This window comes from Sorangium sp. So ce362 (assembly GCF_051519845.1).
Lineage (GTDB): Bacteria > Myxococcota_A > Polyangia > Polyangiales > Polyangiaceae > Sorangium.
In genome coordinates, this window is record NZ_CP150332.1 from 4,959,069 (window position 1) to 5,016,386 (window position 57,318).

Annotated in this window: 51 protein-coding genes (2 of these 51 running past the window's edge); 35 read left to right on the forward strand and 16 right to left on the reverse strand. The window is 70.8% G+C overall.

The window, feature by feature from the left end; genetic code table 11:
* Window positions 1–640: the 5' portion of a hypothetical protein gene (locus WMF17_RS19195; RefSeq protein ID WP_437650681.1), read on the reverse strand. Its footprint begins 383 nt before the window's first position; only the first 640 of its 1,023 coding nucleotides appear in the window; the start codon lies at window positions 638–640; the stop codon falls past the left edge of the window.
* A gap of 805 nt (window positions 641–1,445) precedes the next feature.
* Here WMF17_RS19195 and WMF17_RS19200 point away from each other — a divergent pair.
* From WMF17_RS19200 to leuB, 7 genes are all read left to right on the forward strand, one after another.
* Window positions 1,446–1,874 (forward strand): hypothetical protein, encoded by a 429-nt coding sequence (locus WMF17_RS19200; RefSeq protein WP_437603524.1) that lies wholly within the window; start codon window positions 1,446–1,448, stop codon window positions 1,872–1,874.
* Window positions 1,875–1,966: 92 nt separating this feature from the next.
* Complete coding sequence (gene ilvB / locus WMF17_RS19205) at window positions 1,967–3,676, forward strand: biosynthetic-type acetolactate synthase large subunit (protein WP_437603525.1); 1,710 nt, start codon at window positions 1,967–1,969, stop codon at window positions 3,674–3,676.
* Between the two features lie 137 nt (window positions 3,677–3,813).
* Window positions 3,814–4,362, forward strand: coding sequence for an acetolactate synthase small subunit (ilvN, locus tag WMF17_RS19210; RefSeq protein ID WP_437603526.1), 549 nt, complete (start codon window positions 3,814–3,816; stop codon window positions 4,360–4,362).
* A gap of 52 nt (window positions 4,363–4,414) precedes the next feature.
* On the forward strand, window positions 4,415–5,428 hold the full coding sequence (ilvC, locus tag WMF17_RS19215) for a ketol-acid reductoisomerase (protein WP_437651362.1): 1,014 nt from the start codon (window positions 4,415–4,417) through the stop codon (window positions 5,426–5,428).
* Window positions 5,429–5,489: 61 nt separating this feature from the next.
* Window positions 5,490–7,166: a 2-isopropylmalate synthase gene (locus tag WMF17_RS19220; protein WP_437650682.1), complete on the forward strand. Its 1,677-nt coding sequence runs from the start codon at window positions 5,490–5,492 to the stop codon at window positions 7,164–7,166.
* An 84-nt stretch (window positions 7,167–7,250) separates the two neighbouring features.
* Window positions 7,251–8,897, forward strand: coding sequence for a citramalate synthase (gene cimA, locus WMF17_RS19225; protein WP_437603529.1), 1,647 nt, complete (start codon window positions 7,251–7,253; stop codon window positions 8,895–8,897).
* Window positions 8,894–9,958, forward strand: a complete 1,065-nt coding sequence (gene leuB, locus WMF17_RS19230; protein WP_437603530.1) for a 3-isopropylmalate dehydrogenase — start codon at window positions 8,894–8,896, stop codon at window positions 9,956–9,958. The genes cimA and leuB overlap by 4 nt, the downstream gene beginning before the upstream one ends.
* Window positions 9,959–10,104: 146 nt before the next feature.
* Here leuB and WMF17_RS19235 read toward each other — a convergent pair whose 3' ends face one another.
* Entirely contained in the window at window positions 10,105–10,296 is a 192-nt protein-coding gene (locus tag WMF17_RS19235; protein WP_437650683.1) for a hypothetical protein, read from the reverse strand.
* A gap of 344 nt (window positions 10,297–10,640) precedes the next feature.
* Here WMF17_RS19235 and WMF17_RS19240 point away from each other — a divergent pair, with 344 nt between their 5' ends.
* Complete coding sequence (locus WMF17_RS19240) at window positions 10,641–11,147, forward strand: hypothetical protein (protein WP_437650684.1); 507 nt, start codon at window positions 10,641–10,643, stop codon at window positions 11,145–11,147.
* Window positions 11,148–11,396: 249 nt separating this feature from the next.
* On the opposite strand, the gene WMF17_RS19245 is transcribed toward WMF17_RS19240, so the two are convergent.
* Complete coding sequence (locus WMF17_RS19245; protein WP_437603533.1) at window positions 11,397–12,773, reverse strand: MFS transporter; 1,377 nt, start codon at window positions 12,771–12,773, stop codon at window positions 11,397–11,399.
* A 237-nt stretch (window positions 12,774–13,010) separates the two neighbouring features.
* Entirely contained in the window at window positions 13,011–14,609 is a 1,599-nt protein-coding gene (locus WMF17_RS19250; RefSeq protein ID WP_437603534.1) for a serine/threonine-protein kinase, read from the reverse strand.
* 384 nt (window positions 14,610–14,993) lie between these two features.
* Here WMF17_RS19250 and dusB point away from each other — a divergent pair, with 384 nt between their 5' ends.
* Entirely contained in the window at window positions 14,994–15,980 is a 987-nt protein-coding gene (gene dusB, locus WMF17_RS19255) for a tRNA dihydrouridine synthase DusB (RefSeq protein WP_437603535.1), read from the forward strand.
* Between the two features lie 9 nt (window positions 15,981–15,989).
* Here the strand turns inward: dusB and WMF17_RS19260 are convergent, their stop codons facing one another.
* From WMF17_RS19260 to WMF17_RS19285, 6 genes are all read right to left on the reverse strand, one after another.
* Window positions 15,990–17,495, reverse strand: a complete 1,506-nt coding sequence (locus WMF17_RS19260) for an HAD-IG family 5'-nucleotidase (RefSeq protein WP_437603536.1) — start codon at window positions 17,493–17,495, stop codon at window positions 15,990–15,992.
* A gap of 86 nt (window positions 17,496–17,581) precedes the next feature.
* Window positions 17,582–18,145, reverse strand: coding sequence for an STAS domain-containing protein (locus tag WMF17_RS19265; RefSeq protein WP_437603537.1), 564 nt, complete (start codon window positions 18,143–18,145; stop codon window positions 17,582–17,584).
* Between the two features lie 7 nt (window positions 18,146–18,152).
* Window positions 18,153–18,719: a SpoIIE family protein phosphatase gene (locus WMF17_RS19270; RefSeq protein WP_437603538.1), complete on the reverse strand. Its 567-nt coding sequence runs from the start codon at window positions 18,717–18,719 to the stop codon at window positions 18,153–18,155.
* The gene (locus WMF17_RS19275; RefSeq protein ID WP_437603539.1) at window positions 18,716–19,291 is read right to left on the reverse strand and encodes an ATP-binding protein; all 576 of its coding nucleotides are present in this window, start codon (window positions 19,289–19,291) and stop codon (window positions 18,716–18,718) included. Before WMF17_RS19275 ends, WMF17_RS19270 begins: the two co-directional genes overlap by 4 nt.
* 317 nt (window positions 19,292–19,608) lie before the next feature.
* Entirely contained in the window at window positions 19,609–20,298 is a 690-nt protein-coding gene (locus WMF17_RS19280) for a hypothetical protein (protein WP_437650685.1), read from the reverse strand.
* A 393-nt stretch (window positions 20,299–20,691) separates the two neighbouring features.
* Window positions 20,692–20,964: a hypothetical protein gene (locus tag WMF17_RS19285; RefSeq protein WP_437603541.1), complete on the reverse strand. Its 273-nt coding sequence runs from the start codon at window positions 20,962–20,964 to the stop codon at window positions 20,692–20,694.
* A gap of 152 nt (window positions 20,965–21,116) precedes the next feature.
* Between WMF17_RS19285 and WMF17_RS19290 the strand changes: the two genes are divergently transcribed.
* From WMF17_RS19290 to WMF17_RS19310, 5 genes are all read left to right on the forward strand, one after another.
* Entirely contained in the window at window positions 21,117–21,833 is a 717-nt protein-coding gene (locus tag WMF17_RS19290) for an NTP transferase domain-containing protein (RefSeq protein ID WP_437650686.1), read from the forward strand.
* Window positions 21,830–22,825, forward strand: a complete 996-nt coding sequence (locus WMF17_RS19295; RefSeq protein WP_437603543.1) for a GHMP family kinase ATP-binding protein — start codon at window positions 21,830–21,832, stop codon at window positions 22,823–22,825. Before WMF17_RS19290 ends, WMF17_RS19295 begins: the two co-directional genes overlap by 4 nt.
* A 69-nt stretch (window positions 22,826–22,894) precedes the next feature.
* Window positions 22,895–23,515: a D-sedoheptulose-7-phosphate isomerase gene (locus tag WMF17_RS19300; RefSeq protein ID WP_437493008.1), complete on the forward strand. Its 621-nt coding sequence runs from the start codon at window positions 22,895–22,897 to the stop codon at window positions 23,513–23,515.
* 7 nt (window positions 23,516–23,522) lie between these two features.
* Entirely contained in the window at window positions 23,523–24,134 is a 612-nt protein-coding gene (locus tag WMF17_RS19305) for an HAD-IIIA family hydrolase (protein ID WP_437650687.1), read from the forward strand.
* 111 nt (window positions 24,135–24,245) lie between these two features.
* Window positions 24,246–25,247, forward strand: a complete 1,002-nt coding sequence (locus tag WMF17_RS19310; protein ID WP_437603545.1) for an AAA family ATPase — start codon at window positions 24,246–24,248, stop codon at window positions 25,245–25,247.
* On the opposite strand, the gene dnaE is transcribed toward WMF17_RS19310, so the two are convergent.
* A complete protein-coding gene (gene dnaE / locus WMF17_RS19315; protein WP_437603546.1) occupies window positions 25,240–28,878 on the reverse strand; it encodes a DNA polymerase III subunit alpha in 3,639 nt (1,212 codons plus the stop codon). The genes WMF17_RS19310 and dnaE overlap by 8 nt on opposite strands.
* Before the next feature lie 233 nt (window positions 28,879–29,111).
* On the opposite strand from dnaE, the gene WMF17_RS19320 reads away from it, so the two are divergent.
* From WMF17_RS19320 to WMF17_RS19345, 6 genes are all read left to right on the forward strand, one after another.
* Window positions 29,112–30,194, forward strand: coding sequence for a hypothetical protein (locus tag WMF17_RS19320; RefSeq protein WP_437603547.1), 1,083 nt, complete (start codon window positions 29,112–29,114; stop codon window positions 30,192–30,194).
* Between the two features lie 501 nt (window positions 30,195–30,695).
* Window positions 30,696–31,277: an OmpA family protein gene (locus WMF17_RS19325; protein ID WP_437650688.1), complete on the forward strand. Its 582-nt coding sequence runs from the start codon at window positions 30,696–30,698 to the stop codon at window positions 31,275–31,277.
* A gap of 207 nt (window positions 31,278–31,484) precedes the next feature.
* The gene (locus WMF17_RS19330) at window positions 31,485–31,928 is read left to right on the forward strand and encodes a c-type cytochrome (RefSeq protein ID WP_437650689.1); all 444 of its coding nucleotides are present in this window, start codon (window positions 31,485–31,487) and stop codon (window positions 31,926–31,928) included.
* Between the two features lie 6 nt (window positions 31,929–31,934).
* Window positions 31,935–32,420 carry a hypothetical protein gene (locus WMF17_RS19335; RefSeq protein ID WP_437650690.1) on the forward strand — a complete coding sequence of 162 codons (486 nt, stop codon included), beginning with the start codon at window positions 31,935–31,937 and terminating at the stop codon, window positions 32,418–32,420.
* A gap of 462 nt (window positions 32,421–32,882) precedes the next feature.
* Window positions 32,883–33,062 carry a hypothetical protein gene (locus WMF17_RS19340; RefSeq protein ID WP_437603551.1) on the forward strand — a complete coding sequence of 60 codons (180 nt, stop codon included), beginning with the start codon at window positions 32,883–32,885 and terminating at the stop codon, window positions 33,060–33,062.
* Between the two features lie 93 nt (window positions 33,063–33,155).
* The gene (locus WMF17_RS19345) at window positions 33,156–34,247 is read left to right on the forward strand and encodes a TIGR04552 family protein (RefSeq protein WP_437603552.1); all 1,092 of its coding nucleotides are present in this window, start codon (window positions 33,156–33,158) and stop codon (window positions 34,245–34,247) included.
* 414 nt (window positions 34,248–34,661) lie between these two features.
* On the opposite strand, the gene WMF17_RS19350 is transcribed toward WMF17_RS19345, so the two are convergent.
* Complete coding sequence (locus tag WMF17_RS19350) at window positions 34,662–35,531, reverse strand: Crp/Fnr family transcriptional regulator (protein ID WP_437603553.1); 870 nt, start codon at window positions 35,529–35,531, stop codon at window positions 34,662–34,664.
* Window positions 35,532–35,636: 105 nt separating this feature from the next.
* Between WMF17_RS19350 and WMF17_RS19355 the strand changes: the two genes are divergently transcribed.
* From WMF17_RS19355 to WMF17_RS19400, 10 genes are all read left to right on the forward strand, one after another.
* Window positions 35,637–36,149, forward strand: a complete 513-nt coding sequence (locus WMF17_RS19355) for a DUF507 family protein (RefSeq protein ID WP_437650691.1) — start codon at window positions 35,637–35,639, stop codon at window positions 36,147–36,149.
* A 207-nt stretch (window positions 36,150–36,356) separates the two neighbouring features.
* Window positions 36,357–36,674 carry a hypothetical protein gene (locus tag WMF17_RS19360; protein ID WP_436618698.1) on the forward strand — a complete coding sequence of 106 codons (318 nt, stop codon included), beginning with the start codon at window positions 36,357–36,359 and terminating at the stop codon, window positions 36,672–36,674.
* A 22-nt stretch (window positions 36,675–36,696) separates the two neighbouring features.
* Window positions 36,697–37,743, forward strand: coding sequence for an SDR family oxidoreductase (locus WMF17_RS19365; RefSeq protein ID WP_437603555.1), 1,047 nt, complete (start codon window positions 36,697–36,699; stop codon window positions 37,741–37,743).
* Between the two features lie 26 nt (window positions 37,744–37,769).
* Complete coding sequence (locus WMF17_RS19370; RefSeq protein ID WP_437604278.1) at window positions 37,770–38,639, forward strand: YicC/YloC family endoribonuclease; 870 nt, start codon at window positions 37,770–37,772, stop codon at window positions 38,637–38,639.
* Between the two features lie 9 nt (window positions 38,640–38,648).
* Window positions 38,649–39,287, forward strand: coding sequence for a guanylate kinase (gmk, locus tag WMF17_RS19375; RefSeq protein WP_437603556.1), 639 nt, complete (start codon window positions 38,649–38,651; stop codon window positions 39,285–39,287).
* Window positions 39,284–40,171 carry an S-methyl-5'-thioadenosine phosphorylase gene (gene mtnP / locus WMF17_RS19380; protein WP_437603557.1) on the forward strand — a complete coding sequence of 296 codons (888 nt, stop codon included), beginning with the start codon at window positions 39,284–39,286 and terminating at the stop codon, window positions 40,169–40,171. The genes gmk and mtnP overlap by 4 nt, the downstream gene beginning before the upstream one ends.
* A gap of 154 nt (window positions 40,172–40,325) precedes the next feature.
* Window positions 40,326–41,252, forward strand: coding sequence for a PfkB family carbohydrate kinase (locus WMF17_RS19385; RefSeq protein WP_437650692.1), 927 nt, complete (start codon window positions 40,326–40,328; stop codon window positions 41,250–41,252).
* 77 nt (window positions 41,253–41,329) lie between these two features.
* Window positions 41,330–41,995 (forward strand): hypothetical protein, encoded by a 666-nt coding sequence (locus tag WMF17_RS19390; protein WP_437603559.1) that lies wholly within the window; start codon window positions 41,330–41,332, stop codon window positions 41,993–41,995.
* Between the two features lie 139 nt (window positions 41,996–42,134).
* Complete coding sequence (locus tag WMF17_RS19395) at window positions 42,135–43,619, forward strand: serine/threonine protein kinase (RefSeq protein WP_437603560.1); 1,485 nt, start codon at window positions 42,135–42,137, stop codon at window positions 43,617–43,619.
* Window positions 43,616–44,650 carry a hypothetical protein gene (locus WMF17_RS19400; protein ID WP_437603561.1) on the forward strand — a complete coding sequence of 345 codons (1,035 nt, stop codon included), beginning with the start codon at window positions 43,616–43,618 and terminating at the stop codon, window positions 44,648–44,650. Before WMF17_RS19395 ends, WMF17_RS19400 begins: the two co-directional genes overlap by 4 nt.
* 100 nt (window positions 44,651–44,750) lie before the next feature.
* Here WMF17_RS19400 and proS read toward each other — a convergent pair whose 3' ends face one another.
* Complete coding sequence (proS, locus tag WMF17_RS19405; RefSeq protein ID WP_437603562.1) at window positions 44,751–46,307, reverse strand: proline--tRNA ligase; 1,557 nt, start codon at window positions 46,305–46,307, stop codon at window positions 44,751–44,753.
* Window positions 46,308–46,587: 280 nt separating this feature from the next.
* Between proS and WMF17_RS19410 the strand changes: the two genes are divergently transcribed.
* Both WMF17_RS19410 and WMF17_RS19415 read left to right on the forward strand, forming a co-directional pair.
* Window positions 46,588–47,484, forward strand: a complete 897-nt coding sequence (locus WMF17_RS19410) for an isoaspartyl peptidase/L-asparaginase (protein ID WP_437650693.1) — start codon at window positions 46,588–46,590, stop codon at window positions 47,482–47,484.
* 16 nt (window positions 47,485–47,500) lie between these two features.
* Window positions 47,501–49,012, forward strand: coding sequence for a phytoene desaturase family protein (locus tag WMF17_RS19415; RefSeq protein ID WP_437603564.1), 1,512 nt, complete (start codon window positions 47,501–47,503; stop codon window positions 49,010–49,012).
* Between the two features lie 27 nt (window positions 49,013–49,039).
* On the opposite strand, the gene WMF17_RS19420 is transcribed toward WMF17_RS19415, so the two are convergent.
* Both WMF17_RS19420 and WMF17_RS19425 read right to left on the reverse strand, forming a co-directional pair.
* A complete protein-coding gene (locus WMF17_RS19420) occupies window positions 49,040–50,740 on the reverse strand; it encodes a sigma 54-interacting transcriptional regulator (protein ID WP_437603565.1) in 1,701 nt (566 codons plus the stop codon).
* A gap of 363 nt (window positions 50,741–51,103) precedes the next feature.
* Window positions 51,104–52,078: a hypothetical protein gene (locus WMF17_RS19425; RefSeq protein WP_437603566.1), complete on the reverse strand. Its 975-nt coding sequence runs from the start codon at window positions 52,076–52,078 to the stop codon at window positions 51,104–51,106.
* 302 nt (window positions 52,079–52,380) lie between these two features.
* Here WMF17_RS19425 and WMF17_RS19430 point away from each other — a divergent pair, with 302 nt between their 5' ends.
* The gene (locus tag WMF17_RS19430) at window positions 52,381–53,907 is read left to right on the forward strand and encodes an alkaline phosphatase family protein (protein WP_437650694.1); all 1,527 of its coding nucleotides are present in this window, start codon (window positions 52,381–52,383) and stop codon (window positions 53,905–53,907) included.
* Between the two features lie 60 nt (window positions 53,908–53,967).
* A complete protein-coding gene (gene murJ / locus WMF17_RS19435; RefSeq protein WP_437650695.1) occupies window positions 53,968–55,623 on the forward strand; it encodes a murein biosynthesis integral membrane protein MurJ in 1,656 nt (551 codons plus the stop codon).
* On the opposite strand, the gene WMF17_RS19440 is transcribed toward murJ, so the two are convergent.
* On the reverse strand, window positions 55,592–56,212 hold the full coding sequence (locus tag WMF17_RS19440; RefSeq protein ID WP_437603569.1) for a protein-tyrosine phosphatase family protein: 621 nt from the start codon (window positions 56,210–56,212) through the stop codon (window positions 55,592–55,594). The two genes, murJ and WMF17_RS19440, sit on opposite strands and share 32 nt — an antisense overlap.
* A 132-nt stretch (window positions 56,213–56,344) precedes the next feature.
* On the opposite strand from WMF17_RS19440, the gene WMF17_RS19445 reads away from it, so the two are divergent.
* Window positions 56,345–57,318, forward strand: the 5' portion of a protein-coding gene (locus WMF17_RS19445) for a L,D-transpeptidase (RefSeq protein WP_437650696.1). 721 nt of this gene lie beyond the right edge of the window; 974 of the gene's 1,695 nt are visible here — the first part of the coding sequence; the start codon lies at window positions 56,345–56,347; its stop codon lies beyond the right edge, outside the window.

Below are 57,318 nucleotides of genomic sequence, written 5' to 3' on the forward strand. Positions count from 1 at the left end.
CGGGCCGCGCCACGCGGACGTACGCCTGGACGAGGGGCGCGACCTGGTTCTTGCCCGCGCCCAGCGCGCGGCGCGTCGCCGAGTCGAGGACGAGATCCGAGCCGAGGACGAGCGCGAACCGCGGTGTGGCGATCGCGCGGACGAGCGGCCGGATCAGGACGTCGCCGAGCCCCACGTCGCGCTGTCCATCGAGCCCGCCCGCGTACGCGAGCGGCACGTCCGCGCGCAGCGAGAAGCTCCTGTTGAAGGCGTAATCGCCCCGCAGCACCGCGGCGTTGAAGAAGCCGCTGCTGCCGCGCGAGACGTAATCGTTCCGGAGCTCGATGAACGTGCCGAGGTTGGCGGCCGCCGTCGCTTGCGCCCGTGGCGCCGCGGCGCCACGGCGCTCCGGCCCGCGGTGCGGGGGCGCAGGCGCCACCGGCCGCGTGGGCTGCGCGGGCCGCGCGGACTGCGCGCTCGCGAGCGCCGCGACGTCCGCTCGTCGCACGGCGTCGACGCGATCCTCGGCGGCGCCGGTCGAGGCGCTGCACAGCGCGAGGAGCCCGACCGCGGCGGAAGAGCCCGCGCGTCGGCGCCGGCGGCAGCAGGGCGAGATCGTTCGACTGGCAGGGCACGCCTGCGCAACGCGATGCGCTTGCATGGCGGATCCATGGTGGCGTCGCGCGATCCGTCGGCAGTCGGTTCAAGGCAGCACTCCGCACCGCGGGCGCGCACGAGCCGAGGTCCGGCGTTTGCGCACACCTCCCCCCGGCGCTCCGGCCTCCGCTCGCCTCTGCGCGCTCCGCGCGATGCGCCCGATGCGCACGGTGCGCCTCGCGCGACCCGCTCGGCGTCGCGATCGAGCGACGCTTCCCTGCACACCGCGCGCGCCTCCGTCGCGGACATCGCCGCTCGAGAGACGCGGCGATGAGCGACTGAACGAAACTGAGCGAAACGGAACGAGCCGGAACGAGATCGAACGACCCGGACGGCGACCGTTCGCGCGGAACATCGCGCGCTTCTTGCAGGCATTGCTCGAACAAAAAACGTCTCGAAATGCCGCCGAAACAAGCGATCTGTAAAGAAACAGCTTGACGCGACGCAGCAGCTCTGCAAGGTAGAGACACTCACGCTATGCAGAAGTCGACATGCACCGCCAGCGCCCGCGCCTCCGGCGATGGGATCCCCGCTGTGAAGCTGGTGCACCGCGCTTCGACGGCGTCCTCGGCGGCCCGTTCGCTCGTCGTCGAGGGCGGCGTGTCCGTCGGGCTCCTAGCGGGCCTAACCATTCCTGCGCTCGTCAGCCTAACCGACATCGTCGGGCTGATTCGCGTCGGGAACGGGTGCGGGCCGCCGCTCTGAGCTGAAGCAGCATGGAGATAGGCCCCCGCACCGAGAAGGTCCGGGGGCTTTCCTTTTTCTGGCCTGTGGGTTCACGAAGAGCAGCCGTCGTCAAGGAGGATCAGGTGAGCAAGGAACATTCGAGGAAGAATCGCGAGGACGCCTCGAGCGAGGCCGTTGGCCAGCGCATCGCGGAGCTCGCGGAGCTCGTCGCCGCGGGCTGTGGGATGCCCGTCGCGTCGGGCGCCGTGCGCGAGGAGCTCGAGGCGCTCGTCGACGGGATCCGCGCGCGCGCCGGCGGCGGCGCCGCCCGGGCGCCCCAGCGCTCCTCGACGCACCTGAAGGGCGCGCGCCCGGACGGCGCGGCCGAGGCCTCGTTCGAGTTCCACTCCGACCCGCCCTCCACGCGATCCGGCTCGGACCTCCACGCGGGCGCCCCGGGCTTCTCGCGCGTCGTGTCGCTCGACGACGCGCGCAGGGTGCTCGAGGCCATCCGCCGCGAGGAGACGAGCGGCGACGGCCCCCGGGAGGACCTGCAGCGCGCGATCGCCTAACTCGCCGGGCCTCTTAAGAGACGGCAGAACCCCGCGGCCAAGGCGCCCCCGGGCGCCACCTTCACCAGCGTGACTCGATCGGAGTCAGGAATATGAAACGAACCGGTGCACAGATTATCTGGGAAGTCCTCGTCCGCGAAGGCGTGGACGTGGTCTTTGGTTATCCGGGCGGCGCGATCATGCCCGCCTACGACACGATCCTCGGCTACCCGATCCGCCATGTGCTCGTCCGGCACGAGCAGGGCGCGGCGCACATGGCGGACGGCTACGCCCGCGCCTCGGGCAAGGTCGGCGTGGCGATCGCCACCTCGGGGCCCGGCGCGACGAACCTCGTCACCGGGATCGCGACGGCGATGCTCGACTCCTCGCCGATCGTCTGTATCACCGGGCAGGTCCCCTCGAAGCTGCTCGGGACCGACGCCTTCCAGGAGACCGACATCACGGGCGTCACCCTCCCGATCACCAAGCACAACTACCTCGTGACCGAGGTCCAGGACATCGCCCCCGCCATCCGCGAGGCGTTCTACATCGCGCGCTCGGGCCGCCCGGGCCCGGTGCTCGTCGACATCACCAAGGACGCCCAGCAGGCGTCGATGGACTTCGAGCCGCCGAAGGACGAGGTCCGCCTGCCCGGCTACCGCCCCTCGCAGCAAGCCGTCCAGACGGAGATCGAGAAGGCGATCGAGCTCATCGACGACGCCGAGCGACCGCTCATCCTGGCCGGTCAGGGCATCGTCAGGGCGGAGGCGACGCGCGAGCTGCTCTCCTTCGTGGAGAAGGCGGGCATCCCCGTCGCGTCCACGCTGCTCGGCCTCGGCGGCTTCCCGGCGACGCACCCCCTCAGCCTCGGCATGATGGGGATGCACGGCGAGGCGTGGGTGAACAACGCCATCCAGGAGGCCGACCTCCTCATCGCGCTCGGGATGCGCTTCGACGACCGCGTGACCGGCAACCTCAAGACCTACGCCGTGAAGGCGAAGAAGATCCACGTCGAGATCGACCGGTCCGAGATCAACAAGAATGTCAAGGTCGACGTCGGCCTCGTCGGCGACGTCCGGGACACGCTCCTGTCGCTCATCCCCGGGTGCAAGCAGCGCAACCGGAGCGAGTGGATCGAGCGCATCAGCGTGCTGAAGGGCGACTCGGCGGTCCGTGACATTCAACAATTGCCGTACCACGACAAACTGTACGCGGCGCACGTGCTGCACGACCTCTGGCGGCTCACCGACGGCAAGGCGCTTGTGGTAACCGACGTCGGCCAGCACCAGATGTGGGAAGCGCAGTACTACAAGCACGATCACCCGCGGAAGCTCATCACCTCCGGCGGGCTCGGCACGATGGGCTTCGCCCTGCCGGCGGCGATCGGCGCGCGCTTCGCGAAGTCGGACGACGAGATCTGGGTGGTCGTGGGCGACGGCGGCTTCCAGATGACCGCGTGCGAGCTCTCGACCTGTGCGCAGGAGGGCATCAAGGTCCACGTGGCCATCATCAACAACGGCTACCTCGGCATGGTGCGCCAGTGGCAGGAGTTCTTCTACAACCGGCGCTACTCGGCGACCCCGATGCGCAGCCCGGACTTCGTGAAGCTCGCCGAGGCCCACGGGCTGACCGGCATCCGCGTCACGAAGCGCGAGGAGATCGCGGGCGCGGTGGAGCGCGCCCGGGCGACGCCGGGCACCGTCGTCGTCGACTTCCGCGTCGAGCAGGAGGACAGCGTCTATCCGATGGTGCCCGCCGGCGCCGACCTGAACGACATGATCCGTCGCCCGAGCCCCATCGTGGAGACCGGGGAGGACCCGTGAACGCACCGGTAGAGGCGCGCGCCCCGAGCGCCCGTCCGGCGCCCCCGTCGCCCACGTCGGACGGGCGGCGCGCGTCCGAACGCGCTGCGGCCTTGGCTGCGCGCACCACTGACAAGAGGGACTTTCGAGAGGCATCCATGGATCGACCCATCCTGCGCACGTTCATCGCTTACGTCGAAGACCGCCCCGGCGTGCTCAACCGAGTGGCGTCCCTCTTCCGGCGCCGCGCCTACAACATCGAGTCGCTGAGCGTCGGGCGCACCCACATCGCCGGGATCTCGCGCCTGACCCTCGTCCTCGAGGCGGACGGGGACGGGGCGCGCCGCATCGAGGCGAACCTGTACAAGCTGGTCAACACCCTCTGGGTCCGGGACGTCACCCACACCGCCTCGGTCGCGCGCGATCTGGCGCTGATCAAGGTGAAGGCGAACGCGACGACCCGGGCGCAGGTGCTCCAGCTCTGCGAGGTGTTCCGCGCGCGCACCGTCGATGTCGCCCCCGAGGCGCTGACCATCGAGATCACCGGGACCGGCGACAAGATCGAGGGCCTGCTCGACGTGCTCCGCCCGTTCGGGATCATCGAGATGGTGCGGACGGGGATGATCGTGATGACCCGCGGCGCAGAGGAGGCGGAGGCCAGGTTCGACTCGATCCCTGCGCGCTCGGCCGACAGCGGCGCCGCCTGACGACGTGAAGGAAGGGAGCCGCGAGGTGCGGTCCCTGTTGAAGGAGATTGCGATGGCTAAAATTTTCTATGATAACGACGCAGATCTATCGCTCATCCAGAGCAAGAAGATCGCGATCGTAGGCTATGGCTCCCAGGGGCACGCGCACGCGCTGAACCTGCGCGACAGCGGCGCCACGGTGATCGTCGCCCTGCCCGAGGGCAGCAAGAGCCGGCCCAAGGCGCAGGCCGCGGGGCTGCAGGTGGCCACGGTGTCCGAGGCCGCGAAGGCCGCCGACATCATCATGATCCTCGCGCCCGACACGTCGCAGGCGCGCATCTACAACGAGCAGATCGCGCCGCACCTCGGCCCGGGCAAGACGCTCATGTTCGCGCACGGGTTCAACATCCGCTTCAACACGATCACGCCCCCCGCGTCGGTCGACGTCTCGATGATCGCCCCGAAGGGCCCCGGGCACCGGGTGCGCGAGACGTACGAGGCCGGCGGCGGCGTCCCCGCCCTGCTCGCCGTCCACCAGGACGCGAGCGGCAAGGCGGAGGCGCAGGCGCTCGCCTACGCGAAGGGCATCGGCGCGACGCGCGCCGGGGTGCTCTGCACGACGTTCGCGGAGGAGACCGAGACCGACCTCTTCGGCGAGCAGGCGGTGCTCTGCGGCGGCGCGAGCGAGCTCGTGAAGGCCGGGTTCGAGACGCTCGTGAACGCCGGCTACCAGCCGGAGATCGCGTACTTCGAGTGTCTGCACGAGCTCAAGCTGATCGTCGACCTCATGTACCGCGGCGGCCTCAACTACATGCGGTACTCGATCAGCGACACCGCCGAGCAGGGCGACTACGTCTCCGGCCCGCGCGTCATCACCGACAAGACGCGCGAGGAGATGAAGCGCATCCTCGCCGAGATCCAGAGCGGCGAGTTCGCCCGCAAGTGGATCGCGGAGAACGAGGAGGGCCGGCCGAACTTCGAGGCGACGCGGGCCAAGGAGCGGGAGCAGCGGCTCGAGGTCGTGGGGGCCAACCTGCGCAAGATGATGCCGTTCATCGACCCCGTCACCATCAAGCCCGGCGACTGAGCCTCTCCACTCGTGGGAGGCGGCGGAGGACACCATGCCTGAGATGATTGCGAATCAAGCGATGCCCCAGTCCGATTACGTGCGCATCTTCGACACCACGCTGCGAGACGGCGAGCAGTCGCCGGGCGCGACGATGACGTCCTCGGAGAAGCTCGAGATCGCGCTCGCGCTGGCGAAGCTCGGCGTCGACGTCATCGAGACGGGCTTCCCCGCCGCTTCCCCCGACGACCTGCTCGCCGTCCAGACGATCGCCGAGCGCGTGGGCGCGGCCGCGCTCCCCGGCCGGCCCGCCGCGACCCCGCCGACCATCTGCGCGCTCGCCCGCGCCACGAAGGTCGACATCGACAAGGCGTGGGAGGGCGTCAAGCGAGCCGCGCACCCGCGGATCCACACCTTCCTCGCCACGAGCGACATCCACCTCAAGCACAAGCTCCGGATGAGCCGGGTCGAGGTGCTCGACCGCGTGCGGGCCATGGTCGCGTACGCGCGCGACCTCTGCGCCGACGTGGAGTTCAGCCCCGAGGACGCCGGCCGGAGCGAGCCCGAGTTCCTCTACCAGGTGCTCGAGGCCGCGATCGCCGCGGGGGCCACCACGCTCAACATCCCGGACACGGTCGGCTACACCATGCCGAGCGAGTTCGGCGCGCTCATCGCCGGGATCCGCAAGAACGTTCCGGGCATCGAGCGCGCCATCATCTCGGTGCACTGCCACAACGACCTCGGGCTCGCGACGGCCAACGCGCTGGAGGGCATCCGCGCGGGCGCGCGCCAGGCCGAGGTGACCATCAACGGCATCGGCGAGCGCGCGGGCAACACCGCGCTCGAGGAGGTCGTCATGGCGCTCGCGACGCGCCGGGCCATCTTCGGGCTGCGCACCGGCATCGACACGACCCAGATCGCCACCGTGAGCCGGCTCGTCAGCGCGGCCACGGGCTTCAACGTCCAGCCGAACAAGGCGATCGTCGGCGCCAACGCCTTCGCGCACGAGTCGGGCATCCACCAGGACGGGATGCTGAAGCACCAGGAGACCTACGAGATCATGCGGCCGGAGATGGTCGGGGTGACGCAGACCCGGCTCGTCCTCGGCAAGCACTCGGGCAGGCACGCGCTCAGGAACCGGCTCGAGGAGCTCGGCTACCACCTGGACGAGGCCCAGCTCGCGGCGGCGTTCGCCAGCTTCAAGGCGCTCGCCGACAAGAAGAAGCACGTCACCGATCCCGACATCGAGGCGATCGTCTCGACCACGCGGGCGCAGGGCCCCGAGCTCTACACGCTCGACGCGCTCCAGGTCGCCTGCGGGACGACCGGGATGCCCACGGCCACGGTCCGCCTCCGCGGGCCGGACGGGGCGCTGCACGTCCGCGCCGCGATCGGCACCGGGCCGGTGGACGCCGCCTACCGGGCGATCGACGAGATCGTCCGCGTGCCGAGCAGCCTCCTCGAGTTCTCCGTGCACGCGGTGACCGAGGGGATCGACGCGCTCGGCGAGGTGAGCGTCCGGGTCCGGGCGGACGCGACGTCGGGCAAGCGGCACCCGCAGCACGACGCCGCGCCGCGGGTCTTCCACGGCCACGGCGCCGACACCGACATCCTTGTCGCGAGCGCGACGGCGTACCTCACCGCCCTGAATCGGCTGCTCGCGACCTACGGCGTCGAGCCCAGGGACGACGCGGCGGCGTCCGAGAGCAACGAGAGCAACCAGAGCGGCCACGGCGCCGCCGTCGAGAGCGCGAGGTAGGTCGATGAGCGGAGCGCGGAGGGCCCCCGCGAGGGCCCGACGAGCTCGGCGACCTGCTCTCGCTGCACAAGGAAGTTGAACCTTATGAATCCGCCTCTCAACGGCGCGGAGCAGGGCGCCCGCCCCACGGACCGCGTCGACATCTACGATACCACCCTACGGGACGGCACCCAGCGCGAGGGCATCTCGCTCGCGTGCGAGGACAAGCTGCAGATCGCGCGCCACCTCGACGCGTTCGGCCTGACCTTCATCGAGGGCGGCTGGCCCGGCTCGAACCCGAAGGACGCGCAGTTCTTCGAGCAGGCGAAGGACATCGAGTGGAAGCACGCGAAGATCGCCGCGTTCGGCTCGACGCGCCGGGCATCGCTCGCGCCCGAGGACGACGCCGGGCTGCGCGCGCTCCTCGCCGCCGGGACGAGCGTCTGCACGATCTTCGGCAAGAGCTCGACCCAGCACGTGACGGGGGTGCTGCGCACGACGCTCGACGAGAACCTCCGGATGATCGAGGAGACCGTCGCCTTCCTGCGGGCGCACGGCCGCCGCGTGATCTACGACGCCGAGCACTTCTTCGACGGGTTCGCGCTCGACCGGTCGTACGCGACCGAGACGCTGCGCGCCGCGGTGCGCGGCGGGGCCGAGGTGCTCACGCTCTGCGACACGAACGGCGGCTCGATGCCGTGGCAGATCGAGGCGGTGGTCGCCGAGATCAAGGCGCTGCTCGACCACCCGCTCGGCGTCCACGCGCACAACGACGGTGAGTGCGCGGTCGCCAACTCGCTCGCCGCCGTGCGGGCGGGCGCCCGCCACGTCCAGGGCACGATCAACGGCTACGGCGAGCGCTGCGGGAACGCGAACCTCTGCGCGATCATCCCGAACGTCGAGCTGAAGCTCGGCCTCCGGGCGCTGCCGGAGGGGGCGCTCGGCGGGATCACCGAGCTCTCGCACTACGTCGCCGAGGTGGCGAACCTCGCCCCCGACGATCACATGGCCTACGTCGGCCGGAGCGCCTTCGCGCACAAGGGCGGCGTGCACGTCGCGGCCATGCGGCGCGAGCCCGCGTCCTACCAGCACGTCGACCCCGCGCTCGTCGGCAACGCGATGCGCACCGTGGTGAGCGAGCTGTCGGGCCGCGGCAACCTCCTCAGCAAGGCCGAGGAGTTCGGGCTCCAGGTGCCGATCGGCGCCGAGGTGGAGGTGCTCGAGCAGATCAAGGAGCGCGAGGCGCGCGGCTCCTCGTTCGAGGCGGCCGAGGCGTCGGTCGCGCTCCTGCTCCACCGGAGCTCGCCCGGCTACAAGCCGCCGTTCCGGCTGCTCGATTTCAAGGTCACCGCGGGCCAGCGCGAGGGCGTCGGCACCTTCGCCGAGGCCATGATCAAGATCGCGGTCGGCGACGAGGTGGTGATCACGGCGGCCGAGGGGTCCGGCCCCGTCAACGCGCTCGACGGCGCGCTCCGCAAGGCGCTCGCGCCCGTGTTCCCGGCCGTGCGCGACATCCAGCTCGTCGACTACAAGGTCCGCATCCTCGACGGGCGCGACGGCACCTCGGCGACGACGCGCGTGCTCATCGACAGCCGCGACGCGCAGCGCCAGTGGAGCACCGTCGGCGCCTCGATGAACATCATCGACGCTTCCTGGCATGCGCTCGCGGACGGGATCGAGTATGGGCTCACGCTCGCAGCGAGAGAGCCAGAGCAGTACACATCCACGTTGCCTGCCAGCGAGGTCGCATGAAGGCCAATATCGTTCTTTTGCCCGGCGACGGCATCGGCACCGAAGTGGTCGCCGAAGCCCGCGCCACCCTCGATGCTGTCGCCTCCCAGTTCGGCCACAGCTTCACCTACTCGGAGCACCTCATCGGCGGGTGCGCCATCGACGCCACCGGCACCGCGCTCACGCCGGAGACGCTCGACGCGTGCCGCGCGGCGGATGCCGTCCTCCTCGGCGCGGTCGGCGGCCCCAAGTGGGACAACCCGAGCGCGAGCGTCCGCCCCGAGCAGGGGCTGCTCGCGCTGCGCCAGGGCCTCGGCCTGTACGCGAACCTGCGGCCGATCCGCCTGTTCCCGGAGCTCATCCAGGCCTCCCCGCTCAAGGCGGAGCGGCTCGCGGACGTCGACATCCTGGTCGTCCGGGAGCTCACGGGCGGGCTCTACTTCGGCAAGCCGCGCCTCCGCGAGGAGGTGAACGGGCGCAGGCGCGCGGTCGACACGCTCGAGTACACGGACGAGGAGATCCAGCGCGTCGTCGAGCTCGCCTTCCGCCTCGCGTCGTCGCGCAGGCGCCTCGTCACGTCGGTCGACAAGGCGAACGTCCTCGAGTCGTCGCGGCTCTGGCGCACGGTCGCGACCGAGGTCGCCGCGCGTCACCCGGAGATCCGCATCGAGCACCAACTCGTCGACTCGTGCGCGATGCGGCTCATCACGTCCGCGTCGGCGTTCGACGTCATCGTCACCGAGAACATGTTCGGCGACATCCTGACCGACGAGGCCGCCGTGCTGGCCGGCTCGCTGGGGCTCTGTCCGAGCGCGTCGCTGGGCGACGGCACGCGCGGCGTCTACGAGCCGATCCATGGCTCGGCGCCTGACATCGCCGGCAAGGGGCTCGCCAACCCGATCGGCACGATCCTGAGCGCCGCGATGCTGCTCCGGCACTCGCTGCGGCTCGACAAGGAGGCAGCCGCGCTGGAGCGCGCCGTGGCGCAGGCCATCGCCGGCGGCGCCAGGACGGCGGACCTCGGCGGCAAGCTGTCGACCCAGGCGATGGGCGGCGCGGTGCGGGCGAAGCTCGCTGCCTGAACGCCCGCGCGGGGCGGCCTGGCAGCCCGGGGCCGGGGTCCACCGCCGGCCCCGGGGACCGGTTCACCACCGGCCCTCCGGGGCCTCGCGTTGCCGACGTCCGGCGCGCCGCTGGCAATCCGCCCTGTTCATCGTCGTCAATACCATCACCGCCCCCGGTCCGGCGCTTCAGGCCCTGTGATCCGGTTCGTCCGCCGCAGGCGCGCGATCACCGAGGACGCCGTGTCCTCCACGGGCGCCCGTTCGACCGGCGGCTCCAGGATCTCGCCCCTCGCGTAGCCTAGGAGCTCCAGGGCCGCGCGGTGCGCGCGCTCGATCGACCCGTCCATCTGGAGCACGAGGAGCGCGTCGGGATCGCGGAGAGGATGTTCCGCGCGCCGCGCTTGCCGCGCAGCGCTCGCTCAGGGGCCGGAGCCTCGGGGAGCGCCGCGCCACCTCGGTTGACCGAGATGCTCGTATTTCAGGGCGCCACCAGGGCCGCCTTCGAGCATGGGCCGCGGAGGATGTCGCCGAAAGCGTCCATGGTGTCTCAGGTGTCCTTCCTGGGGCAATCGACATTACTCCCCGGACACCACACATGATCCCGCGACGGGGAAGCTCAGGTCCTCGCGTGTCAACGCTCGTCGTCGAGATGGGCGATGACTCCATCCATATGAATTGATGTGCACAGGAGATTGGGAACATGAGTCAATTGACGAAGTTCGCATCGCTCGTCGCCCTCGCGACGGCCCTCTCCGCGGCCGGATGCGTGGCCGAGGCGATGGCGTCGGAAACGACGACGAAGGACACGACGGTCCAGACCGATGAGGCGAAGCAGGCATCTCAGGCCGAGGAGATGGACTCTGCAGATCAGGAGTCGAGCGTGGCGCCGGCGACGGGCGTGAGCCCGGAGGACCCGAGCGCAGCAGACCCCGGCTTGGCGGACCTCGGCTCGACGAGCTCCGGTGAGGAGGAGAGCGTCGGCGAGAACCCGGACGCGGCTTCACGCTTCTGGGGCTTCGGCGGCTGGGGGGGCTTCCGGCCCTGGGGCTTCGGCGGCTGGGGCTTCCGGCCCTGGGGCTTCGGCGGCTGGGGGGGCTTCCGGCCCTGGGGCTTCGGCGGCTGGGGGGGCTTCCGGCCCTGGGGCTTCGGCGGCTGGGGCGGCTGGGGCGGCTGGGGCGGCGGCGGCTGCGGCTTCTGCGGCATCTAGCGAGGAGCGCGGCCGGCCGCGGCCTCTGCTCCAGGGGCGCGGCCGGGGGCCGATGAACGCGGCGCCGTGGCTCGGTCCTCGTCACGGCGCCGCGCCCAGGCCCTCACGACCGCGCGACAAGGCCCTCGCGATGTCCGGATTCACCGAGGCTTCCTCGTCCCTCCGCGAGGGAGCCTCGGGCTCCAGGGGGCGCCCAGCAGCCGCGGAGGCGCCCGCGTGCCCCTCGCGCCCCCCCGGGACACGCCTGGATCAGGCGTCGGCCTCGGCGAGGCTCGGGATGCGGTTCACGAGGAAGCGGGTCCTCATGTAGCACCACCACGTAAGCCCCATGCAGGTGAGATAGAATACGAAGAAATACATGAGCGCCGTCGAGGCCCCGCCCGTCGCCTTGATCGAGGCGCCGAAGCTCCGCGGGATGAAGAAGCCGCCGAGCGCCCCGAGCGCCGAGGTGAACCCGAGGACGGCAGCGCTCTGGCGGCGCGCGGTGATCAGCGCCTCCTCGCGCGCCGCCTCGCCCCTGCCCTGCGCCGCGCGGAGGTGGTCGCGCCGGAAGAGGACGGGGACCATCCGGAAGGTCGAGCCGTTGCCGATGCCGGTCGTTATGAACATGACCATGAACATCGTGACGACCCCGGCGTAGCTGTTCTCGTCGAGGAAGTGGATGATCCCGAGCGACGCGAGGCCCATCACCACGAAGTTGCAGAACGTGATGCGCGCTCCGCCGATCTTGTCCGCGAGGTAGCCGCCCAGCGGGCGGGCCACCGAGCCGATGAGCGCGCCCAGGAACGTGAGCTCGAGCGTCACGGTGGGGAACTGCATCTTGAGCAGGAGCGGGAGGGCCGCCGAGTAGCCGATGAACGAGCCGAACGTCCCGATGTACAGCCAGGCGATGATCCAGGTGTGCTTGTTCTTTGTGGCGGCCAGCTGATCTTTGAAATTCGACTTCGCCGACGCCAGGTTGTTCATGAAGAAATACGCGCCGGCCGCCGAGATGAGGATGAACGGGATCCACATCAATCCGGCGTTCTGCAGGTAAATCCCCGACTCGGTGTGATACCCGCCGATCGCCGTCGCGACCGCGCCGGGCCCGATGATGAGGGGCACGATGAGCTGCACGTTGCTGACGCCGACGTTGCCGCCGGCGGCGTTGAGCCCGAGCGCCAGCCCCTTCTTCTTGTCAGGATAGAAGAACGAGATGTTCGTCATGCTGGAGGCGAAGTTGCCCCCGCCGAGCCCCGCGGTCCCCGCCGCGATCGCCATCAGCCAGAACGGCGTGTCGGGCCTCGTCACGAGCACCGAGAGCGAGATCGCGGGAATCAGCAGCAAGAGCGCGCTGACGACCGTCCAGTTGCGCCCGCCGAACCTCGGGACGGCGAACGTGTAAGGGAACCGGATCAGCGCGCCGACGAGGCCCGGGATCGCGACCAGCAGGAAGAGCTGGTCCATCGTGTAGTTGAAGCCGACCTTGGGGAGCCGGGTGGCCGTCACGCTCCAGAGCAGCCAGACGGAAAAGCCGATGTTCTCGGCGATAATCGACCAGATGAGGTTCCGACGGGCGATCCGCTTCCCTGTCTTCTCCCAGAACGCATCATCATCGGGATTCCACTCGGTAATCAAAGTCGACATCTGTCCTCCTCACCGAGACCGGGGCGCGCCGCCTTGAAACAGGGCGAGTCGAAGCAGCCGCTCTCCGATCAATTCCTGCTCTGCATCGGCCCTCGCGTCATACCGCTGGAGATCAAAAATCGGAGTTTCTCGTGTGTTTCTGAACCGTTTCGACGCATTTTTTCCGCGCGGCGTCGACTTCGTGGACGGCCGGCGGCGCAGCGAGGACAGGGCACGACGCCGCGCGGCGCCCCGGCTCTATCGAGCTGAGGCGGTGTGCGTCGAGCCGCCCCGCGTCGGGGCGACGCGCTCGGGCGGCGCCTCGATCTGGCCGAGCTTCTCCGCTCGATCGGCCACCCAGAAGCGCTCTGCGTCTGCCGCGCTCCAGGCGGACTCGTCCAGCAGCGGGAGGAGCGCGTCGAACAGCGCGCGCGCGCTCTGGAAGCGGTGGCGCGGGTCCTTGGCGAGGCACCGCAGGACGAGGCGATCGATCGCGCGGGGGACGGCCGGGCCGCGGCGCACCGACGGCGCGAGGGGCGCCTTCGTCATGTGCGCGACGAAGAGCTGCCCGGACGACGAGCCCTCGAACGGCAGCTCGCCGGTGAGGAGGAAATAGAGCGTGCCGCCGAGCGAGTAGACGTCGCTGCGCACGTCCGCGCGCTCGCCGCGGCACACCTCGGGCGCCATGTAGGCGGGCGTCCCGCAGAGCATGCCGCTGTTGGTCAGCTCGGCGTCCCGGTCGCCCTCCACCATCCGCGCGACGCCGAAGTCGAGCAGCTTGACGAAGTCGTGATCGTCGCCGACGCGGGTGACGAAGAGGTTCTGCGGCTTGATGTCCCGGTGGATGATCCCGGCCTCGTGCGCCTCGATGAGCGAGCGGCAGGCCTGCAGGGCGAAGCGCACGGCGCGCGCCACGGGCATGGGGCCATAGCTGCGCACGATCGCGGCGAGATCCGCCCCGCGCAGGTGCTCCATCGCGATGTAGTAGATGCCGTCGTCGCTCGCGCCGAAGTCGAAGATCCGGATGGTGTGCGGATCGCTGAGCTTGCTGGCCGCGTGCGCCTCCTGCTCGAAGCGCTTCAGCAACCCCGGGTCCGGCGCGTCACGGGTCCTCAGGAGCTTGAGCGCGACGCCGCGCTGGAGCGTCTCGTCCCAGGCGAGCCAGACCTCGCTCATCCCCCCCTTGCCGATCGGCGCCTCGAGCCGATACCTGCCCAGCTTGCGCGCCTGATACACCTGCTGCCGCGCGGCCCAGACGACGTGGCTCGACAGGGCCCCGATCACCCCCGAGGAGGGGACGAAGATGTAATGGCTCGCGGCCGTGAGCAGCGTCGTCGGGTCGAGCCACGCCGCCAGGATCGACGGGGAGAAGATCGCGGCGATGCCCATGACGGCCGGGAAGGCGAGGAACATCGGCGCGGAGGCGACGAGCGCCTTGCCGAACGGCGCCGGCACGAGCGCCGTGCGCAGCAGCACGACGATGGAGAGCCCGTGCATGTACGTGCTGGTCAAGCCGCCGAAATCGAGCGCCATGAGCGAGATGAAGAGCGCGGCGACGAGGAACGCCGCGTCGTACCCGAGCAGCACGACGCGCCCCGAGAGCGTCGGTCGACCCGTGAGCCGGTACACGGCGATGGCGATCGCCTGCTCGATCATGCGCATGACGATGCAGCGCCACACCGGCGCCGCGGGGTACAGCACGGTCGCCATGAACACGTCGACGAGCGTGAACGCGGGCCAGATCCAGAGCGCGACCCGGAAAGCGCGGCGGACCGCGCGACGGACGCTCTCGGTGTCGTGGGCGGACAGAGCGCTCCGCGGCGCGCCGATCGGGCGGGTCTCGCGCTCCCTGAGCATGCGTGACGAGGCCGAGCGCTCAGCGCGGAGAGCCTCTCTGGTCAGCGCACGCTTCATGGCGACACTCGAGGGTCGCCAGAGCCGCGCCGAACGTCAAGCCAGCGTTGCTGGCTTCGGCGCGGCTGGTTTCCTCGGTCACTATGGCGGGCTGCCCCGCTCGCCGTCTCCCACCCAGGATGTCATACCAACAAGGTCGCTCGCCGTCCGACCTGCCGTGTTCGTGCGCTGATCGCATACACGCCCCGAGGTCCGAGGTGATGAATGCCGGCCGCGCCTCCGCGTCGCGGCGCGGGACCGAGCTCGGCGGGCCCGGCGCCCGGCGCGCCGGAGGTCGCGGCGTCGCCCTGGTCAACCGGCCGGATCCATGCTTGAAAGCTCGCCACCGTGCCGCTCTCGCCTGAAAGCTTTCGCCGGCTGTTCGAAAGCCGCCCCGTCGTCCTCGCGCCCATGGAGGACGTGACGGACGCCGTCTTCCGCCGCATCTGCCGGGAGCTCGGCGCCGAGCTGTGCGTGACGGAGTTCGTCAACGTCGAGGGGCTGCTGCGCGGGTGCAAGACCGCGCGGCGCAAGCTCGCCCTGTCCGCCGACGATCAGCCGACGGCGATCCAGATCTACGGCGCCAACCCGGAGCGCCTCGCCGAGGCCGCGCAGGTCGCCGAGCAGGCAGGGCCGGCGTTCCTCGACGTCAACTGCGGCTGCTGGGTGCCGAAGATCGCCGGCCGCGGCGCGGGCGCGGGCTGGCTGCGCGATCCGGAGGCGATGGTGGCGATGGCCCGGCTCGTGACGCGCACGGTCGCGCTCCCGGTCACCGTGAAGACGCGCATCGGCTGGGGACCCGAGTCCCACATGCCGATCGTCGACCTGGCGCGCCGCCTCGAGGACGCCGGCGTCGCCGCGCTCACGATCCACTGCCGCACGGCCCAGATGGGGCACAGCGGCGCGGCCGACTGGAGCTGGGCCGCCCGCGCGCGCGAGGCCGTGTCCATCCCCGTGGTGGTGAACGGCGACATCAAGACCGCCGACGACGCGGCCCGCGCGTTCCGGGAGACGGGCTGCGCCGGCGTGATGGTCGGCCGCGCCGCGATCGACCACCCCTGGGTCTTCCGCGAGGCCCGGGCCCTGCTCGACCACGGCGCGCGGCTGCCGGCGCCGACGGCCGAGGAGCGCCTCGCCCTGTGCCGGGCGCACCTCCTCGCGAACACCGAGGCGCGCGGCGAGCCGCACGGCGTGCGCGTGACGCGGCGCCACCTGACCGGCTACCTCCGCGGCCTCCCCGGCGCGTCCGCCCTCCGGCGCGAGCTGCTCTTCTGCGACAGCCTGGCGGGGTGCCTGGACATCCTCGACAGCGCCGCGCAGCGGCTCGCGGCCTGAGGCGGCCGCCTACATCCCCACCGGGCTCGGGTCGTCGACCGGGGCGGGCTCGCCGTTCTGCGGCTCGGCGCCCGGCGGCGCGCCCATGGGGTCGTGCGGCAGGCTCCCGCGGTGCGAGCGGAGCAGCACGTGGGGTGTCGCCAGGAGAAAGTTGGAGACGCGGGACGTGTAGATGTCCGCCGAGCGCTCGATCTGCCGGGCCAGGTGGCTCTTGTCGTTCCCCGCGCGGAGGAGCAGCCCCCACCGCGGGTTCAGCGTCTCGGCCGACGCCTTCGCGAGCGGAGCGATCCGCGCGTCGAGCGCCGCGAGGCTCACCTTGAGCTCGTTCATCTTCGCCTGGACCTCGGCCTCCGTCGCCCCGACGACCGGCCCGTAGCCGGCGCGCATCCGCTGGAGCTCCAGGCGCAGCCTGGCGTAGATGCGCTCCGCGTCCTCCTTCTCCCGCATCCAGAGATCGAGGCGCGCCTCGGCCCCCCGCGCCTCCTCGATGGCGAGGATCTCGTCCTCGAGCTCCCGGATGATGAGCGCCGTGCGCCACCGCAGGGCGCTCTTCGACACGTGCACATCTCCATAGATGTGATCGCCGATATAGAGGATCTCGTCGCCGGACAGCCTGAGGTGATGCTCGACGAGCCCGGCGTTGCCGCCGAGGTAGTGCCCGCCCTCGCGCAGCCGGCCGGCCGGGCGCAGGAGGCCGTCCTCCGTGACCACCTCGAAGAGCGGGCTGCGGCTCGAGAAGAACTCCGGCTTTCGCGCGGACACGATGACCACGTCGAACAGGTCGCGCCACGTCATGCCGTCCGGCAGGAAGCGATCGAAGGCGTAGCTCATCATCGCGTGCGTGTAGACCCACTCGGAGTTCGTGATCAGGACGAGCTTCTTGCCCGCCTCCTTCTGGTCGAGCACGGTGAGCGGGGTCTCCGGATCGAGCAGCACGAACCGCTCCGGATCCGCGATGATCTCGGCCTTCAGCTGCCCCTCCATGTGCGTCGCGTCGAGGCGATCCTTCACGCGGCGGTAGATGTCGCTGTAGCCGAGCACCTCGGGAAGCCGGCGCTGATCGAGCAGGTCGACGAGCTTCGCGTACATGCACCCTTCCGAGAGCGAGAAGAGCGTGTTCAGGAAGACGTAGCGCCCGTCCGCGAGGTCGACGATCGTCCGCGCGTAGGTGGCGCGCTGGGTCTCGAAGTCGATCGGTTGGGTGCCGTGATAGGCCCGCTTCACGTACCCGAACCGGTTTACCTTGAGCAGGTTGCCGAGCTCGGTGTCCAGGATGAGCCCCCGGATCACGAGGTCCGGCTCGAAGGTCAGGTCCCCGACCGGCCAGCCCTCGCTCTCCAGCAGGTGGCGGAGGTGCTCATACGCCCGACGCTCCCACGCCTCCACCCGGTAGTGGATCAGCGTGTAATCCATGTCGTACCCGATCGCCTTGATCGAGCGGAGGTTCAGCGTCCGGTTGCAGAAGATCCCCCGCTGCTTGGGCGGCGGAGCGGAGAGGCAATCCAAATTGTCCATGGTGATCGCCCGGAGAGCGGTCGTGAGGCATACCAGGGACCCACGGCGTTGCCCACCCGGACCATCGCCGTCACGCGGCCGTCAGATCAGCGGCGCCTGAGCCGGCTCTTGCCGTTTTCCCGCCGATCGGTGCTCGCGCTGGACCGCGGCGTCCGCCCGGCCGCCGGCGCGCGCCTCGAGTCGCTGCGGTCGTCCGCCTCCCATCCGTCGTCGTCGTCCTCGTCGTCGTCCTCGTCGTCGAAGAGATCGTCGTCGTCGTCGTCGTCGTCCTCGTCGCGCGCCTCGGCCCGGCGCACCTCGAGCCCGAGCATGGTGAGCGCCTGCTCGAGCGTCAGCGCCGTCTTCACGGCCTCGAGCTCGACCCCCATGGCCTGCAACGTCATCGCGATCTCCGGGCTCAGCCCGGACAGGATCGTGGGCGTGCCCATGAGCCGCGCGGCGGAGGCCAGGTTCGAGAGCACCGCGCACAGGTGGCTATCCATGATCCATACGGCCGTGAGATCGATGACCAGCCCCTTCGCCCCGCTCTCGTGGATGGCCCGCAGCACCTCGGTGTTCAGCTGCTCCGCGAGGTCGTCGGTCACGTCCCCCTGGATGGGCACCAGGATCCGGTCCCAGAGGTTGATGATCGGAAGGCGCTTGAGCTCCATGGTCATCCTAAGGTTCGATGTCGGCGATCAAGACCGTTGAGTCGTCGTGCGAGCGCCGGTGTCGGCTCATGAGGACGCGGCACGCCTCCGCGGCCTTCATCCCACGCAACAGCGAGAGGTCGAAGCGGGGGGAGACCCCGTCGGAGAAGACGGCGAGTCGGTCGCCCGGCGCGAGCTGCGCGTCGAAGATCCGGACCTTTCCGAGCGACGCGCCGAGGATGCCCGGGCTCTGGAGCCACTGCACGCGCGTGCCGTGAGACATCAGCTCGACGTTGCCGACGCTGCAGCCCTGGAGCCGCCCCTCCTGGAAGCGGCAGATCATCCCGGCGGCGCCGCGGGTCCCGCGGAGCCGCGCGTGGAGGCGGTCGACGAGGGCACGGACGTCCTCGCCGCTCGGCGCGTCGCCGAGCGCCTTGAGCGCGACGTCCGCCGCGGCCGCCGCGTGCTCGCCGTGGCCCAGCGCGTCGATGACCGCGAAGACGACGCCATCCTTGCCGGCCCGCACGAAGACAGCGTCGCCGCTGACGCGCTCTCCGTCCTTGGGGAGGATGGTGTGCTCGACGGCGAGCTTCACAGGTGGACCTCGATCTCCACCCGCGTGCCTTTCGGTCCCGAGTCGATCTGAAAGCGATCGGCCAGCCGCTTGACGCCGATGAGGCCGCGACCCATGCCGGTCTTGCTCCTGTAGCGGCCGGCGAGGATCTCCTGCAGGTTCTGGATACCGCTGCCCTCGTCCGCCGCGACGATGAGGAAGCGGACCGGGCTGTCGCGCTGCACGGCGATCTCGATCGTCCCGCCCGGGGTATAATGAACGATGTTCCGGGCGAGCTCGCTGACGATGGTCGCGACCTTGTGCGAGGTGAAGCTCTTTGCGCCGGCCGCGTCGCAAATGGCCTTCGCGCTCAGGCGCGCCTCGCTGATGTCGGCCTCCACGTTGATGGGCATGACCCTGGAGCGCCGCGAAGGTCGATCGCCGCCGATTGCAGAAATTTCCGACTTGAGCCGCCCGAGCCGCGCCGGATCGACATAAAGGCGAGCCCGGCGCTCGATGCTGGGAATGATGTCCGGGAGGTCGTCGAGCGAGAACCTCTCCGGCTGGATCTCCGCCTCCCGCATGGCCCGGAGCAGGACTCCCTCTGCATTCATCGCCGAGAGATAGCCGAGCAGGACGTTGAGAATCTGTTCGTGCGCGGGAGTCATCCGGGAAGAGCCTGGAAGGGCAGGTTACCGGGGCCCCGTGTCCGCGTCGAGTGCGCGGCGACGGCCTCGCAGTGTACGTCAGCCAACGCACACACATGTGTGGCCGAACGAGTCCGCAGGGCTCGCTCGGCGAGTCGCCTGCGGCCCGCGGCCCGGTGGCTTGTCCGGTAACGCCGCACCGGCGCCGGCCCGTGTCGGCCGCTCGTCAATCTGTCCGGCTCCCGGCAACGCTCATGCCCGGATGGCAGGCGCATCGACGTCGCTCAGGTCGGGTAGTACGACGTCTGCCCCTGGCTCAGCTCCTCGGTGATCTTGTTTTCCTCGAGAAGCCTCTTGATCGGCTCCTGGAGCTCGGCTGCGGGGGTGCCCATCGCCAGCGCAAGGTCGTCGATGCCCTGGCCCGGCTCAATTTCCACATGGGCGAGCAGCGCCTCGGCGATCTCGTCCCCGGGGATCCCGGACGGCGGGTTCTCCGGGCTCACCGGACGGGCTTGCTCGGCCCCTCTCCCGGCGGCCGCCGCCAGGGCGCCGGCGCTCGCGGCGCGCGCCCTGGCCGGTGCGGCGGCCGGACGCGCGGCGCCCCCGGTGGTCCGCAGTGCGGCGGCCGGACGCGCGGCGCCCCCGGTGGTCCGCAGTGCGGCGGCCGGACGCGCGGCGCCCCCGGTGGTCCGCGGCGCCGCCGCTTTCTTGTGCGGCGCAGCGCGCTTGGGGGTGGGGGCCTTGCGCGACGGCGCGCTGCGGGCCGGCGCGGCCGGGCGGCTCGGCACCGGGCGGCTCGGCGCCGGGCGGCTCGGCGCCGGAGCGCGCTCGGCCTTGCGGGCCGGCGTCATGGGAGTCGCGGCGGGCCCGGTCGATATCCCTGCGGCCTTGATGTCGACTTCCAGGTACCGCGCCGCGTTCTGGACAACGTCCTTACGGGCCAGCGCTCTCATGCCCTCCAGGAACTTGGCCACCAAAGAACGAATCTCATTCTCGATCTCGACATCGGATATCACGCAGCCGCCGTCTCACGAATCCCCCGGAATGTCAACGTCTTCCGCGCGGAGTGGCCCGCAGAGACCGGAGAAACCCGGACGATCACGCGCCGGCCGGCGCCCGCGACCCGGCGCCCGATCGCTGGCCGCGGCGCGTGTCCGGTGTGAATTTGCCGCTCTATCAAATGAAATGCGGGCAAGATCTGAAACCCATCGACAATCCATGTCGGGCCCCTCCGTCCGCGGCGTGGGTCGCGGGGCGGGCCACGTCGATGAGCAGAGGTCGACTCGCCGCTCGTCGCTCGCCGCTCGCCGCTCGCGGCCGCGCCGGCGGGGGCGGTCCTTCGGGAGCGGCTGCGAGGGGGCGGGTGATCAAGCCGCCTTGACGGCGTGGAGCGACGGGCGGCGCAGCGGGCGGAGCGGCGCCGCCGCGAACGCCGCGCCGAGCGCGAGCCCGCGGAACGTCAACCGCATCCGGAGGGCATCGAGGTACCCCTCGCGGTGCAGGGCGTTGATCACCCGGCGGACGTCGGTCCGGCGCACCGCGAGGGCCGTGGTCAATGTTTCGAGGGTCACCGTCTTGCCCTCGCTCTGGAGGGCAACCAGCGTCCGGAGAAGATGAGGAACGAGGTCGTTGTCCGTCATGGCGCCGAAGCTAGTTCAGTAGCTGAACGGTCGTACAGTTTGTGACGACGATTTCTTCGTGCCGCCGGCTCGAGCGCCCGAGGCGCGCCGGAGGCGGCCGTCGTCTATGGTACGTCCCGCTGGTGCGCCCCGACGCCTCCTCCCCTCAAGCCGTGATCCTCGCCGGCGGGCTCGGTACCCGGATGCGCCCGTGGACGGAGCGCACGCCGAAATTCCTTCTGCCGGTGCTCGGCAGACCGTTCGGGGCGTGGCTCCTCGATCGGCTCGCCGCCGCGGGCTTCGGCGAGGTGGTCCTCTGCGTGGGTCACCTCGGCGACGCCATCCGAGCGGCGATGGGCGACCGGTTCGCGGGGCTGCCGCTCCGTTATGCCGACGACGGCCCCGAGCTCCTGGGAACGGCCGGCGCGCTGCGTCGCGCGCTGCCCCACCTGGCCCCTGTCTTCCTCATGACCTACGGCGACTCCTATCTCCCCTTCGACTACCTCGCGCCGCTCCGGGACCTCTCCGCGCACCCGGGCGCCCTCGGTACGATGGCCGTGTTCCGGAACGAGGGTCGGTTCGACGCGTCGAACGCGGCGCTCTCGGGCGACCTCGTGGTGCGCTACGAGAAGCTCCGCGCCGGCACCCCACCCGACCCTGCCCTCGATCATATCGACTACGGCGCGACCGCGCTCCGCCGCGGGGTCGTCGAGGCGCTGCCGGCGGACACGCCGCTCGGCTTCGATGCGGTGCAGCGCGATCTCGCGTCGCGAGGCCGCCTGCGGGCCCTCGCGGTCGCGGCGCGCTTCCACGAGATCGGCTCCGAGCGGGGCCTCCGCGATCTCGAGGCCGCGCTGGCGGCATCGACAACGGCGGAGGAGCGGGGATGATCGTCTCCCGCGCCCCGGTCCGCTTCTCCCTCGGCGGCGGCGGGACCGATCTGCCCGCCTACTCCGACCGCTTCGGCGGCTACCTCGTTTCGGCCTCCATCGACAAGTACATCTACGTCACGGCCAACAAGCGCTTCCACCGCGACATCCGCCTCGCCTACTCCAAGACCGAGATCGTGCCCTCGGTCGACAGGATCGAGCACCCGATCTTCCGGGAGGCGCTCCGGATGATGGGAATCGAGCACTCGATCGAGCTCACGAGCGTCGCGGATCTCCCCGCGAACTCGGGCCTCGGCTCGTCGAGCTCGTTCACGGTCGCGCTCCTCAACGCGCTGCACGCGTACAAGCGCGACTTCGTGTCGTCCGAGCAGCTCGCGCGCGAGGCGTGCGCCATCGAGATCGATCGCCTCGGGGAGCCGATCGGCAAGCAGGATCAGTACATCGCCGCTTACGGCAACGTCACCGCGTTCACGTTCTCGCCGGACGGCTCGGTGCACGTCGAGCCCGTGCCGGTCCGCGACGAGGTGCTGGACGAGCTCGAGAGCAACCTGCTCATCGTGTGGAGCGGCATCGAGCGACCGGCCAGGATCGTGCTCTCGGAGCAGGGGCGACGGCTGCACGACCTCGAGCCCGCGGTGGTCGAGCGGATGCATCGCATCAAGGAGATCGGCCGCGACGTGCACCGCATCCTCGTCTCGGGCAGGCTCGACGACTACGGCGAGCTCCTGCACGCCCACTGGACCCAGAAGCGTAAGCTCGCCTCCAAGATGACCGACGAGGTCCTCGACGAGATCTACGAGGTGGCCCGGGGCGCCGGGGCGCTCGGCGGCAAGCTGATGGGGGCCGGCGGGGGCGGGTTCTTCATGTTCTACGTCCGCCCGGCGGAGAAGCGCCGGGTGCTGGAGGCGCTCGCCGCGAAGGGCCTGCGCGTGCTGCGCTTCCGCTTCGATCTCGACGGCGCCCGCATCGTCGCGAACCTGCACCGATCGTGAGCGGGCGCGCCGGCGCATCGGCGCGCCTCCCGCTGGGCATTTCCGCGGGACTCTGGCTATAAATCGCTCATGCCTCAGCGCACGCACGACTTCGTTGAAAAATACCTTCGCGAGACGTCCGAGATCGCCCTCGCGACGAGCCCGGACGACATGACGCGGGTCATCGAGCTCCTCTTCGAGGCGTACCGGAACGACCGCACCATCTACACGTGCGGCAACGGCGGCTCGGCGGCCAACGCGAGCCACCTCGCGTGCGACATCGCCAAGTTCACGTGGGTCGAAGGCAAGCCGCGCTTCAAGTGCACATCGCTCTGCGACAACGCGGCCCTCCTCAGCGCCCTGACCAACGACGTCGGCTTCAACCGGATCTTCCTCGAGCAGCTCGACGGCCGCGTCGTCGCGGGCGACGTGCTCGTGTGCCTCAGCGTGCACGGCGGATCGGGCGCCGATCGGGCCGGCCCGTGGTCGCAGAACCTGGTGGCCGCCGCAGATTTCGCGAAGAAGTCGGGGGCCAAGGTGGTCGCGCTCGTCGGCTACGACGGCGGCGCCCTGCGCCAGATGGCCGACGCCAGCGTGATCGTGCCGAGGACGCGGGCCGGCTACACGTCGACGCCGCACGTCGAGGGCTTCCACGAGGTCTACCACCACCTGATCTGCGAGCGGCTCCTGCAGCTCGTGGCCGAGAGCTGAGCGCCGCGTGGCGAGGCGCGGGGTCGTGCTCGACCGCGACGGCACCCTCATCGACGTGGTGCGCGATCCCGAGCTCGGGGTCGTCGTGACGGCGTTCCACCCGGACCAGATCCGCCTCCTCCCCGGCGCGCTCGAGGGCCTGCGGCGCCTCGCGGACGCGGGGTTCTTGCTGGCGATCGCGACCAACCAGCCGGGGGCGGCGAAGGGCCAGGTCCCGTGGGGGGCGATCGAGCGCACGAACCGCGCGCTCGTCGACGGCCTGCGCGCGGCGGGCGTCGCGATCGCGGCGCTCGCGGTGTGCCCGCACCACCCCGAGGGCGGGCCGGGCGGCGATCCGGCGCTGATCGGCCCCTGCGACTGCAGGAAGCCGAAGCCGGGCATGCTCACGGGGCTCGCGCGCGATCTCGATCTCGACGTCGCCGCGAGCTGGATGGTCGGCGACGCGCCGAGCGACGTGGCGGCCGCGCGCGCCGCGGGCATGCGGGCGGGCCTGATCCTGGATCGACGCCGCTGCGAGCTGTGCCCGCTCCGGGGCGAGGCCGACCTCCCCTGCCCCGATCACGCGGCGCCGCGGCTCGATCTCCTGGCCGCGGAGATCCTCTCCGAGCCGCGCGGCTAGCTCGGTGCGGCCGTCGGCGGCTACCTGGGCGCGAGCGGGCCCACGAGCGCGGCGACGCGCGGCGCGTCCTCCCCCACGTGGCGCATCACGACGGCGTGCTACCGTCCCGCCGTGACGCCCCCCCCGGATCACGACGGCGGCGCGCCCGGCGATCGGAGCGCTCGCGACGACACCACGGCCACCGCGGACGAGCTCGACGCGCGCCTCTCGGCGGCCCGCTACATCTCCGATCCGGCGACCTCGCTCGCGCTCTGGCTCGCCCTCCGGATGGAGCGGCCGCTGCTGCTCGAAGGACCGGCGGGCGTCGGCAAGACCGATCTCGCCCGCGCCGCGGCCGAGGCGCTCGGCCGCGGGCTCATCCGGCTCCAGTGCTACGAGGGCCTCGACGAGGCGAAGGCGCTGTACGAGTGGGACTACGCGAAGCAGATGCTCTACACGCAGCTCCTGCGCGACGCGGTCGCGAAGGAGATCGCCGGCGCGACGAGCCTCGCCGCCGCCGCGCGCGCGATCGCGGGGAGCGAGGCGTCGTTCTTCAGCGAGCACTTCCTGATCGCGCGCCCGCTCCTCGCGGCGCTGCGGAGCGCCGCCCCCGTCGTCCTCCTCATCGACGAGGTCGACCGCGCGGACCCGGAGTTCGAGGCGTTCATGCTGGAGGTGCTCTCCGACATGCAGATCACGATCCCCGAGCTCGGCACGATCCGCGCCGCGCGCCCGCCGCTCGTCCTGCTCACGACGAACGCGACGCGCGAGATGACCGAGGCCCTGCGCCGCCGCTGCCTGCACGCGTTCCTGGACTACCCGCCGCCGTCGCGCGAGGTCGCCATCCTGAAGGTCGCCATCCCGGGGATCGAATCCCGCCTCGCCGCGCAGATCGTCGCGTTCGTCGGCGCCTTGCGGGCCATGGATCTGCGGAAGTCCCCCGCCATCAGCGAGACGATCGACTGGACCCGCGCGCTGCTCCTGCTCGGCAAGCGCGCGATCACCCAGGAGGTCGCCCGCGACACGCTCGGCGTCCTGCTCAAGCACCAGGGCGACCGCGGCGACGCCGAGGCGAAGCTCGGCGCCCTCGTGAGGGCGGCCGAGCACGCGGGCGCGGGCGAGCCGCCTACCTGAGCTCGGCCACCTTCTCGCCGAACAGCTTCTCGAGCCGCCCGAGCATGGCGTCGTTCGGCTCGACGCGGAGATCGCGCCCCAGCGACAGCACCGCCTCCGCCCCGTCGTCGAGCTGGATCACGAGCTGCACCGGGCACACGCCCGGGCTCGCCCGCAGGAGCGCGCCGAGCCGATCGATGTGCTCGCGCCTCGCGCTGCGCGACTTCAGCGTGATCGCCACGCTCCGCGTCTGCGCGAGGATCGCGTCGGAGAGCGGCTGCACCTCGTCGAGCAGGAGGGTCGGCTCGCGCGGCGCGGACTCGGTCTCCTCGGCGCCCTCCTCCACCATGGGGAAGCTGACCTTCCCCGAGATCAAGACCGGCTCTCCCCGGTTCAGGAGCTCGCCGAAGGCCTCGATCTGCTTCTCGCGCACCTTGACCTCGACCCGGCCCGCCGTGTCCTCGAGCACGAAGAACGCGATCTTGCCGCCGCCCCCCTTGAAGATGCGCTCGCGGTAGCCCTCGACCATCCCGCCGACGCGCACCCTGGACCAGGGATCCATGCCGGCCAGCGCGCTCACCGCGGTCACGTCGAAGCGGTTCAGATCCACGCCGTATCGATCGAGCGGGTGCCCCGAGACGTAGAAGCCGAGCGACTGCTTCTCGCGCGAGAGCGTCTCGCGCAGATCCCAGTCCTCGGCCATCGGGTAGTCGTCCAGCCTCACGTCGTTCTTGGACGCGACCGCCGCGAACAGGCCGATCTGCGCGCTGTTCCGCTCCTTGCTCGCGGAGCGCGAGCGCTCCAGCGCCCTGTCGATGCCGGCGAACGCCCGCGCCCGTGAGATGCCCCGCGCCTGGAGGCTCGCGTCGAACGCGCCGCACTGCACGAGCGCCTCGAACACCCCCTTGTTGACCCGCCGCGGATCGACGCGCTCGGCAAAGTCGAACAGATCCGAGAACGCGCCGCCCGCCTCTCGCGCCTCGAGGATCGCCTCGAGCGCCGACTCGCCGACGCCGCGGATCGCCCCCATTCCGAAGCGGATCTTCGGGTCGTACGGATCCTTCACCCGCGAGCCTCCGCGCCGGGTGCCGGTCACGCGCTTGCCGTTCGTCCCCGGCGTTGCGCTGTAGACGACGGTGAAGTCCATCTTCGACTCGTTGATCTCGGGCGGCAGGATATCGACCCCCCACGCGCGGCCCTCCGCGATGATCCGCACGACCTTCTCGATCTTGTCGCGGTCGGCGGTCATCAGCGCGCAGAGGAACTCGACCGGGTAGTGCGCCTTCAGGTAGGCCGTCTGGTAGGTGAGCAGCGCGTACGCGGCCGAGTGGCTCTTGTTGAAGCCGTAGCCCGCGAAGTACTCGAGGAGCCCGAAGATGCGCTCGGCGTCCTCCGCCTTCACCCCGTTGTTGAGCGCGCCGTCGACGAACGTCGCCTTCTGCTTCGCCATCTCCTCGGGCTTCTTCTTGCCCATGGCGCGCCGGAGCAGATCGGCGCCGCCGAGCGTGTAGCCCGCGAGCTGCTGCGCGATCTGCATGACCTGCTCCTGATAGACGATGACGCCGTACGTCGGCTTGAGGAGCTCGTCGACGAGCGCGTGCATCTTCTCGATCGGCTTGCGGCCGTGCTTGCAGTCGACGAAGTCCTTCACCATGCCGGTGCCGAGCGGCCCGGGCCGGTAGAGCGCCACGGCGGCGACGATGTCCTCGAAGGCGTCCGGCTTCAGGTCCTTGAAGAGCTGCTGCATGCCGCTCGACTCGAGCTGGAACACCCCGGTGGTCTCGCCCGACTGGAGGAGCGCGTAGGTGGCGGTGTCGTCGAGCGGCACCGCGCTCACGTCGAACCGCGCGCCCTCCCTCGCGGCGACGTCCGGCCGCGCGTTCACGAGCCGCACGGCGATGTCGATGACGGTGAGCGTCTTCAGCCCGAGGAAGTCGAACTTGACGAGCCCGGCCAGCTCGGCGTCGTCCTTGTAGTACTGGGTGACGAGCTGCTCGCCGTTCTTGAAGCACGGGACGTGGTCCCAGAGCGGCCCCTCGCTGATCACGACGCCGGCGGCGTGCATGCCCGCGTGCCGCGTCAGGCCCTCGAGCTTCTGCGCCTGCTTCAGGAGCTCCGCGACCGTGGGGTCGCTCTCCCTGAGCGCCTTGAGCTTCGGCTCGATCTCGAGCGCCTCGGGGATCGTGTACATGATCCCCGGCGACTTCTGCGGGATGAGGCTCGCGATCTTCTGCGCCTCGATCGCCGGGAACGCCATCGCCCGGGCGACGTCCTTGATCACGCTCCGCGCCTTGAGCTCGTGGAACGTCGCGATCTGCCCGACGGACGGCTTGTCGGCCTCCTTGCTGTACTTCTTCGTGACGTACGAGATGACCTCGTCGCGCCGGTCCATGCAGAAGTCGACGTCGAAGTCGGGCATGCTGACGCGCTCCGGGTTCAGGAAGCGCTCGAACAGCAGGTTGTACGGGAGCGGATCGAGATCGGTGATCTCCATGGCATAGGCCACGAGCGAGCCCGCGCCCGACCCGCGGCCCGGCCCGACCGGGATGCCGTGGTCCTTGGCGTACTTGATGAAGTCCCAGACGATGAGGAAGTAGCCCGGGAAATCCATCTGCACGATGACGCCGAGCTCGATGTCGAGCCGCGTCCGGTAGACGGCCTCGTCCACCTTCCGGCCCGAGCGCGCGATCTGGGCGAGCCGCTTCGTGAGCCCCTCGTGCGCCACGTGCCGGAAGTACGACCCCGTGTCGGCGAACCCGCTCGGCAGCGGGAACGTCGGCAGCATCGGCTTGCCGAGCTTGAGCTTGAGCGCCGAGCACCGCTCGGCGATCTCGAGCGTCGAGCGGATCGCCTCCGGGTAGTCGCGGAAGAGGTGCGACATCTCGCCGGCGGGCTTCAGGAACATCTCGAAGCTGCCGTGGTGCGCGTCGCTCGCCTCGGCGAACGTGCGGTTCGCCGCGATGCACGACAGGTAGAGCTGCCCCTCGCCGTCCTCGCGCGCGCCGAAGTGGGCGTCGTTCGTCGCGACGATCGGCAGTCCCAGGTTGCCCGCCGCGCGCGCCAGGATGCCGTTGAGCACCGACTGCTCGACGAGCCCGTGGTCCTGCAGCTCGACGTACAGGCTCCCCGGCTCGAAGCAGTCCCGGAGCCGGCTGAGCGCCTCGCGCCCCTCCTCCTCGCCCTGCTCCAGGATCCGCTGGGCGACCACGCCGCCCATGCAGCCGGTCAGGCCGATGAGCCCCGCGCTGTGCTGCGCCACCATGTCGAGCCGCACGCTCGGCGCGAGCCCGCTCGCGGGATCGACGTGCCCCTTGGACACGATGCGGACGAGGTTCTTGTAGCCCTCCTCGGACGCCGCGAGCAGCACGAGGTGATCGACGGGCGTCTCGTCCACGCCCGAGCGCGACACCTGCCCTGCGGCCGCGCCCCAGCTGCGCGCCACGTTCACCTCGCAGCCGATGATCGCGCCGATGCCCTGCTCCTTGCAGGCCTTGTAGTGCTGAATCGCCCCGAACATGTTCCCGTGGTCCGTCAGGGCGACGGCGCGCATTCCCAGCGACTTGGCGCGCGTGGCCAGGTCCTTGACGCGCAGCGCGCCGTCGAGGAGCGAATACTGCGAATGCACGTGGAGGTGGATGAACTCAGCGGTCACAGCGGGCTTCCAGGTGGCTTCTCATCGTCGTGCGAATCGGGAAAGACAGGGAATCAGGGAGAACGGAATCCGTAGGCAATTGGACGACCGACCGTCGCTTGCCGGCGAGCTCACATATAGCGCATTGCGCAGCGGGGATCGTCCTTGATGAGGCGCGCGAGCCGGCGCTAGCATATGCGCCCGTTTGAGAGCACTTGCCTGATTTGGGGTGGGGTTTCCAGAAAGTGAGGTCGATGATGCGTCATTCCCGTATCGCCGTCGCGGTCTATTTGACGACGGCGCTCCTGTCCGTGGCCGGTTGTGGCTCCGATCCTGCGGCGCCGCCTGCCGAACAAGACCAGGACGTCGACCGCGGCCAGCCCCCGGCGCCGGGCCCGGCGCAGGCCGGCGACGGCGCGGGGGTCGCGTACGCGATCGACCGCCTCTTCCTCGGCGACACCGATCGCGACGGGAAGAAGACGGCTGGCAGCTGGAAGCAGTACGGCTTCAACATCGACGGCAAGGTGTCCAACACCATCTCGGAGGACCTGTGCAGGCCGGTCGACGACGCCCCCCCCTCCGATGTCTATCCGGACGGGCTCGACGGGATCGACAACGCCTTCGGAAGCAAGCTCGTCGGCCTCATTGGGACTCTCCTGAGCGACCCCTCGACGAGGGTCACCGACGCGATCGCCAACGGCGATTTCACGGTGATCCTGAAGGTCGACGGGCTCGGCGCGCAGTCGTCCTACAACCCGCTCACCGCGAAGCTCTACGGCGGCGCCACGCTGGGCGCGGCGCCCGCCTGGGATGGCAGCGATGCGTGGCCCATCGTTCCGGAGCTGCTCGATGACGCTCAGGACGTCGAGAGCGCCAAGATCGCGTTCCCGAAGAGCTACGTCGTCGACGACACGTGGGTTTCGGGCCCGGAGTCGCAGGTCGCCTTCAAGCTCAACCTGACGATCTCGGGGACCACCATCGGCCTCACGATCCGCAACCTGAGGATCGCGATGGACCTCGCGCCAGATCACAATTCGGTGCTCAAAGGCACCCTCGCGGGCGTGCTCGAGACGGCTGTCCTCGTCGAGGAGCTGCGCAGCGTCATCGGCGCTGTCCAGCCGGGCGTCTGCGAGGGCACCGCGCTGGAGTCGATCCTCGACTCGGTCCGTCGCGCCTCGGACATCATGAAGGATGGTAGCCAGGACCCGAGCCAGGACTGCGATGCCATCTCCATCGGCATCGGGTTCACGGCGAAGGAGGTCCAGCTGGGCGAGATCGCCCCCCCGGCCGAGACGACCGGCGTGCCGTGCGGGACCGCTCCCCCGGACGAAGGCTGAGCGCCGCGCGACTCCCGTCTGTCTGCGGCCATCGCGGCGAGCCCTCGTTCAGGGCTCCGCGGGCGCCTCCCGGGTGCCCTCTGGCCAGAGCACCACACAGCCTGCGACGTGCAGTCAGCTCAGCCTGACCGCGCCCTGCGCGAAGATCGTGCGCGCCGTTGAGCCGTCGCGCGCCCCGCGAGCGTCTCTAGAAGCGACCCCGCCCGTCCAGGGTACGCGCTCAGGCGAGGGAGACCTCGGCGGCGTGCTCTCTCGGTCCGCCCGCTTGTGGGGGTCCGCGAGGCGCCCTCTTCCTGGTTTCGTTTGTCCCGACTTTTCGCTAGAAGTCGGCATCGTTTCGAGCGTCCACCACGCAAATACCCGATGGCAGTGAAGATTCATGGCGAGCTGCCGTCCCAGGGCGTCAGCCCGGCGGGTTGCCGACGCGAGCTCTGGCTCGTGCCCCTCAGAGGAGAACAACGTCCCATGCGTAGATACGTCGCTTCCGTTCTGTGCGCCGTGATGATGGTTGGCACTGCCGCCGCGACGGCGGGTTGCACGGCCAGCGCCTCGTTCAACACCGGCAAGGAGCCGGTGGCCGAGCCCCCGCCCCCGCCGGAGCCGGCGCCCGAGCCGAAGGAGGAGAAGAAGCCCCGCCCGCGCTTCAAGATGACCTTCAAGCTCAAGGGCAACCAGGTCGAGCTGCCCGGCCCGGTGGTCTTCGAGACGAACAGCGACAAGCTCCTGCCCGAGAGCGACGAGGTCCTCAACATCGTCGACGACTTCCTGAAGCAGCGGAAGGACGTCACCCTGCTCCGCGTCGAGGGCCACACCGACTCCGACGGCGAGGACGCCGCGAACCAGACGCTGTCCGAGAAGCGCTCGATGTCGGTCGCCCGCTGGCTCGTCGCGAAGGGCCACGACTGCAAGCGCTTCATCGCCGTCGGCTTCGGCGAGAGCAAGCCGGTCGCCGACAACAGCACGCCCGACGGCAAGGCCCAGAACCGCCGCACCGGGTTCTTCATCGCGGCCATCGAGGGCAAGGCGGTCGACAAGCAGCCCGTGGACGGCGGCGGCAAGGTTGCCGGCGACGCCTGCAAGTGACGGCGCTCCGCCCGGGCGCGCTCCGGATGGCGCGCCGCGCTCGTCGCGGCGCGCGTCCGAGGCGCGCTCGGCGGGCTGACAGCTGACGGCGGAGCCCCGCTCGCCGCCGCGCCGCGTCCCTCCGGGCGCGCCGGCGGCGGACGTCGTCTTGTTGTCCTTCTTTGCTTGCCTCCCCCACCATCTTCACTATCCGTACTCCTCCACGACATGCGGAGACGCCACGACAAGCCCCTGGGCAGCCTCCTCTTCACGGCCGTCCTTTCGCTCGGCCTCTTCGGCTGCGACCCCGGGACGGGCGACGTCCGCGAGTGGACGCCGGCCGATCACGATCCGCCGAGCCCCAACGCGGGGCAGGGCGGCAAGGTGGCCGCGCGGCCGATCGCCTCGAACGAGACCGACCCGGGGCTGATCGAGCTCGCCTGGCAGCGGAACTGCTCCAGCTGTCACGGCAGGGCCGGCCGCGGCGATGGCCCGCAAGGTCCGATGGTCCGCGCCCCGGACCTCACCAACCCGGCGTGGCAGGAGCGGGTGACCGACGCCCAGGTGGCCGAGGCGATCCGGAAGGGCAAGAACAAGATGCCCGCCTTCGACCTGCCGCAGCAGGTGATCGACGGCCTGGTGAAGCGGATCCGCACCGGCAAAGCGCGCTGAACCCCGATGAGCTCGACCTCACAGGAGGATCTCGATCAGGCGCCGGAAGAACGGCCGGCCGCACCCGAAGAACCGCCGGCCGCACCCGAAGAACCGCCGGCCGCGCCGGTGGGGCGCCCGCGCTGGGTCCGGCGGCTCGCTCCGGCGATCCTTGTCCTGGGCGCGCTGTTCGCGGGGAGCGTCCTTTTCAAGAACCTACCCGAGGAACGCGAGGTCGAGCTGCGGCTGGACGACGCGGCGACGGTCGTGCGGCTCGACGTGACCTGGACGGATCCATCTTCGGGTCAGCCTGCGACCGACGCCGCGCCGGTCATCGACAGCTCGTGGCAGTTCGCCGAGGGGACGGCGCCGAGGACGGTCCTCACCAAGGTGTCGCTTCCGGACGGCCTCTACCATGTCGAGATCGCCGTCGGCCGGAAGCGCGGGTACGACGTCGTGAGCCGGACCGTCACGTTGGCGGACACCTCCCGGATCACGCTCTTCGTGCACTGAACAGCGCCCTCCTGAAGCGCGCGACAGCCTCCGGAGGACCGGCGCTCCGCGCCCTCGCCGGCCGCTGTCGGCGGGGGCACGAGACCGTTGACTCCCGGAAACTGACAAGCAAGGCACTGCCGTGAGTTGGAAGCGTGTCCCTGAGGCATCACTTCGCGTCCAGCGGACCGCGCGCAGCCTTGATGCAAAAGTTTCAACTTTTGCGACAAGCATTTGTTTTTGTTCTGTTTTTAGCGCAAGCCGTGGCGGCGGTTCGGATGGGAATGGAATATGAGAACGAATTCCCTTGATGCGTTCACCCCGGAACCGCTACTTCTTGGCCCGCAGCAGCAGGGCGTGGCACCTTATCCTACAACCACTTACACGCTCTGACCGGGACAACCGTGAAGCATCGTGGTGCCCCCCCGGAGGGAGCGACCATGCGGCCTTTACAGTGCCGCTGGAGGCGGAGAAGGAAAACCGATGAGGATCACCCCGTGGTATCTGGCTGCGCTCGCCCCGTTCGCCGCCATTGGTTGCAGTGGCGCGTACCTCGGCCACGCGGCCGTCGTGGCATTGACGATCGGCATCTTCCTCGGGACCCTTTCGCTCGGGCGTGCTCCGAGCTCTCGCCCCGCCCCGCCGAACGCCCCTGTCTCCTGATTTTCTCGCCCAACTGCCACCTGCCGCACGTCGACGCGACGCTTTCCCGAGCGCTCGACCGCGCCGGCGCTTACGCTCGGGGGGCGTGAGGTCATGACGCACGACGCCTCCGTCGGCCGGCTCAAGCGGCTTGAAGAGTTCACGCTCATGGACCTGGAGTCCGTGCACCTCATCCTGCGCGGCGAATCGGTCATCGACTGGCGGAGGCTCAACCTTCAGAGCGAGCAGGACGCGCGCGAGCTCCTGCTCGCGCAGGAGTTCCGCCCCGACGAGCCGGGGGATCGCGCCCACCTCGAGAGCGTCAAGAACGAGGCGATCGCGTACCTGCGCCGCCACTTCGAGTTCCCGATCCCGAGCCCTGTCGCGCGCGCGTCGGTGGAGGAGATCCTGATGCTCGCCTCGGGCAAGGGCCACCGCCAGCTCTGCGCCTGCACGATCCTCAAGGCGATGCACATCATCCATCACCTGGCCGGGCGCGAGCTCCTGTTCTCGATCCCGATGTCGGACCAGGACGTCTTCCACCTCGTCGAGGAGAAGGTGTACCGGGTGATCGGCGGCATGCTCGCGGCGGGCTTCCCCATCACCGAGTTCATCGGCGGGCGGAAGAACAAGGACTCGCTCTACACGAAGCTGCTGTCAAAGACGGACACGACCGCGGCGGCCATCTACGACAAGCTCCGCTTCCGCATCGTCTGCCGCACCGTGGACGATCTGCTGCCCGTCCTCCTCTATCTCTCCGAGCGCCTGTTCCCGTTCAACTACGTCGTGCCCGGCGAGAGCACGAACACGATCCTGCGGTTCCGGAGCTACTGCGAGGCGCGGCCGTTCCTCGAGCCGATGCTCGAGGCGCTGCAGACGGACGTCGACGACGGGCTGACGGCGGGCGACAACAGCTTCAGCGATCGGAGCTACCGCGTGATCCACTTCGTCGTCGATCTGCCGGTGCGCCTCCCCGCCGAGATCCTCGACATGGCGCCGCCCGCGGCCTGGGCGCTCGGCCCGATCATCTTCGTCCTCTGCGAGTTCCAGCTGATCGACCGCGAGACCGAGGCGGCGAACGAGATCGGCGAGGCGAGCCACGCCAGGTACAAAGAGCGGCAGAAGTACGCGGTCATGCGCAGGCTCAAGCTCGGCGTGCGCTCCACCCGCGACCCGGTGAGCGGCGGACCCAAGCGCGACCGCTAGGCGCGCCGCAGCGCGGGCGCGGCGTACGCTCCCGATCGACAGGGCCATCGGCGCGCGCGGGGCGCAACCGCGCGCCGATCGCGCGAGGCGCGAGGCGCGAGGCGCGAGGCGCGAGCATACGCGGAGCCGATCGCGCGAGGCACTACCCGCAGGCGTGGCAGCGACGTCGTCACGGCACGCGGCGCGGGATGGAGCTGCGAGAGCCCAGCGGGCAGCTGGAGAGGCCCGCAGGATCCCTGGATGGGGGGTCCCTGGAGGAAGCAACGCTTGGAGCAGGGAGGCGGACGCCGCTGCGAGGCCGGGAGCAGTCGGGCTATCGACGCAGGGGCCGCCGAGCGAGCAGCCAGGGCAGTGACGGGCGTGCGTGGAGGAGGAGACGCGCGGTCCCTCAGCGACGCCGCCGTGCGAGCGAGCTCAGATGCGACTCTTCAGCGCATCGCGATCGAGGACGACGATCCGGCGGCGATCGATCTCGATCACCCCCTTGCGGCGGAGATCGCCGAGGGTGAGCGTGACGGTCTCGCGCGTGGAGCCGATCATGCTCGCCATCTCCTGATGGGTGAACGGCGCGGAGATGAGCACCCCGCGCGGATCGGGGATGCCCCAGCGCGTCGCGGCCTTGAGCAGGAATTCACAGAGGCGGGCCTCCACGTTGCGGAAGAGCATCGAGGCCAGGCGCTCCTCGGTGTCCGTGTGGCGCTCGACCAGCGTGGTCACGATCGCCGCGGCGAAGTTGGCGTCGCTCGCCATCAGGTTGCGCACCGTCGTCAGGGGGACGATGAGCGCCTCGACGTCCTCGGTGGCGATCGCGCTCTCCCGGTGGGCGGTGACGCCCCCGAGCGCGGCCTCGCCGAGCACGTCGCCGGCCCCTCTGTAACCGAGGGACAGGCTGCGCCCGTCGCTCATCCCTCGTACCAGCCGGACCCGGCCGAGGCTGAGCATCGCGAGGGCGGTCGCCGCGTCGCCCTGCGTCACGAGGTGACGCCCTTTCGCGACGCGTTGAATCGTCCCCCCGTCGGCCAGCGCCGCCTGCGTGGCCGGGGATGCCGCATTGCCGATCGCCCCACGCCGGACAACCCGTCGCTTGCGCGAGTCCAGGTCGAGTCCACCGTCGTTCCCGAGTGCGCCAGGCTGGACCCTGACGCTCCGTGCCATCGCATCCTTACCCATCATCATCGCGGCTGCTCCTGCGGTTTGCGGTGTCGCGGTCCTGCTGTTCCCTGAGGGCCCCGCCGGCCGGGGGGCACCGACTTGTGTGCCGGAACCTCCCACTTGCGTTGACATCTCGGAGACGCGGCCCGTACCTTTCGGTTTGAGCCGGGCATGCCCCGTGAATGAACCCCTGCACGGGGGAGCCAGTTCGACCGCTCCTCCAGCTACGGACGTTGGATGCGCCTCTTTAGCGGCAAAATTACTCCTCTCACAGAAGAAATCGTCCGCGCGCTCGTGGACAACCGTGACATCGAAGTCGAGTCGAGAAAAGAGGTCGCGCTCGACGTCGAGTCGGTGTTCACGAGCTACCTGCACGCCGAGCGGGAAGCGACCGAGCGGGCGAAAGAGATCCTCCAGGCACGCGGGCTGCCCCAGGGCGAGTTCAACCGGGTCAAGCGCCTGGCCGCGGAGCAGAAGGGGATCAAGACCGGCGAGGAAACGATGGATTATCTCCTCGACCAGCTGCTCGAGATGCTGATGCACTCGAACAACGTCGGGGAGGTGTTCGTCGAGGACCACGACCTGCGGCGCCGGATGAGGCCCATCCTGCGGAAGTACCTCGAGATGGACGAGGCGCTCGACACCGAGGTGCGCGGCAAGCTCCGCCACGTGCAGGAAGGCTCCCGCACCTGGGAGGTCGAGTACCAGCGGGTCATGGGCGAGATCCAGCGCCGCAAGGGGCTGCTGTAGTCGCCGGCGTCAGGCGGACGAGCTCGCCGCAGGGCGAGCAGGCCGCCCCTGACGTCCGTCGATCCAGCGAGACCTCGCCCGAACCGCGCCGCGGCGCCCGTTCCACAGGAATGCTTCTGTAGGATAGGAGCGCACCGTCTGCGACCATTCCCCGTGTGGAACGTTCGGCCTGCCAGATCGGGCGCCGCCGTGGTACCGGAGGACATCATGAGCTGGATTCCCAAGGTCGAGGCGAAGCGGCACTTCTGTCATAAATGCAAGAACGAGCTCATCTTCGAGGTGAAGCTCCAGCGCGCGGACACCTGCCCCCATTGCGGTGTCGACCTCCACTGCTGCAAGAACTGCGAGAACTGGGACCCGGCTGCGCATAACCAGTGCAAAGAGCACATCGCCGAGTACATCCCGGATCGGGAAAGCGCGAACTATTGTACTTTCTTCACGTTCAAGAACGGCGTACCGGAAGATAACTCGAAGCGCATCGCGGATTCGCGCTCCAAGCTCGACAACCTTTTCAAGAAGAAGTAGGCGCCCGCTGGGGAGCACGCACATGTCCACGCCTCGCTACTTGGTCACCGGCGGTGCCGGGTTCATCGGAAGCAACCTCGCCGCGGCGCTGACCGCCGCCGGGGAGCGGGTCCGCGTCCTCGATAACCTCGCGACGGGCCGCTGGGAGAACCTCGACGGGCTCCCGCACCAGTCGCTGATCGAGCGCATCACCGGGGACATCCGGGATGCGGCGGCGGTCGCGGCGGCGGCGAAGGGGGTCGAGGTCATCCTCCACCAGGCCGCGCTCGGGTCGGTCCCGCGCAGCGTGGAGACGCCGGTCGAGTCGAACGCCGTCAACGTCGGCGGCACGGTCACGGTGCTCGACGTCGCGCGCCGGCAGGGCGTGCGCCGCGTGATCTTCGCCGCGTCCTCCAGCGCGTACGGCGAGACGCCCGTCCTCCCGAAGCACGAGGGCATGGAGCCGATGCCGCTGTCGCCGTACGCGGTCACGAAGCTCGCCTGCGAGCACTACATGAAGGTCTTCGCGGGCATCTACGGCCTGGAGACCCTGAGCCTGCGCTACTTCAACGTCTTCGGGCCGAACCAGACGCCGGACGGCGCCTACGCCGCGGCGATCCCGCGGTTCATCGACGCCGCGTTGCAGAACCGGCCGATCCCGATCTTCGGCGACGGGGAGCAGACGCGCGACTTCTGCTTCATCGAGAACACCGTCTCCGCGAACCTGCTCGGCGCGACGTCGCCGAAGAAGTTCAGGGGCGAGATCATCAACATCGCCGGCGGCCGCAGGATCGGGCTGAACGAGCTCTGCAAGGAGATCTCGCGGGTCCTCGGGCGAGACGTCGCGATCGAGCACCTCCCGGCCCGCGCGGGGGACATCCGCCACTCGCTCGCCGACATCTCGCGCGCGTCCGAGCTCATCGGGTACGAGCCCCGCGTGCGCTGGGAGGACGGCATCGCCCCCACCGTCACGTACCTGCAGACGCTCCGTGAGAAGGGCCCCGCGGCCGCGTCGACCACGGTCACCTGTGGCAAGGTTCCGCTGCCGAAGGCCCAGGCGGCCTCGGACACCGGGCCCCAGGCGAGCTAGGTAGAGAGGGGCGGCGCGTGCGGAGCATGACCGGCTTCGGGCTCGGTGACGCTTCGCTCACCGAGGGGCGCGTCGTCGCCGAGATCCGCTCGGTGAACCAGCGCTTCCTGGATGTGCGCGCGCGGCTCCCGCGCGAGCTCGTCGATCTGACGATGTTCGCCGAGCAGGTGGCGCGCGAGCGCCTGCGCCGGGGCCGCATCGAGATCATCGTGCGCACCGAGGGGGCGGTGCTGGCCCCGAGCACGCTCGATAAGTCGAAGGCGCGCGCGGCGTTCCACGCGCTCGCCGAGCTCCGCGACGAGCTCGCGCCGGGCGCCGACGTGCCGCTCTCGCTGCTCTGCGCCGTGCCGGACCTCTTCGCGCCCGCCGGCGGCCACGAGATCGCCGCCGTCCGCGCCGCCCTCAAGGTCGCGATCGAGCGCGCGATCGACGCGATGGAGGGCATGTGTCACCGCGAGGGCGAGGCGCTCGCCTGCGACATGCGCGGGCGCGTGGCGACGCTCCGCGCGCTCGCCTCGGAGGTCGTAGCGCGCGCCGACGACGCGCGCGAGGCGCTCCGGCGGCGCCTGCGCGAGCGCGTCGAGCGCCTGCTCCACGGGGTGGAGGCTGGCTTCGAGGCGACGCGGATCGAGGCGGAGGTGATGTTGCTCGCCGAGCGCAGCGACATCACCGAGGAGGTAACCCGCCTCCGGAGCCACCTCGACCAGTTCGGCGGCGCGCTCGCGGCGCCGGGCGGCGAGCCCTGCGGAAGGAGGCTCGACTTCCTGCTTCAGGAGATGGTACGCGAGGCGAATACGCTGGGCTCCAAGGCGCAGGACGCCGCCATCTCCCATCACGTCGTGGCGATGAAGGTGGAGCTCGAACGCCTGCGGGAGCAGGTCCAGAACATCGAGTGACAGGAGAGCATGTCGACCGAAGCACTGAGTGACGACTTCCTCCTCCTCATCGTGTCGTCCCCGTCCGGCGCCGGGAAGACGACGCTCTGCGGGAGGTTGCGCAGCGAGTTCCCCGACCTGCGCTTCTCGGTCTCTCACACGACGCGGCGCCCGCGCCCGAACGAGGTCGACGGCCGCGAGTACCATTTCGTCGACCCGAACACGTTCGAGCAGATGATCCGCATCGGCGCGTTCGCCGAGTGGGCCCGCGTGCACGATCACCTCTACGGGACGAGCCTGAAGGAGATCGAGATCGCCCGCGCCACGGCGCGCGGTGTCCTCTTCGACATCGATCACCAGGGCGCGAGGCAGATCAAGGCGAGCCTGCCCGAGGCGGTCGCGGTGTTCATCCTGCCCCCGTCGCTCGCCGAGCTCGAGCGGCGCCTGCGCGGCCGCGGCACCGAGGACGAGCCGACGACGCTCCGGCGCCTCCGCAACGCGAAGGGGGAGATCGAGCACTACGGCTTCTTCGACTACGTGATCGTGAACGACGAGATCAACCGCGCGTACGAGCAGCTGAGGTCGCTCGTCTTCGCCGAGCGGTGCCGCCGCCAGCGGCGCGCGGCGCTCTGCGAGCGGCTGCTCGCAGAGCGGAGGTTCGAGCGATGAGCACCAGCGCGACGCACGACGTGCTCGCCGTCATCGGCGGCAGCGGACTCTACGAGATGGGATGGCTGGAGGACGTCGAGGAGGTCTCGGTGTCCACGCCCTTCGGTCTGCCGAGCGACGTCGTGCTCCGCGGCCAGGTCACGGGCGGCGACGCGACCGTCCTGTTCCTGCCGCGCCACGGGCGCGGACACCGCTTCTCCCCTTCGACGATCAACTACCGCGCGAACATCTGCGCGCTGAAGATGCTCGGCGCAACGCACGTGCTCAGCGTGAGCGCCGTCGGCTCGCTGCGCGAGGAGATCGAGCCCGGCGACCTCGTCGTCGTCGACCAGTTCATCGACTTCACGAAGCGCCGGGCCTCGACGTTCTTCGACGACGGCGTGGTCGCCCACGTGCCGTTCGCCGATCCGGTGTGCCCGTTCTTGGCGAGCGCCGTCCACGACGCCGCGCGCTCCACCGCCGCGCGCGTCCACCGCGGCGGCACCTACGTCTGCATCGAGGGCCCGCAGTTCTCGACGCGGGCCGAGAGCCACATGTTCCGGTCCTTCGGCGCGCACGTCATCGGGATGACCAACCTGCCCGAGGCGAAGCTCGCTCGCGAGGCCGAGCTCCCCTACGCCACGCTCGCGCTCACGACCGACTTCGACTGCTGGCACGTGACCGAGGAGGCGGTGAGCGTCGAGGCGGTCATCGCCGTGTTGAACCGCAACATCGTGCATGCGCGGAACGTCGCGAAGACCCTCGCCCACAGCCTCCCCGACGTGTCGCAGAGCCCGGCCCGCCACGTGCTGCAGAAATCCATCATGACCTCGGCCGGCGCGACCTCGCCCGACGCGCAGGCACGGCTCGAGTGGCTCATCGGCCCTCGGCAGAAGGCGGAGTGAGCGTGCTCCGCGGCGAAGGCTGTCGCCGCGCCCGCTCCGCGGCAGCGAGCAGCGGGCCGGCATCGTCTCGCCCGGCCACACGGGCGCGGCGACGGTGTCGCTGAAACGAACCGCGCAGCCAGCCGCTGCGCGCCAACCTGACTGAGAGGCTTCTGTGACGACCTCCTCCGCGATCCTCATCATTGGCTCGATGGCCTTCGACGATCTCGAGCTGCCCTCCGGCAGCGCCAGGAACGTCGTGGGTGGCTCGGCGACCTACTCGTCGTTCGCCGCGTCGTGCTTCGCTCCGGTGCGCACGGTCGCCGTGGTCGGCGACGACTTCCCCGAGGGGACCCTCGCGGCGATGCGCGCCCGGGGCATCGCCGTCGAGGGCGTCGAGCGCGCTGCGGGGAAGACGTTCCGCTGGGCCGGGCGCTACGACGCCGATCTCATCCATCGCACGACGCTCGACACGCAGCTCAACGTGTTCGCGTCGTTCGCGCCGAAGCTGCCGGAGGCGTACCGCGACACGCCCTTCGTCCTGCTCGGCAACATCCACCCCGCGCTCCAGCTCGACGTGCTCGAGCAGGTCCGCTCGCCGCGCTTCGTCCTCGCTGACACCATGAACTTCTGGATCGAGGGCGAGCCGAAGGCGGTCGCGGCGATGCTGCGCCGCATCGACACGCTCGTGGTCAACGACGAGGAAGCGCGCCAGCTCTCGGGCAAGTACAATATCCGGCGCGCCGCGAAGGAGATCCTGTCCCGCGGTCCGCGCCGGCTGATCATCAAGCGCGGCGAGCATGGCGCGCTGCTCTTCGACGAGGACGGCGTGTTCGCGGCGCCCGGCTTCCCGCTGGAGGACGTTGTCGATCCGACGGGGGCCGGCGACGCCTTCGCAGGCGGGCTCATCGGTTACCTCGCTTGCCAGCCGGAGCTCACGCCGCTCGCGCTCCGACGCGGCATGCTCCACGCGACGGCGACCGCCTCGTTCTGTGTCGAGGCGGTGGGCACGCAGCGGATCGCGACGGTGACGCGCGCCGACATCATGGCGCGCCTGATCGAGATCCGGGCGCTCTACGAGTTCGGCGCGAGCACCATGTGAACCCGCCCGGGGGTGGACCCGCGCGAGGGCCTTCCGTGTGCGGTCGCTGTTCACCTTCCGGCGCATAGCCGTGCTAGATGACCGTCAAAGTGAACATGAACCTCACCACCCGTACATTCGCAGGCATCGTCTTGCTCGCCCCCCTCGTCTTCGGCTGCGCGGCCCGCTCGGCGCCGTTCGACGATATGGACAAGGCGCAGATCACGGTGCTCCGCCTCCAGGGGCAGGAGCTGGCCCCCGCGCCCATGACGACCCAGGCCCCCACCCTCATTCCGGGGATCCCGCCCGAGCTCCAGCAGATGGGCCAGGCCGCTCTCCAGGGGCTGCAGCAGGCGCTCCCCGGCCTGATCCCGCCCAACCTCATCCCTGGTCAGACGGCGAGCACGCCGGTGCTGCCCGCTCAGCCCCGCTTCAAGAACTTCGTCATCCTCCAGCAGCGTCAGCTCACGACCGGCGACAGCGATGAGGAGCTCAAGGACCAGATCCTCGACATCTTCGGCGATGAGGACAGCTTCACCGCGGACCGCGGCAACTGCTTCTACCCGGGCCTGGGCATCTCCATGATCCGGCCGAACAACCCCACGCCGGTCGACCTGCTCATCTCCTTCTCGTGCAATCAGGCCATGGGCGACGGCTTCGCTTGGCCCCACCAGGGGGTCAACGGCTTCACGGCCCAGACCCACCAGAAGCTCAGCGAGATCTACCAGCAGCTGTGGGGACAGTCGGTCCCGCCCGGCGCCTGATCTCCCGGCGCGGCGAGGACACCTCCCGAGCCGCACTCATGTAAGCAATACCACATAACGCGCCTGCGGGGCCCGGATGCTAGACTTGATCGAGCTTTCCGATGTCCCTGCATTTCGTCCAGGAGCGCGCCGCGACGTCATGATCCCCCAGCCCCAGCTGTTGCCGGGAAAGGAGCTCGGGCATTACGAGCTCCTCCTGCCCATCGCGCAGGGGGGAATGGCCACGGTGTGGGCCGCACGCCGCAAGGGCCTCCGCGGCTTCCAGAAGACGGTCGCCATCAAGACGATGCTGCCGTCGCTCTCGGACGATGCCCAGTTCGAGTCGATGTTCCTCGAAGAAGCGAGGCTCGCCTCGGGGATCCATCACCCGAACGTCGCCGAGATCCTCGACCTCGGGGAGCAGGGCGACGTCCTCTATATCGCGATGGAGTGGGTCGACGGCGAGGCGCTGTCGGTCATCGCGCGGGCGGCGAACAAGAGCGGCGTGGCGATCCCGTTGCGCATCGCGCTCCGCATCCTCAGCCGCGCGTGCCTCGGTCTGCACGCCGCGCACGAGCTCCGCGACCCGCAGAGCGACGATCAGCTGCTCGGGCTCGTGCACCGCGACGTGTCACCCCAGAACATCCTCGTGACGTACGACGGCCACGTGAAGCTCGTGGACTTCGGCGTCGCCAAGGCGACAAACCGGTCCCACAACGATACGACCGCGGGACAGATCAAGGGCAAGGTGCCGTACATGTCCCCGGAGCAGGCGCGGGGCGAGCGGATCGATCGGCGCACCGACATCTTCGCGATGGGGAGTGTGCTCTACAAGCTCACGACGGGAGATCACCCCTTCACCGCAGAGAACGATCTCCTCACGCTGAAGCACATCACCTCGCGGCCAGCGCTGTCGCCTCTCCTGAAGAACCCGGATTTCCCCCCCGACCTGGATCACGTCCTGATGACGTGCCTCCAGAAGGACCCCGACAGGCGGTATCAGACGATGCTCGAGCTCGAGGGCGCGCTGGAGGCCGTGCTGGCGAAGGAGCCGACGGTGACGGACCACGACGTCGGGGCGTTCGTGCGGGGGCTGCTGGGAGAGCGCAACCAGCGCCGGCGCACCGCGCTGCGCGACACGATCCGCATGCTCGACGAGCGCGTGTCGAACCCGCCCGAGGTGATGCTCGTTCGCGACAGCATCAGCGAGCTCTTCTTCACGCAGCTCCCCCCTGGCCACCCGGACGCCCAGCTCCCCACGGTTCGCTCGAGCGTTCCCTCGCTCCCGCAGCCGGTGCTGCTGCCCGAGGCGCTCCAGCAGAGCTCGCCCGGCCAGGAGACGCCGCTCGGCCCGATCGAGGCCCCCGCGACGCGGCGTCGCTCGGGGACGCTGGCGGCAGCCGTGGCGCTCGCGCTCCTGACGATGCTCGGCGCAGGCATCTTGTGGCTCCGGCGGCAGCCCGCGCCGCAGCCAGCCTCGTCCGAGCAGGCCATGAGGCTCGGCCGCAGCGCGGGCAGCGTGGCGGCAGCCGCGGCGCCGAGCGCGACGGCCGCTGGATCGGCCGCCGCGAGCGCGCGCAAACCAACCCCGGGCAAGCCTCCCTCGACGCAGTGGGTGCCGACCGTGACCACGCCCGGGTTTTGAGCGGCCGCAGGGCGCGGCAGCTCCGCGACGCGCTCCTCCTGGCAGCGAGCCTGGGCGTCATGGGCAGCGTCCTGCTGTTGCGCCGGAGCCGGGAGCCCAGCGCCTCGCCTGTCCCGGCGCCGTCGAGCGCGTCCGCGGAGCCGTCGCCGCTGCCCAGGGGTGGAGAGCCCGAGCGCATCGCGCTCGACGAGCACGAAGCGCAGGCTGGGTGCGACTTCGCCGACCACGGCTTCGGCGGCTACGAGCGCTGGCGCCCCCTCCCGGTGGGCAGGCTCCTCGTCCCGCCGGCGCGCGCGATCTCGACGGACGGCGGCTACGATCTGCTCGTCCATTTTCACGGCGCCGAGGCGATCCGAAAGGTGCTGGCTCCCAGAGACATGGAGCTTGTCATCGCCGGGGTCGATCTGGGGACCCGCTCGAGCGCCTACGCGCGCGCCCTCGAAGGCGGCGGCTGGGACGCGCTGCTCCAGGCGATCGACCGCGAGGTCGGAGCTGCGGCCGGGATCACGGGCGCGCGCGCACGCCGCCTGGTGCTGTCGTCCTGGAGCGCCGGGTCGGGCGCGATCGGCAGGGTCGTCGAGCGCGGGAGCCGCCACGTCGACGCCTTGATCCTGCTCGACTCCCTCTATGGCTCCTACATGCCTGGGCAGACGTCGCTCGTGCAGGGCCAGCTTGCCCCTTACGTGGCCCTAGCGAACGCCGCCGCGCGCGGCGCGCCCGTCTTCTACCTGACGCACACCGAGACCCCGACGAGCGGCTACGCGTCCACGAAAGAGGTGGCCACCTTCCTGCTGCGCGAGCTCGGAGCGAGCCCCATCGCGGTGACCTCCAGCGGCGACGGCGCGCCGCCCGGGGCGCCGGGCCTCGGCGCCGAGGAAGCGGGAGACGCGCTGCGGCTCACCCGGATGTACGACGGCGGCAGCCTCTACGTGCGCGGTTACGCCGGAGCGGGCCCCGGCGGACACTGCGCGCAGCTGCGGCTGCTCCCCGCGATCCTGGCGGAGCACGTGCTCCCCGCGCTCGGCCGTTGAGGCGCCGCTGCTGCGAGGGGACGCGCGGCGTCCTCTCCGGCGAAGCGCCGGGCGCGCCGGCGACGCCGAGCGCGCCCGGTGAACCGGCGGGCGCCTCTGCTCAGTAAGATTTCGCGAACACCACGCGCCGCGGGCTGGGCTTGCCGGTGAAGATGCACGTCCCTTCGCCGGTCACCGCGTCGGCCCACGGCGCGCCTTCGAACCCGCCGGTCGGGATGCAGCGGATGGTCACCTTGTGCGCGTCCTTCACCGCCGTCTCGATCTCCGGATCGCCGGACCAGTGCGCAAGCGCGAACCCACCCTGCGACTCCTTGCCCTCCTTCGACGCGAAGAACGCATCGAAATCGGCGCGGCTGTTGATCACATGCGTGTTCGCGTCGCGCATCGCGAGTGCGCGCCCGTAGAGCGTCGCCTGGATGTCAGCGAGGATCTCGGTGATGCGCCCCGCGAGCTCCGCGCGCGCCATGCTCGACTTCTCCTTCGGCGAGCGGTCCCTGCGCATGACCATGGCCACGCCGCCGTCGACGTCGCGCGGCCCGACCTCGATCCGGACGGGGACGCCCTTCTTCACCCACTCCCACTGCTTGTCGCCGCCGCGGATGTCGCGCCGATCGATCTCGACCTCGACGCGCCGCTCGCCGAAGCGCTGCGCCCGGAGCTCCTTCGCGAGCCCATCGATGTACTCGTCGACCTTGGCGCGCGTGTCGTCGCCGCGGTAAACCGGCAGGATCACGACGTGCGCGGGCGCGAGGTGCGGCGGGAGCACCAGGCCGTCGTCGTCGCTGTGGGTCATGATCAGGCCGCCGACGAGGCGCGTCGACACGCCCCAGGACGTCGTCCACGCGTACTCTTCGGTCTCCGCCTTGGTCTGGAACTTGATGCCGCTCGCCCTGGCGAAGTTCTGCCCCAGGAAGTGGCTCGTCCCGGCCTGCAGGGCCTTGCGATCCTGCATCATCGCCTCGATCGCGTAGGTGTCGACCGCGCCGGGGAAGCGCTCGCTCGCCGTCTTCGGGCCCTCGAGGACGGGCATCGCCATGAAGTCGCGCGCGAACGTCGCGTAGACGCCGAGCATGCGCAGCGTCTCCTCGCGCGCCTCGGCCTCGCTCGCGTGCGCGGTGTGCCCCTCCTGCCAGAGGAACTCCGACGTCCGCAGGAACAGGCGCGTCCGCAGCTCCCACCGCACGACGTTCGCCCACTGGTTGATGAGCAGCGGCAGATCCCGGTAGCTCTGGACCCAGCTCGCGAACGCGGCGCCGATGATCGTCTCGGACGTGGGGCGCACGATGAGCGGCTCCTCCAGCCGGGCCTGGGGGTCGGGGATGAGCCCGCCGCCGGGGCCGGGCACCAGCCGGTGGTGGGTGACCACCGCGCACTCCTTCGCGAACCCCTCGACGTGCTCCGCTTCCTTCTCGAGGAACGACTTCGGGATGAACAGCGGGAAGTAGGCGTTCTTGTGCCCGGTCGCCTTGAACATGCTGTCGAGCTCGCGCTGGATGTTCTCCCAGATCGCGTAGCCCCACGGCTTGATGACCATGCAGCCGCGGACGGGGGAGCTCTCGGCGAGGTCGGCCGCGCGCACGACCTGCTGGTACCACTCCGGGTAGTCCTCGTTGCGCGTGGGCGTGATGGCGGTCTTCGGCGCTTCGTTCTTGGCCACGGTCTCTGCTCTCCTCGCTGGGCGGCTTCGCAGGCGGCCTTCGACCTGGCCGCGCTCTTCCCGCGGCGGGCGGTCAGCTGGCGCCGGCCCCGCTCCGGGCTGAGCGCGCGACGTATCAGGAGCGCGGCAGGGTGTCGAGCGCAGCGGCCCTGCCCGGGCGCCGCGCGGCCTCCCCGCTCGACGGACCCGCGCTCCCCGCGCGACGGAGCCCCGTCCTGGCCGCCGCGCGCCCGGCCGGCTTCGCGGCGGCGCGTGGCCATGGTACGCGCAGGAGAACGACGTGAAATACGTCATCCTCACGCACGGCGGGGTGACCGCGCCGCAGAACGGCGCGGACAGCTGCGCCAGGGCCGCCGATGAGGCGCTCGGCGCCCTGGACGCGGGCGGAGAGGCGCTCGCGGCGGCGATCGCGGCGACCGCCCGCCTGGAAGACGACCCGCGCTTCAACGCCGGGACAGGCTCGAACCTCCGCCTCGACGGGCAGACGATCGAGATGGATGCGGCCGTGATGGCCAGCGATGGACGGTTCGGCGCCGTCGCGTGCGTCGAGCGGGTGAAGAACCCCGTCCTGGTCGCGGCGAAGGTGATGGAGACGCCCCACCTGATCATCGCCGGCGCCGGCGCGACCGCGTTCGCGCGCCGGCTCGGGTTCGCCGACCACGAGCCGGTCACCGAGGCGGCGCGCGAGAGGCACGGCCGCGCCCTCGCCGCGCTGCGCGGCGGCGGGGGAGACAGCGACTACACGAACGACGCGGCGCGGTTCCACGCGCTCACGGCGACGCGGTTCTGGAACTTCGACGCCGAGCCGGTCGAGTGCGACACGGTCGGGGCCGTCGTGCGCGACACGCACGGCCGCTTCGCCGCGGCGGCGTCGACGGGCGGGTCGACCTACTCGCTCCGCGGCCGCGTCGGGGACGTGCCGCTGATGGGCGCGGGGATCTACGCCGGCCCGCACGGGGCGGTGGCGGCGACCGGGGTCGGCGAGGAGATCGCGCGACGCCTCCTCGCGCGAACGGTCTATGACTGGCTCGCCGACGGCGTCGCGCCCGCCCGCGCCGCGCAGCGCGGCGTCGCGATGTTCCCGGACGTGATCGCCGTCGGCGTGCTCGTCGTGGGGCGCAACGGCCAGGCGATCGCCTCGAACCGCAACATGCCGAGCGCGCAGCTCGCGGGCTGAGGAGCCGCAGAGGACGATGCAGAGAGACCCCGATGCGATCGTGGTGGGCGCGGGACCGAACGGCCTCACCGCGGCGGCGTACCTCGCCCGCGCGGGCTTCTCGGTGCTCGTGCTCGAGGCCGAGCAGGAGCCGGGCGGCGCCGTGCGGACGCGCGAGGTGACGCTCCCGGGGTTCCACCACGATCTCGGCGCGGCGTTCTTCCCCTTCGGGCAGACGAGCCCCGCGCTGCTGCCGCTCGACCTGCCGGGGGCCGGCCTCGTCTGGCGGCACGCGCCGATCGACAGCGCTCACCCGGCGCCCGATGGGACCTGCGCCTCGATCGCGCGGGACGTCGACGCGACGGCGAGGTCGCTCGGCGAGGACGGCCCCGCGTGGCGCCGGATCGCCGGCTGGCACGCGGCCACACGCGAGCGGCTGCTGAACGCGCTCCTGGCCACGCCGCCCGCCCTCGGGGCGCTGCTCCGCTTCGGGCCCCTCAACCTGCTCCGCCTCGCGCAGGTGGCCCTCTCGAGCGGCCGCGGCTTCTCGACGCGCACCTTCCGGACCGAGGCGGCCCGGCGGGTGATCCCCGGCCTCGCCCTCCACACCGACGTCGGCCCGGAGGATCCCTGCGGCGCGATCGTCGGCTTCATGCTCACCCTGCTCGCCTCGAGCGGCGGCTTCGCGGTGCCCGAGGGCGGCGCCGGCGCGATCACGCGCGCCCTGCTCCGGCGCGTCGAGGAGCGCGGCGGCAGCCTCCGCTGCGGCGCCCGGGTCGAGCAGATCATCGCCAGGCAGGGACGGGCGGCCGCGGTCCGGCTCGCGGACGGCGAGGAGATCAGCGCGCGCCGCGCGATCGTCGCCGACGTCGCGGCGCCGACGCTCTACCTCCGCCTGCTCGCGGCAGAGCTCGTCCCTGCCCGGGTCCAGCGCGCCATGCGCCGGTTCCGCCAGGGGTTCGGCACCTTCAAGATGGACTGGGCGCTCGACGGCCCGGCGCCGTGGTCCCACGAGGACGCCGCGCGCGCCGCGGTCGTGCACGCGGGCGACAGCCTCGACGATCTCGCCGAGTTCACGCGGCAGGTGCGCGCCGGCGCGCTCCCCGAGCACCCGTACCTCGTGATCGGGCAGCAGTCGCTGGCCGATCCGACCCGCGCGCCGGCCGGGCGCCACACCCTGTGGGCCTACTCGCGCGTCCCCTCCTCCATCGACGGCGGCTGGGCGTCCTCGCGCGAGCGCTTCGCCGACCGCATCGAGGCGCGGATCGAGGAGCTCGCCCCCGGCTTCCGGCAGCGGATCCTCGCCCGGAAGATCTGGGCGCCGGACGACCTGGAGGCGATGGACGCAAACCTCATCGGCGGCGATCTCGGCGGCGGCTCGGCCGACATCCGGCATCAGCTCTTCTTCCGGCCGGTGTTCCCCTACTTCCGCTACCGAACGCCGGTCCGCGGCCTCTACCTGGGCTCGTCCTATGCGCACCCCGGCGCCGGGGTCCACGGCGCCTGCGGGCGCAACGCCGCCCTGGCGGTGCTGGAGGACGAAGGCTGAGCCGCCGGCGCTCCGCCCGTTCGAGGCCTACTTCGACCGCGAGGGCGGGCCGTCCCGGTAATCGGAGCGCTTCAAGCCCTGGCTGGCGATCTTCTCCTGGAGCGTGCGCAGCGGCATCCTGAGCCGCCGCGCCGCCATCGCCAGGTTGCCGTTGGTCGCGCGGAGGGCCTCGAGGATGATCTCGGCCTCCAGGCGGTCCATCTGCGCCTTGAGCCCGATCGTCGGCGCGGAGCTGGGCGGCGCGATCTCGACGAAAGGCCGGTCCGGCGGCGGCGGCGTGGAGCGCTTGCGCGTCGCGAGGGCGTTGATGCTCTCCGGCAGGTCGAGCGGGGTGATGACGTTTCCCCTCGCGATGACGACGGCGCGCTCGATGGCGCTGCGCAGCTCGCGCACGTTGCCGGGCCAGGGATACTGCTCCAGCAGCGCGAGCGTCTCCGGATCGAGCGAGCGCACGTTGCGCCGGTGCGCTTCGTTCGCCTGCCGGAGGAAGCGCTGCGCCAGCGGCCCGATGTCCTCGCGCCGCTCGCAGAGCGGAGGGATGCGCAGCGGCACCCCGTTGAGCCGGTAGAGCAGGTCCGAGCGGAACGTGCCCGCCTCGCACATCGCCTCGAGATCGCGGTACGTGGTCGCGACGATCCGCACGTCCACCTCGATCTCTCTGGTCGATCCGATGCGGCCCATGCGCCCGGTGTCGAGGAGGCGCAGCAGCGCGGCCTGGGAGGAAGGCGGGAGATCGCCGACCTCGTCGAGCACCACGGTGCCGCCCGCGCACGTCTCGAAGACGCCCTCCTGCGCCTGGGTGGCGCCCGGGAAGGCGTCGGCCTCGTGGCCGAAGAGCGTGCTCTCCAGGAGCTGCGCGGGCACGCCGCTGCACCCGACGCGGATCATGTGCTTCCTGTGGCGCGGGCCGGCCTCGTGGATCAGGCGCGCGAGCACGTCCTTGCCGGTCCCCGACTCGCCCTGGAGCAGCACGGGCGCGGACGAGCGCGCGAGGCGCATGGCGGTCTCGAGCACCGGCCGCATCGCGGGGCTGCGCATCACGAGCCCCTCGTCGTTGACCGCGCGCACGCCGCCGGCCGGCGTCGGCCCGCCCATCAGGTTGTCGACGTTCGGCAGCTCTCTCCGCTCCAAGGCGCCGCGGCGCGCGTCCAGCGCGTCGAGGTTGAGCACCGGCAGCTCGGCGCTCGCGATGACGCGCAACGACGCCGTGATCTCCCCGAGCACCACCTCGTCGCCGGGCTTCAGGGTGCCCTGCTCCACGCGCTGCCCGCTCAGGAAGGTGCCGTTCGTCGAGCCGAGATCCTCGATGAGCACGTCGCCGCGCTGGAACGTGAAGCGCGCGTGGCGCCGCGACAGGCTGCGCTCGGGGATCGCGACGTCGGCGCTCGGATCGCGACCCACGACGACCCCGACCCCGTCGGTCAGCTGCACCGTCTCGGCGCCGTGCCGATGGTAGATGATGAGCAGCACGTGCGGCTCGGTCCCGCGCTCGCGGCTCAGCTGCTTCAGCGCGTCACGGACCTGCGACATGGCGATCGGATCCGTCACGCCCAGCTGCGAATCTGGCTGGGCCTCCTGTGCGTCAGGATCCTCGGCCGGCGCGAAGGGCTGTGCGACCGCGGCCTCCGCCGGCGACGCGTCGCCGCGGTGCCCCTCCTCGGGCGCGCCCGGCTCGCGGACGTCCGGCGAAGGTAGACTCCTCGGAGCGGCCGGACGCGAGTGATTCATGCGTTCTCTCTCAGTGCGTGCCCGAGGAACCCCCGGCACCGGATGCTGGCCCGCGAACCCTGCTCGCGCTCATCCTTTATCCTGTGACCATAAGCCGCAGGTAGGCCAGCGCGCAAGGCGCGAGCAGTCGTTCGTCGGCTCGTCCGCGGCCAGCGCGGCCAGCGCGGCCAGCGGCTCACCCAGCCACACCGCTCTCCACCTCTATCTCGCCCCGGGCTCTCCCCTCTCCCACTCTCCCCACTCCCGTGTCCCGTCGCTCGCGCCTCGCGCCTCGCTCCCCTTTACCGCCGCCTTCTTTCTCGTTCGTTTCAGCAGCGTGCCGCATCGGGCAGCTCCCCTGTGCAGGCCGCCTCGATGCTCTGCTCAGGCGCCGCGCGCGGCATGCTCGCCAGAGCCGGGCGGTCGCGCGGAGGGCGTGGCCGGATCTTCGGCGCGGCAGTGCGCGTCGAAGCGTGAGCACGGGATGTCCTCGACCGGCGGGAGCTCCGCGTAGCCGCGGGGGCCGGCGATCTCGTTGAAGCAGCGACCGAGCCAACCTGGGATCACGAGCGCGTAGGTTCGCGCGAGCCTCCCTCGATCGTCCAGGGTGCGCAGCATCGCGTGGTAGGTGACCTCGCCATAGGTCGCCTTGAAGGCGGCCGCCTGCTCAGGGCGCGCGAGCCAGCTCATGACGCCGGCGCGATCCGCCTCCGGATGGAACTGGACCGCCTCGAGCCCCGGCGCGACCTGCAGCCCGAGAATCGCCCGGCCCTTGGAGATCCCGTCACGGCTCTCGCGGGCGAGGAGCTGGCCACCGAGGGAGCCCAGGCGGCGCTCGTCGAGGTTCACCGCTTCCCAGTTGCGGTGCTCGAAGGCGAAGAGACGATCGCCGAACGGAGACAGCAACGGGTGCTGCTGGCCGAGCGGGGTCGTGTAGATAGGCATGACCCCGAACTTGCGATCAGCACGCGGCACGACGTCGGCCAGCCGGTAGTGATGGACGACGAGCTCGAACGAATAGCAGATCGCGAAGAGCGCTCGCCGCTCCGCGCCCCCCTGGACCGCCGACTCGACCACGCCGTCCAGCAGGCGCGCGAAGTCGAGCGTCCACGGCTCGCCCTCTCCATCGAACGGAGAGCCGGGGCCCCCCGAAGAGAGGTACAGATCACAGTCTGTAGGGATGGGTGTGTTTGTGTCCCGGGGAGACGCCTCGATAACCTCGCAAAATACGCCAGGATTGTGCTTCTGAACACGTTCAAAGAACGTTGCGGCAAGCCCGCGCAGGCAGCGCATCGCCTGGTTCACGTGGCCATTGTTCATGTCCACGATGCAGAGCCGGAGCGGTCTCAGCGGCCTCATCGACCGGCCGTTCTCGACGGCATCAATCCCGGCGGGCGTAGATGGGAGCGGATTCGAGCTCATCGGAAGTGGACAGAGTGCAAACGTCGGCCCCCGCGTCTTCTACCCATATCACCGCGCTGACCTCGCGAAAAGAAAGGTTTTCTTGGTTACGTGGGCAGTCGCGCGGGTGTGCGCGGAGGGTCACGTGGATCACGCTGCGGTTGCTCGGCGGTTACCCAGGGTACACGCGGGACATTGTCGAATCGAGGGCAGACCAAAAGTCCTTCCTCGGCCCTGCGTTCCTGGGGATCCTGTGTGTGATGAAAAAACAGAATGTACCGCCGGGTGATCCCCTGACCCGACGCCATGTGCTGACAGGGCTCGGCGCTGCGGTCGGCGCCGCGACCTTCGGATGCACCGCCACGGAGAGCGCGACGATGTTCGGGAACGTCGGTTCGAGCACCGATGGCTCGGGCGGGAGCGACGGTTCCGGCGGAGCGGGCAGCGCCGGCGGCGCAGGGGGAGCGGGCGGCTCGGGACAGGCGGGAGCGGGCGGCGCCGGCGGCGCTCCTGCGGATCGCTGCGCCGACACGGGAGGCCTGAGCCCCGCAGAGCTGCTCGCGCCCATCAGCACCATCGTCGTCCTCTGTATGGAGAACCGCTCGTTCGACCACTACCTCGGCTCGCTGCGGCTGAAGGAGGGCAGGCCGATCGACGGCCTGACAGGGAACGAGTCGAACCGAGCGCCGGACGGCGCGCGGATCTCGCCCTTCCAGCTCGACAACTTCACGCCCGCCGACCCGCCGCATAGCTGGGACGCAGCCCACGCGCAGTGGAATCAAGGGATGAACGACGGGTTCGTCGCCGCCCACGCCGGGCCGGATCAGCGCGACGTGATGGGCTATCACGTGCGGGAGCACCTGCCGATCCTCTACGCGCTCGCCGACGCATCGGCGATCTGCGAGCGCTGGTTCTGCTCGGTGCTCGGACCGACCTGGCCCAACCGCTTCTTCCTGCACGGCGCCACGTCGAGGGGCGTCTCCAGGAACGTGCCGGTCACCGGCTTCACGAGCGTGTTCGAGCTGCTGAGCGACGCGGGGATCTCGAGCAGGAACTACTACCATGACGTGCCGTGGTGCTCGGGGGCGTACTTCAAGTTCAAGGGCGTCTCCGGGATCGAGCGCTTCTTCGAGGACGCGGCCGCTGGGCTCCTCCCCGCGTTCTCCGTCATCGATCCCCAGTTCTTCGGCGCCACCGCGAACGACGATCACCCCGACCACGACGTGCAGCTCGGGCAGGTGCTCATCGCCAGCATCTACAACGCGCTCGCGAGGAGCCCGCAGTGGGGTCAGTGCCTCTTCGTGATCACCTACGACGAGCACGGAGGCTTCTTCGACCACGTCGCGCCGCCCACTGCGACGGACGACGATCCGCTGTTCTCCCAGCTCGGGTTCCGGGTGCCGTCGATCGTCGCGGGCCCGTTCGTCCGGAGAGGCTGCGCGGTGAGCACCGTGCTCGACCACGCGTCGGTGATCCGCACGCTGGAGGCGCGCTTCGACATCCCCACGCTGAACGCGCGCTCCGGCGGGGCGAACGATCTGTCGTGCTGCATCGACCCGGCGCTCCTCCACGATCCTCAGCGCCCGATCCTCCTGCCCACGGTCGAGATCTCCCTGTCGCAGCTGCGCTCGCGGACCGAGACCGGGATCTCCCAGCCGGAGCTGTGGGAGGCCGCGGAGCGCGGGCTCATCCCGCGGCACCTGGATCGCCGGAGCGAGGGTCCGGACATCGCGCGGCGGGTGCTGGCGCACGCGGAGCGGATCGGCGCCGCGAGGCTCAGGGACTGAGCCGCCGGCCAGCCGGCGCCGAGGTCGCACAGGGGCGGGAGGTCTGATAGAAGCGGCGCCGTGCCGCCCGACCTCGATCCGCCCGCCGCCACGCAGGCAGGGACCGCGCCGGCGAGCGCAGCGCCGGGCGCTCCCGCGGCGACCGGCGCGCGCCGGCCGGCCGCTGGACAGGAGGCGGCGCCCAGCGCGGCGCGGTCGTCGGCGATGGTCACCGCGGGGATCATCCTCTCGCGGCTCGTGGGGCTGATCCGCCAGCGGGTGACAGCGCACTTCTTCGGCACATCCGAGCTCGCCGACGTGCTCGCCGCGGCGTTCCGCGCGGGGAACATCACCCAGAACCTCCTCGGCGAGGGGACGCTCTCGGCGACGTTCATCCCGGTCTATGCGCGCCTCCGCGCGGCCAACGACGCGCGCCGCGCGGCGCACTTCGCGCTCTCCGCGCTCGGGCTCCTGCTCGTCGCCGCCGCGGCCGCGTCGATCGTCGGCGTGATCTCCGCGCCGTGGCTGTCCTTCCTGGTCGCGGCTGGCTTCGACGAGGACAAGCTCGCGAGCACGACGCGGATCGTCCGAATCATCTTCCCGATGACAGGCCTGCTCGTGCTGTCGGCGTGGGGGCTCGGGGTGCTGAACGCGCACCGGCGGTTCTTCCTCCCCTACGCCGCGCCCGTCGCGTGGAGCGCCGCCCAGATCGCGGGGCTGCTCGTGTGCGGGGCGTGGCTCGGGATGCGCGGGGAGCCGCTCGCCGAGGCGCTCGCGTGGAGCGCGCTCGCCGGCGCCGCGCTGCAGCTCGCGCTGCTGCTCCCCGCGGCGCGCTCGCTGCTCGGCGGGCTGAAGCCGCGCCTCGACACGCGCGACCCGAGCGTCCGGGAGGCGGGCGAGAAGCTACCCGCCGCGCTGCTCGGCCGCGGGATCATCCAGGTCTCCGGGCTCGTCGACACGCTCCTCGTGAGCTTCCTCGGCGCCGGCGCGAACGCGGCCTTCAACTACGCGCAGACGATCTACCTGTTGCCGATGAGCATCCTCGGCACAGGGGAGGCCGCGGTGGCGCTGCCCGAGATGGCGCGCGACACGGCCGAGGCGGACGTCGCGCGGCGCAACGAGGCGCTGGCGCGCCGCCTCGGAGCGTCGCTCGCGCGGATCACCGTGCTGACCGTGCCGGCGACGGCCGTGTTCATGGTGCTCGGGCGGGAGCTCATCACGCTGCTGCTGCAGACCGGGACGTTCGATCGGGCGTCGACCGCGCGGGTCGAGCCGCTCGTGTGCGCCTACGGGCTCGCGCTGCTCGGGAACGCCGCGGGGCGCGTGCTGATCACCACCTCGTTCGCGCTGGGGGACACGAGGACGCCGGCGCGCTACGCGCTCTATCGCGTGATCGTCAGCACCGGCGTCGCGCTCCTCCTGATGCAGCGGCTCGACGTGCTCGGCGTGGTGCTCGGCGCCGTCATCGCCGGGTGGGTCGAGGCGATCGCCCTCGCGCTCCGCGTGCGGCGCGAGATCGGCGGGCTCGGGCTGGACCAGGTCCGGATCGGCCGCGTCGCCGCGCTCACGGCGGTCTCGGTCGGCTGCGGCGTGGCGCTGAGGGCCGCGCTGCCGGAGCCGATCGTCGCCACGCCGTGGGGCGCCGCGCTCGTCCTCGCGGGATGCGGCGGGGCCTTCGCGCTCGCGGCGCCCGCGCTCGGGCTCTTCAGCCTGAGGTCCCTGCTGCGCAGGAGGTGATCGCGGGCGGCGACGCGCGCTCGCTGGCCTCCGCTTGCGCGCGGTGCCAGGCGACGTACCGCTCGACGAACTCGCGCTGCACCCGGCGCAGCGCGACGCGCGGGCGCTGCCGCTCGAGCAGGGCGATCGCCTCGCCGATCTCGAGGCCGCCGCGGGTGGTGAGGTAGCAGAGCGCGAGCGTGACGCTCCGCCCGACGCCGCTCGCGCAGTGGACGTGGACGCGATGGCCAGCGCCGAGATGGCGCTCGAGGAACGCCACGCCGCGCGCGGCCTCCTCGAGCGTGGGGGCGCACATGTCCCAGCAGGGGATGCGCAGGTACTCGACCCCCGCCGCGCGCAGGGCGAGCACCGGATCGTAGAGCTCGCGCGACACGTTGATCACCGCGCGGACCTCGAGGCGGCGGAGCTCGGCGACGTCGCCAGGGAGGAGAAACCCGCCGATCAGGAGGTTCGGGCTCACCCACGTGCGCCACGGGTGCCGCGGTCGGAACGACGCGGTGGCGCGGCGCAGCGCCAGGAATGCATAGAAAACCACGGCGTAGGGCGCGAGCAGGAGGACCACCAGCGCGGGGCGGAGGCGCACGCGCATCTCATGGCGTCGTCGCGCGCACGGCGCCAGCGGCCGGGCGGGACGCGCGCGGGCGATGCGCACGTCGCGCACGCACGCAGGCGGCGCCCTGGAACTTGGCCCAGGGCGCGCAAGTCGGGCATGCGTCGGCCGATGCCGCTCGCTTCCCTGCCGACGGAGCTCTCCCGGCCGGTCTCGCCTCCGGACCTCCGGGCGCCGCTGCTCCGCGCGCCACGACGCTCCGGAGGCGGCGCCCGGCCGCGTCTTCTCGACGGGCTGGCAGGCCTGATCGTCGTGCTGGCCATGTCCGGTTGCAAGGCGGCAGGCGCATCGGTGGAGCTGTCGAAGGACGAAGCGGGCGACGGCGGCGAGCTCCAGGTCGCCGCGCTGCCCGCGGACGGGCCCAAGCTGATCGCGCTGCGCGCGGGGACGCCCGTGCTCGCGCGCCCGCAGTCAGGCGCGCGCAGGCTCGGAGAGCTCTATCCAGGCGCCGCCGTCGTGCGATCCGCGGAGCCATACGGACGCGCGGGGTGCAGCGGAGAGTGGTACGCGATCCGCCCCCGCGGCTTCGTCTGCGTGGGCGACGGCGCGACGCTGCACACCGACGCGGTCGCGGTGCTGCCGGCGCCGCCCGATCTGTCGCGGCCCCTCCCCTACCGCTACGGGCGCGCGCGGACCCAGGGAACCCCGGCGTACTTCGGGGTGCCGAGCAGCGAGGAGCTGCGGCACGCCGAGCCGGATCTCGAGCGCCATCTCGAGCGCGTGCAGCGCAGCGACGCGCAGCTCGGCGCGTCGGCCAACGACGTCCCGCTGGATGAGCGCGGCATCGCCACCGGACCGCCGGTGCTGCTGCCGCAGCGAGAGGGCGTGGGCGAGGACGGGCGGAGGACCGAGGCCGGATATTTCCTCTTTCCGCTCGCCGACGCGATCGCGCCGCTCCCACCCCTCGCCGCGCTCGGCATCGAGCTCGGCGCGAAGGATGGCGCGCCCGTCGATCTGCGCTCCGCGATGAAGACGGTGGCGCTGCGCAAGGGCAGCGGGGTCGCGATCACCCGCACCTTCACGGCGGGAGAGACGGACGGCCGCAGGCTCGGCGTGACGCCGGACGGACGGCTCATCCCGGCCGA

Bases quoted from the DNA above. Each gene is read 5' to 3' on its own strand.
- WMF17_RS19275 (WP_437603539.1), bottom strand. From the start codon at position 19,291: ATGAATGCAGAGGGAGTCCTGCTCCGGGCCATGCGGGAGGCGGAGATC.
- WMF17_RS19335 (WP_437650690.1), top strand. From the start codon at position 31,935: ATGAGCTCGACCTCACAGGAGGATCTCGATCAGGCGCCGGAAGAACGG.
- ilvB (WP_437603525.1), top strand. From the start codon at position 1,967: ATGAAACGAACCGGTGCACAGATTATCTGGGAAGTCCTCGTCCGCGAA.
- WMF17_RS19320 (WP_437603547.1), top strand. From the start codon at position 29,112: ATGATGCGTCATTCCCGTATCGCCGTCGCGGTCTATTTGACGACGGCG.
- WMF17_RS19355 (WP_437650691.1), top strand. From the start codon at position 35,637: ATGCGCCTCTTTAGCGGCAAAATTACTCCTCTCACAGAAGAAATCGTC.
- WMF17_RS19245 (WP_437603533.1), bottom strand. From the start codon at position 12,773: ATGTCGACTTTGATTACCGAGTGGAATCCCGATGATGATGCGTTCTGG.
- WMF17_RS19300 (WP_437493008.1), top strand. From the start codon at position 22,895: ATGCCTCAGCGCACGCACGACTTCGTTGAAAAATACCTTCGCGAGACG.
- WMF17_RS19350 (WP_437603553.1), bottom strand. From the start codon at position 35,531: ATGTCAACGCAAGTGGGAGGTTCCGGCACACAAGTCGGTGCCCCCCGG.
- WMF17_RS19360 (WP_436618698.1), top strand. From the start codon at position 36,357: ATGAGCTGGATTCCCAAGGTCGAGGCGAAGCGGCACTTCTGTCATAAA.
- WMF17_RS19325 (WP_437650688.1), top strand. From the start codon at position 30,696: ATGATGGTTGGCACTGCCGCCGCGACGGCGGGTTGCACGGCCAGCGCC.
- WMF17_RS19330 (WP_437650689.1), top strand. From the start codon at position 31,485: ATGCGGAGACGCCACGACAAGCCCCTGGGCAGCCTCCTCTTCACGGCC.
- WMF17_RS19345 (WP_437603552.1), top strand. From the start codon at position 33,156: ATGACGCACGACGCCTCCGTCGGCCGGCTCAAGCGGCTTGAAGAGTTC.
- WMF17_RS19340 (WP_437603551.1), top strand. From the start codon at position 32,883: ATGAGGATCACCCCGTGGTATCTGGCTGCGCTCGCCCCGTTCGCCGCC.
- WMF17_RS19395 (WP_437603560.1), top strand. From the start codon at position 42,135: ATGATCCCCCAGCCCCAGCTGTTGCCGGGAAAGGAGCTCGGGCATTAC.
- leuB (WP_437603530.1), top strand. From the start codon at position 8,894: ATGAAGGCCAATATCGTTCTTTTGCCCGGCGACGGCATCGGCACCGAA.
- ilvN (WP_437603526.1), top strand. From the start codon at position 3,814: ATGGATCGACCCATCCTGCGCACGTTCATCGCTTACGTCGAAGACCGC.
- WMF17_RS19425 (WP_437603566.1), bottom strand. From the start codon at position 52,078: ATGAGGCCGCTGAGACCGCTCCGGCTCTGCATCGTGGACATGAACAAT.
- WMF17_RS19415 (WP_437603564.1), top strand. From the start codon at position 47,501: ATGCAGAGAGACCCCGATGCGATCGTGGTGGGCGCGGGACCGAACGGC.
- cimA (WP_437603529.1), top strand. From the start codon at position 7,251: ATGAATCCGCCTCTCAACGGCGCGGAGCAGGGCGCCCGCCCCACGGAC.
- WMF17_RS19220 (WP_437650682.1), top strand. From the start codon at position 5,490: ATGCCCCAGTCCGATTACGTGCGCATCTTCGACACCACGCTGCGAGAC.
- WMF17_RS19295 (WP_437603543.1), top strand. From the start codon at position 21,830: ATGATCGTCTCCCGCGCCCCGGTCCGCTTCTCCCTCGGCGGCGGCGGG.
- mtnP (WP_437603557.1), top strand. From the start codon at position 39,284: ATGAGCACCAGCGCGACGCACGACGTGCTCGCCGTCATCGGCGGCAGC.
- WMF17_RS19430 (WP_437650694.1), top strand. From the start codon at position 52,381: ATGAAAAAACAGAATGTACCGCCGGGTGATCCCCTGACCCGACGCCAT.
- WMF17_RS19265 (WP_437603537.1), bottom strand. From the start codon at position 18,145: ATGGAGCTCAAGCGCCTTCCGATCATCAACCTCTGGGACCGGATCCTG.
- WMF17_RS19365 (WP_437603555.1), top strand. From the start codon at position 36,697: ATGTCCACGCCTCGCTACTTGGTCACCGGCGGTGCCGGGTTCATCGGA.
- ilvC (WP_437651362.1), top strand. From the start codon at position 4,415: ATGGCTAAAATTTTCTATGATAACGACGCAGATCTATCGCTCATCCAG.
- WMF17_RS19390 (WP_437603559.1), top strand. From the start codon at position 41,330: ATGACCGTCAAAGTGAACATGAACCTCACCACCCGTACATTCGCAGGC.
- WMF17_RS19370 (WP_437604278.1), top strand. From the start codon at position 37,770: ATGACCGGCTTCGGGCTCGGTGACGCTTCGCTCACCGAGGGGCGCGTC.
- WMF17_RS19250 (WP_437603534.1), bottom strand. From the start codon at position 14,609: ATGCTCAGGGAGCGCGAGACCCGCCCGATCGGCGCGCCGCGGAGCGCT.
- WMF17_RS19285 (WP_437603541.1), bottom strand. From the start codon at position 20,964: ATGACGGACAACGACCTCGTTCCTCATCTTCTCCGGACGCTGGTTGCC.
- WMF17_RS19440 (WP_437603569.1), bottom strand. From the start codon at position 56,212: ATGCGCGTGCGCCTCCGCCCCGCGCTGGTGGTCCTCCTGCTCGCGCCC.
- WMF17_RS19240 (WP_437650684.1), top strand. From the start codon at position 10,641: ATGAGTCAATTGACGAAGTTCGCATCGCTCGTCGCCCTCGCGACGGCC.
- WMF17_RS19260 (WP_437603536.1), bottom strand. From the start codon at position 17,495: ATGGACAATTTGGATTGCCTCTCCGCTCCGCCGCCCAAGCAGCGGGGG.
- WMF17_RS19420 (WP_437603565.1), bottom strand. From the start codon at position 50,740: ATGAATCACTCGCGTCCGGCCGCTCCGAGGAGTCTACCTTCGCCGGAC.
- gmk (WP_437603556.1), top strand. From the start codon at position 38,649: ATGTCGACCGAAGCACTGAGTGACGACTTCCTCCTCCTCATCGTGTCG.